Source organism: Streptomyces sp. NPDC047017 (assembly GCF_040644175.1).
Classification (GTDB): Bacteria; Actinomycetota; Actinomycetes; order Streptomycetales; family Streptomycetaceae; genus Streptomyces.
The window spans coordinates 1-57,671 of sequence record NZ_JBEYVW010000011.1; the positions used below are offsets into that span (position 1 = coordinate 1).

Below are 57,671 nucleotides of genomic sequence, written 5' to 3' on the forward strand. Positions count from 1 at the left end.
TACGAGGTGAACAACACCTACCGCGCCGAACTCGAGAAGAAGACCGGCATCCTCTTCTCCGGCACCTCCCCCGACGGCAAACTCGTCGAATACGTTGAATACCCCCGCGACATCCACCCCTACCTCGTCGCCACCCAGGCCCACCCCGAACTCCGCTCACGCCCGACCCGCCCCCACCCCCTCTTCGCCGGACTGGTGAAGGCGGCGGTGAGCCACGCCACCGGCGTCCCTGCCTCCTCACGACGCTCTGAAGGCGAAGCGCGCGCCAGCGACCGGGCGTGGCGCGCTGCTGGAGCGGATCGCCCGCCAGGCTCTGCTTGAACAGGTACTGGAGGACATGGCGCGGGAGATCGAGGGCCTCGCTCGGCGCGAGATGGCCGAGGCAGTAGAGCAAGGTGCCGTGTGTCAGGCCTAGTTCACCGGCGAGCTTGCGCAGGCTCGTCGCCTGGAATCCTTGGTGGGCGAAGGCGCGTGAGGAAGCCTCGATGATCTTGTCGGTACGGTCCGCGGCGGCGGCTGCGGCCGTCGGGTGTTCCCGGCCTTCCCCTGCGGCGGAGTGCTCCCCTGCGATGGGGCGCGCTGTTCACCTGGGGCACTCGGTCGCTTCCTTCCCCTGGTCGGTCCGCAGGAGGCAGCCCCGCTTCCGCCCGGAAGGGAGGGACATGGCCAAGACGTCGATGGCCACAGCGAAGCCCCCGCCGGGCGTTGCGCTCACGTGTCGACAAGGGGCTCGCTTCCCGCTGGCGTTCGCACAGCTGGGCCATTTCCTGGTCTGGGGCTCCGTAACTGCCGCGAGTTGTCGGTACTGCTGAGCATGGGAGTGACTTCCGTGATCTCCAGCGGTTCCCCTCCCCCTGTCCCACTGCCCTTGCGTCAGCTTGCGGCACCGCCGTGGATCCGCAGGACGTTCAGAGCCCTGTCGAAGGCCGAGTCCCTGTTCTTGTCGAACTCCTCCTTCGTGAAGACCGGCTCTTTGAGGTGCGGCGGAATGCCTGTGCCGTCGAAGGTCCTGCCCGTCCGGGTCAGGAACTCCTCGTTCGGCAGCCAGGCCGACATGCCGTTGGGGAGCTTGCGCAGCATGACGTCCGAGAAGACTCCCTGTGTGGGCTGCCCGATCCGGACCGTCTTGTCAGGCCGGTCCATGAGGGCCTGGGTGAAGGTCTCCCCCGCGCTGACGGTCGAGCCGCCAGTCAGCACGGCGACCGGCCCGGTATACCGGGGCCCCTGGGCGGGCGTGACATACGCGGGCTGAGGGCGGGTGTGCCGGGTGGGGTCGGCGGGGTCGTTGCGGGCCCGCTTGGAGTAGGCGAGGTAGGGGGCGTCGGTGAGGCGCTCGGCGATGTGGATTCCCAGGGCGTCGGCACCGCCGCCGTTGATCCGCAGGTCGATGATCAGGCCCTTCAGGCGCTGAGTGCGCTCCTGGCTGAGGACCGTGTCCAGCGCCCTGTCGAGCTCGGCCAGCTGGGCGGCGTAGGGGGCGCCGTCGCCCGCGTATCCGCCGAAGCCGGAGATCCGCAGATAGCCCTGCCCGCCGGGGAGGTCGGCGTAGGTGATCCGCCCGTTGGCGAAGTCCTGGACGTCACGGGCGTTCTTGAGGTCGCGCGCCACGATGAACTTCTTGACCTTGGTGTCCAACTCCTCGGTGGGCACAGCGGTGCCGGGGCGCCCCTGTGCGAAGACGCGATCGCCGTCCTGAACGGCAACGTGCGCGTCGTAGAGCGGCTTGACCATCTCGCTGAAGACGGCGTAGAGCTCGTCTCTCGTCGTCCCGACGTGTACCCGGGGGCGGTATTGGTCGCGTACCGCGTGCCAGTCGATGCCCTTGGCGGAGAAGAAGGGGTAGTTCTCCTCGAAGGACTGCCAGAAGACGTCAAAGGCAGCGAGCGGGCCCTTGGGGGCCGGACGCGTGCAGGCGTCGGGCAACTCCCGGATCCGGCGCAGGTTCCGGTCACCGACGGAACCGTCCATCCGCAGGGACCCGCGGTCGCCGCCTCCTTGGGTGCGCACGGTGAGGACAGTGCCGTCGGGCATGGTGTAGGTTCCGGGACCGGTCCGCTGCGCGGAATCACCCTTGAGACAGCTGACGGCAGTGGTCTGGTACTCCTGGAAGGTTCCGTTCCGGATGGCTAGGACTGTGCCGTAGCCGTCCACGCGCCAGAATCCGTCGGTGGTCGGCTGGTGGGCGGTGGCGGCCGGCGCGGCTTGGCCGGCGAGGGTCAGAACGGCGGCGGTGGCCGTGACAATGCGCACGATCCTGCCTTCTCTGTGGGCTTTGCAGGTGACTCGCTCGGGACAACTCCACGGTCGCCGACATGGCGCTCTCCCGGCCATCCTGCTGCCCGGTTGATCGAAGGTGGGGCCAGCCCCCCGCTACCGGCGGTGCCCGGAGGTGATCGCGTTCAGGGAACGGCCATCGCGGATCATGCCACGCTGCTCGTGAGCGGGCCTCGCTGCGCAGTGCGGTCGCCAATTTGCCGAATCAGCGCGGGCTCAGCCCGGTGAACGGGGCCAGCCGGGACGGCTCGGACGCCGTGATCACGTCAGCCGCAGCGAGATCATTTCGCCGTGACCCAGTAATTACGAGACAACCCTCAGTTGATGATTTCGGTGCGGTCATCCAGACGGATTGCGGCTAGCCGGTCTCGCCACATCTGGAGAGCTTCGGGTGTCTGTCGCGTCCAGTCGGTGACCTCGCCGACGATCCGGAGCGGCTCCGCGCTGCGATAGGAGCGAGTGGGATTGCCAGGGAACTTCCGGTCTGTGACGTTCGGGTCGTTCTCGAACTCCCCGGTGGGTTCGACGACATACACTCGCGGGGACCCGTCACCGGCGGCGAGTTCGGCGGCGAGTCCCGCGCCGTCGCGCAACGCAGTGAAGTAGATGTGGTTCATCACGATTTCGGGCCGGTAGTTGGAACGGAAACCGGCTGTGAGGTGATCTCCGACCCGCAGCTCGGCTTTTGTGCCGTGAAAGAACGGACCCTCGTCCAACACCTCATCCATTGCCGCAGGTTATCAAACCAAGCTGTCGTGACAGCGAGATCATCCGGCGTCCATCAACGGCTCCGGCTTCAGGAGACGAGCCGTTCTCGGGCTGTTGCGCAGCCTTGACGGTACTGGTCTGGGCCAATACCGTCTGCCTCGCACAGAACTCCACATGGCTCAACACCACACATCTTCATCAGAGTTGGCGTCGCATCCGCCGGTTGAGGGATGAGAGTCCGGCCGTCCGCTGTGGGCCTGCCTGTCGACGGCAGCCCTGGCCTCGGCCGTCGCCCCGTTCGTCGTCATCCAGATCCGCAAGGGCGCGTCCACTGCCCGCCGTCGACGGAGATCGCCAGAGGCGGCATGGCGGACAGACGCGATCATGTCCTTCTTCGGAGGCCAGACCTATGCAATCACCCCATGCAAGGGCACAACGCGGCGGATGGAAGAGAGCGCTCTCTCTGATTCCCGTCGTCGTGATGACCGTGGCGGCCACCGTCACCACGGCTCTGAACGCCCAGGCGGCGGTACCCCCGGCCCCCTCGGGCTTCACGCTCACTTGGAGCGACGACTTCAACGGTGCATCCGGCACCGGCATCGATCAGAGCCTGTGGAAGTACGACACCGGGCCGGGCAGCAACTTCGGCACCGGTGAGATCGAGACGATGACCGACAGCACCTCGAACGTCTACTACGACGGTCAGGGTCATCTGGTGCTCCAGGCCCTGCACTCGGGTTCCGACCCGCGCGGCGGATGGACCTCCGGGCGTGTGGAGACCCAGTCGGCGGGCTTCGGCGCCCCGGCGGGCGGTGTCGTACGCATCGAGTCCGTCCTCCAGCAGCCCAACGTCACCACCGCCAACGGCGCGGGCTACTGGCCGGCGTTCTGGATGCTCGGCGCGCCGCTGCGCTCCGGGGTGACCTGGCCGAAGTCCGGCGAGATCGACATCATGGAGGACATCAACGGCCGAAGCTCCGTCTTCAGCACCCTGCACTGCGGTGTGAACCCGGGTGGGCCGTGCAACGAGTCGACCGGCATCGGCTCGGGTGAGCGCGCCTGTTCTGGCTGCCAGACGGGCTTCCACGACTACGCGGCGGAGATCGACCGCTCGGTGTCGCCGGAGCAGATCAGGTTCTACCTCGACGGGAACAACTTCTACACGGTCAACGCCAATCAGGTGGACGCCACGACCTGGTCCGACGCGGTCGACCACCCCTTCTTCATCATCTACGACCTGGCGATGGGCGGCGGCTTCCCGGACGCCTTCGGCGGGGGCCCGAACGCGTCCACGGTCTCCGGCGGCAAGCTGGTCATCGACTCGGTGGCCGTCTACAACAAGGCGCCCGGAGGCGGTGGCGGCGGCGGTTCGGTGAGCGGCCAGACGATCACCGGGCCCGGCGGTAAGTGCGTGGACGTGTCGGGTGACGACACCGGTGGCGACGGCACCGCAGTGCAGCTCTGGGACTGCCAGTCGGCGGCCAAGGACCAGCACTGGACCTGGAGCGGCCAGACCCTGCAGACCCTCGGCAAGTGCCTGGACATCGCTGGTGGCAACAGCGCCGCCGGTACGAAGCTGCAGCTCGCCACATGTAACAGCGGCGGCTACCAGTCATGGGTGCGGCAACCCGACGGCTCGCTGCGGAACCCGACCAGCGGCCGGTGCATCGACTCCCCGTCAGGTACCACGGCGAACGGCACACGCCTGCAGATCTGGGACTGCAACGGCTCCGCCGCCCAGAAGTTCGCCATCGGTACCCCGATCTACGGACCGGGCGGCAAATGCGTGGACGTGGCGGGTGACGACACCGGCGGGGACGGCACCGCGGTCCAGCTCTGGGACTGCCAGCAGGCCACGTCGCTCGACCAGAAGTGGACCTGGAACGGCCAGACCCTGCGTACGCTGGGCAAATGCCTGGACATCGCGGGCGGTGTGAACGCGGCCGGCACAAAGCTGCAGCTGGCCAACTGCAACGGCGGCGGCTACCAGAACTGGGTCGTCAACAGCGACGGCTCGATGTCCAATCCGACCACCGGCCGGTGCGTCGACTCCCCGTCGGGCGCCACCGCGAACGGCACACGCCTGCAGATCTGGGACTGCAACGGCTCCGCCGCCCAGAAGTTCTCGTCGGCATGAGCAAGGAGAGCCCTGCCTGAGATGAGGCGGGACGCGTCGAAGGGCCGCACCTCGACCGGTGCGGCCCTTCCCGCCCTCGCGCCGACGGCGTCTTCCCGGATATGGCGTACGGTCTGCCGGGGCATCCGGGCGCGAAGGGCGACTGTCTCTGTCGTGTGATGCTGGCGTCATGACTGATCACCGTGAGGTCGCCGTCGTCCGCTGGCCAGGCCAGACTCCTCCGATCGAGGACGGCCTGGCCGCGTTGCTGGCGGCCTACCATCTTCGGACGGAGGCCGAGAAGGGTGAACCGGTTGCCGATGTGGACGGGCTGCCGGATCGCTACCGGGCAGAGATCACCGATCCACGGACCGCGTTCGCCGGCGATGTCGTGCTGGTGGCTCTTCTGGGAGGCGCCGCTGTGGGGTGTCTGGTGGTGACCTCCCCGGCCAGGGGGCAGTCGGAGGTCAAGAGGCTCTGGACCGACCCCGGGTTCCGTGGCCGGGGCATCGCGTCCGCCTTGCTCGGCGCCGCGCTCGCCCATGCTGCGGAGAACGGCGTGGACACCGTCCGGCTCTCGGTGTGGGAATGGCGGGCCGGGGCCATTGCCCTGTACGAACGACTTGGCTTCACCGTCACCCAGTCATGGGACGAACGGGATCAACTGGTGTGCATGCAGCGCGCTGCATAAGTGGTCGCAGCCATTCCTCGTCGGCCCGGCCGGCCAAGGTTCGTCGAGGACCGGACGGTGCGGCTCGGTGCACGCCCTGGCCGTCGACCACTCCGCGAACCGCCGGTGGGCTGGAGCCCGCGACGGCCCGGCTCGGCCACCCGGGCACCGCCGGATTCTCGCCAGGTGCCTACTATGTCGTCCTCGCCGGTCCCGCATCCCTCCGGCGAATCGGCGCACCCCCTCCCCCTTGCGCCTCCCGAGCCTCAAGGACGAGTCAGAACCATGCGCGTGCTCCTGGTCGAGGACGAAGAAGATCTCCGGCATGTCATCGAGGCGGGTCTGCGGGGCGCCGGGTACGCCGTGGACGCTGTCTCCGACTGGCCGGACGCGGACGTTCTGCTCGATCTCGCGCCGTACAGCTGTGTGGTCCTGGACCGTATGGTGCCGTCCGGGGACACCCTGTACGCGCTCCGGGAGCGGAGGCGTCGGGGCTGGACGGCGCCGGTGCTGTGCCTGACGGCGAGGAACGAGGTCCCGGACCGGGTGGACGGCTTCCAGGCCGGGGCGGACGACTACCTGGCGAAGCCGTTCGCGATGGTGGAGCTGGTGGCACGGGTGGGCAGTCTGGTCCGCCGGGCGCCGGACCGGACGCCCGTGCACCTGCGCCACGCCGATGTCGAGGTGGACGAGGCACGCCGCGAGGTGCGCCGGGCCGGGGTCCTGCTGTCCCTGACGCCCAAGGAGTACGCGGTGCTGCGCCAGCTCCTCCTGCGCCCCGAGGAGGTCGTCACCCGCTCGACGCTGATCGAGCACTGCTGGGACGAGATGGCCGACCCCGTGTCGAATGTGGTGGACGCGGTCGTGGCGGGGTTGCGGCGCAAGCTCGGGCCGCCGTCGCTGATCCAGACCGTGCGCGGGCACGGGTTCCGGTTCTCCGGCAGCGCGGATCCGGTGTGACGGGCGGCCACGAAGGACGGTGCTCGGCGGAACTTCCGCGCCCGGCACCGCGGCGGAGGCTCCTGGCACGGCTCGTCCCCGGGCGGCGCGACCGGGCCGCCGGAGCGCGGCGCACCGCGCGTCCGTCCCCGGCCCGCCGTCGTCTCGGCCGGCTCCAGTGGCGGCTGACGCTGGCGTACACGCTGATCACGCTGGCCGGGGTGGGCGCGCTGTCGTGGCTGGTGATCCGTACGGACGCGCGGTCCTGGCAGTCCGCCGAGTACGAGGACATGCACCGGCGGGCGGCAGTGGCCGTGTCGCTGATCTACTACACCGACGCGGGGATCCAGCTGGACGGCCTGCATGACGACGAGGCGACCGGCGCGGGCGCGCAGGTGATCGTGCTCCAGGCGCAGGGGGGACGGCTGCGGCGGGTGTTCATCTCACGCGGCCCCGGCATGGACGTCGAGGCGGACGCGGTCGGCCGGATCGCGCGCCGGGCGATGGCCCACGACGACACCGTGAGCACGCGGGCCCGTACCGACGGAGGCGATCCCGCCTACCTGCTGGCGCTGCCGTACTACCAGGACCAGACGCAGAGGACGGCCGGCGCGGTGGTGGTGGTCGGCGACCCGGCGAAAGGGCGGGCCGAGCACCACCGCCTGGTGGTGGCGGTGCTGTCCGGCTCGGGACTGCTGGTCCTGCTGTCGGCGGCGACCGGGTACGTGCTGTCCGGGCGGAGCATGCGGCCCGCCTGGGAGGCGCTGGACGCGCAGGAGCGACTGCTCGCGGACGCGGCACACGAGCTGCGTACCCCGGTGGCGGTGATGCGCGGCTCGGTGGACATCGCGGACAGCGATCCGGGGGGCCTGCACTCGCATCTGCCGCGGCTGCGGCGGGCCACGGACCGGATGACGGACGTGGTCGACAACATCCTCACCCGTGGACGGCTCCAGGCGACGGACACCTTCCGGCCGGTGCCGCTGCGCCTCGACCAGCTGGTCGAGCAGGTCTGCGAGGAACTGCCGGTCTCCCGGCACAGGGTGACGACCTGCCTGGACGCGTCGGTGGTGACGGCGGACCCGGCGCTGGTGCGGATCGCGGTACGCAACCTGCTGGTCAACGCCCTGCGGCACGGGCGGACGCCGGGGGATCCGCAGGACCGCGCCGAGGTGGACGTCACGGTGCGCGGTACGGCGGTGACGGTGGCGGACCGGGGCGCAGGGGTGGACCCGGACGGGCTGCCCGCTCTGCTGGAGCGGTTCCGCTCCGAGGGCGGTGGGACCGGCATCGGGCTGTCCCTGGTGCGGGAGGTCGCCGCCACGCACGGTGGGGAGGTGACGGTACGGCGCAGGCCGGGCGGCGGTTCGGCCTTCGTGCTGACGCTGGGGCCGCTTCAGCGGTCGGCCGGTCGCCGCCGGGCACCGCGCCGGGCCCCGGACAAAGACTCGCCCCCATGAGACTCCCTCAGTGACGGTCGAGTCACGGTCGGACGGCCGGTCCTGCCGAGTCACCCCCACGAGACGCGGTTCACGAGATGTGCTCCATGAGATGTGCTTCATGAGATGTGCTTCATGAAATCCTCATGGTCGGCGGCCCAGGATGTGCGGGTCAGTACGACCTCTGCACAGGAGTCCGTGTGTCGAAGCACTCCGCTGTACCTTTCATCCGCCGCAGAAGCACCGTCGTCGCCGGTGCGATCGGGGTCGTCGCCGCTCTCGGGACGGGGCTGACGCTGTCCGACGTCTTCGCGGACACCCCGGCCGCGAAGGCGGCGCCGAAGGTGGTGCTCCCCACGGCCGACGCCACGTTCGACTACCAGATCGGCGGACCGTACACCCCGGCCAGGGGCGTCACCGCCGTGTCGCGGGACCGGTCCGCCAAGCCCGCCAAGGGCCTCTACAACGTGTGCTACGTGAACGCGTTCCAGGCCCAGCCCGACGCGCTGAGCTGGTGGACGAAGAACCATCCCGATCTGGTCCTGCGGGACAGGGGCAAGCGTCCGGTGATCGACGAGAACTGGGACGAGGCGCTCCTGGACACGTCCACGGCCGACAAGCGCTCCCGTCTCGCCGAGGTCGTCGGCGCGTGGATCGACGGCTGCGCCAAGAGCGGCTTCCAGGCCGTCGAGCCGGACAACCTCGACTCCTACGAGCGGTCCGGCGGCCGGCTGACGAAGGCACACAACGCGGCCTTCGCCAAGCTGCTGGCCGACCGCGCGCACGCCGCCGGTCTCGCCATCGGGCAGAAGAACACGGCCGACCTGCTCTCGGACCGCACGAAGATCGGCTTCGACTTCGCCGTGGCCGAGGAGTGCGGGCAGTACAACGAGTGCGGTAAGTACGCGAAGGCGTACGCCAACCGTGTCTTCGTGATCGAGTACCAGGACAGCGGCTTCAGCCGCGCCTGTGCGGACTTCGGCCCGAAGCTCGGGATCGTCCAGCGCGACCTGGACGTCTCGGTCCGCGGCTCCGGGGACTACACCTTCCGCACCTGCTGATCAACCCCGGTGCGGCCGGCCGCCACAGCACTCGCTTCGCCCTCGTCCCGGGCGGACACCCGCCTGGGGCGGACTCGCGGTGCTGCGGCGGTCCCGGCGGTCACAGTCCCGACGGGCACATGCGCCGCGCCTTGCCGCCCTTGATCACCGCGTCGACACATCCGCCGGGCAGGCCGTCGTGCGTCGCGGTGGAGAAGTTGGCGGTCACCGTCAGGGTGCCGGCGCCGAAGGTCGTCCGCTGCACCAGGCTGTCCGGCGTCAGGCGGCGGAAGTCGGTCATCGGCAGGGTGGCCGCGGCCTTGTGCAGCGGCTCGAAGTACCTGTGCGACGCGGCGATCTGCTCGCCGTGCTCGTCCAGTTCGGACTGGTCGAGCACCAGATTGAGCGGCACGTTGTACAGCATCGCCAGCAGCGCGCGGGTGCGGCTCTGGTCCGGCAGCTTCGACCAGGACAGCTCCCAGCGCTCGGTGCTGATCACCGAGTCGTGCAGCACCGTCTGGTACAGCGGCACCCGGTACCTCGGGTCGTACATCGCCTTGGCGATGTCGTCCGGCAGGTGGACGGGCTTGAAGTAGATCGCGGGCGCGCCGGCGGGAGCGTAGCCGCCCCAGTCGGCCCGGTCGCGCTCCAGCGCCCACAGTCCGTCGGTGACGGGCGTGCCGGAGCCGTGGCTGAAGGACACCACCCCGTTCGCCCAGGAACCGGCGCTCTCCGACCCGAGGACCAGCTTCCGGTCGCCGGACAGCCGTGCCATGCGCTCCAGCCGGTTCTTTCGGTCCTGCGCCTGGGTCATCGGGTGCGCCGGGGACCGGTCGGTGAACAGTTCGCCGGCCGCGTCGACGTCGAGGAAGTAGCTGTCGGCGCCGTTGGCGGTCATCTCCCGGGTCCGGTCGGCGAGATAGTGCCGCGACGGCTCGGCGCGCTTGAGCGCCTCGGAGCTGACGTAGCAGCCGCGCCCGCCGAAACCGGTGACCGGCTTGCCGTCCGCGTCCCGTACACAGGCGTCCGGCCACACCGGGGACGGCCACTTCGACACCGGGGTGTCGGCCGAGTCAGGGTCCTGGGCGTTGGCCCAGGAGTCGTACGGTCCCACGAGGTAGCCGGAGTGCTCGGCGAGGGCGACGGCCTCGGCGTCCATGGGGGAACCGTCGGCGTCGTAGCCGAGCCACATCCGGTCGATGCCGAGATCCCGCAGCCGGCGCACGCCCTCGGCGGTGCGTGCCTGGCCCCAGGTGTAGGCGTGGAAGGCGCCCACCAGCTTGCCCACTTCGGGGTTCGCGGCGATCTTCGCGCGCAGCGTGGTGATGCCGCCGTGGCCGAGCAGCCAGGCCCGGTAGTCGCGGGCGGCGGCCACCGGGGAGCCGTCGGTGAGCGCGAAGGTGATCCTGTAGTCCCCGGTGCCCTCCCGCGCCGAGAACGCGTGGCGCGCCTCGGTGCGCAGCCGGCCGCCGGTGGAGACGAACTTCAGTGTGCTGCCGATGTCGGACTCGGCGATGTAGCTCGAACCGTGCCGTCCCGTGAGGCTGGTGCCCCAGAACGGCATGGTCAGTCCGTCGGACATGCCCGCCTCGCTGCCGGTGAGCCCGGCCTTCGGCGAGTTCCACCACCGGTCGGCGACCGGCACCGACAGGCCCTCGCCGCGCGGTATCTGCATCTCCCGGGTGGCCGGGTCGCCGCCGGTCACCGGCCAGTTCAACGTGGTCTCGCGGTCGGAGCGCACCGACACCGCCAGGCGGCCGTCGCGGGCGGCCGCCGTCACGGTGAAGCCCGTCGACGGATAGCGCCAGGTGGCCTCGTTCCCGCGCACCGACGCCTTCCCGGCGGGGCCCAGGCCGTCTGCGGCGGGCGCCGAGAGCTGCCAGCTCCGGCCGTCGTCGGCCTGCGCGCGCACGGCCAGGGACGCGGTGTCCAGCGTCGCGTGGCCGCCCGCGACGGGCACGGTCACCCGGCTCCCGTGCGCCTCGACGCGCTGCTGCTGGGCACCGGTGCCGTCCCCGAACGCGGTGGCCGTGCCGACCACGCCGATCACCGCGAGGGCGCCGCTCAGCGCGACGGCCCTCTTCCTGGTCTTCCTGATTTTCCTCACCTTCATGGGCCGTCACTGTGGTGGTCCGGGATAAGAGATGTGTGAGAGACCGTCGGACGCGGCGGAGTCCGGTGTCCGCAGCCGGAAGAGCGCGCCGGGCCTGTGGTCGCGGAACGGGTTGTCGCGGCGGTCAGAACGTGTAGCGGCTCACGGTCTCCGGGTGGATGACGAGACGCACCCAGTCCGCGGCCAGGATCCCGGCGAGCGCGTCGGCGCGAGAGGGGTCGTCGAGGTCCCAGTAGCGCGTGGCCAGGCGGGCGCACAGGTCGTGTGCTCCGTCGGGTTCCGCCGTGGTGCGGCCGGCGACCGACAGCCAGCGTTCGCGTTCGCCCACGGGGGCCGCGACGACGATCGAGGCGCGGGGGTCGCGGCGCAGACGCCGTACTTTGACCGACTCCGGGTCCGTGAACAGTTGGATCGTGTCCTCGGCCGTGGCCTCGAACCACACCGGCCGGGGCTGGGGCGGGAGCGGACCCGCGGCGACGGACAGGAACCCGTACAGGGGGCGTCGGAGGAAGTCGAGGTCCTGGGTGGTCAACGAACCGGCGTCGGTGCTCATCACGGCCCTTCCGGTGGGTGAGGGGACAAAGTGGTCGAGGGGGAATGGTTCCGAGGTCAAGCGGCTCCGCCGCTGTCGGGCGGGCATCCCGGGGTGCGGCGCCTTTCACCGATTGAACGCGGCCGACTCGGACGATCCCATGGGTGAGGGTCCGGATCACCTGCGTATCCGTCGAACCTGGGTGGGGTGGACGTGTTCAGTGACCTGATCCGCGGGGTGCGGGCCAACGGCTCGTTGTTCGGCAGCTCGACCCTGTCCCCACCCTGGGCACCGCACTTCGTGGACGGTGCGCCGCTGACCCTGTGCACGGTCCTCACCGGGGCCGGCTGGATCGTGCCGGAGCACCGTCCGCCCGAGCCGCTTCGCGCGCGCGAGACGATCGTCGTGCGCGGACCGGCGACGTTCACCTTCGTCGACGAGGTCGGCACCCGGGCCGAACCGCTCGCGTGCGGCGAGCACTGCGCGACACCCGAGCAGGGCGGCACCCGGCACCGGCGCGGCTGGCACGACGACGACGGGGACGCCGGTGCCGGCGACGGTGCGACGACCCTGATCGTCGGCGCCTGTCCGGTACGCGGCGAGATCAGCCGCCGGCTGCTGGACGCGCTGCGCGTGGGCGGCGGGGACACGGCCGACCCGGTGCTGGACCACCTCGCCGGCGAGGTCCGCGTCGACGCGCCGGGCCGGCAGGTGGTGCTCGACCGGCTGCTGGACTGGATGCTGGTCTGCACGCCGCGCGAGTGGTTCGACCGGCCTGGCGGCGAGCCTCCGGCCTGGTGGGCCGCCCAGCGAGACCCGGTGGCCGGCGAGGCGCTGCGTCTGCTCCACGCCGAACCGGCGGCGCCATGGACGGTCTCCTCCCTGGCCGAGCGCGCCGGAGTGTCGCGTGCGACGCCGGCCAAGCGGTTCACCGATCAGGTCGGCGAACCGCCGCTGACCTACCTCACCCACTGGCGCATGACGCTCGCGGCGGACCTCCTGGTCGAGCAGGAGTCCGTCACCATCGCGGAGATCGCCCACGCCGTGGGTTACTCCGACCCGTTCGGGTTCAGCGCGGCGTTCAAGCGGGTCCGGGGCACAAATCCGCGCGAGTTCCGGCGCACCGCGACCGCCGCCGCCCCGGCGACCGAGCGGCCCGCTCCGGCCCGCCCGCACCGCCCCGGCCGGCTGAACGCCTGAACCAGGGCTGAAGCGAGCCAGGGTGCGATCGGGCCGGCGCCCGCGCAGGTGACGCCGGTTTCGGCGTGCCGAGTACGCGTTGTCGCCCCGCCCCGGAACGTGCCGCTCGTCTTTCCCGTCCGATTCCCGTCCGAGTCCGTCTCGCGGGGGTTTGCGGACGGGGATGCGGTGGCGTGCTTCCGCCGGTCGGAGGGTGCTGCGGCGGTGCCCCTTCCCGCGGAGACGGGTCAGGAACCCACGTGCGTCGCGAGAGCGTTGGCAGGTGAGACTTGGGAGAGGGAGGGCACAGTGACGCAGGAGCACATACGGGATCCCTGGCGGCTGCTGCTGGTCGAGGACGACCGGGAGCTGGTCGAGCTGCTCACCGAGGTACTGCGGGACGAGCGGTACGCGGTGGACGTCGCGACCGACGGGCAGCGGGGCCTGCACCTCGGCCTCACCCGCACGTACGACGTGCTCGTCATCGACCGGCGGCTGCCGGGGGTGGACGGCCTCGACCTGCTGCGCCGGTTGCGGTCCCGTCCGGTGCGTACGCCGGTGCTGCTGCTGACCGGGATGGGCAGCGTGCACGACCGGGTGGACGGTCTGGACGCGGGCGCCGACGACTATCTGGTCAAGCCCTTCGACCTGGAGGAACTCACGGCCCGGTTACGGGCGTTGTGCCGGCGCTCGTTGGACGCGACCGATGTGCTGCGGATCGGCTCCGGGCATCTGCACGTCGGGCGCCGGGAGGTGGTCCTGGCCGACGGTGAGCGGATCGCCCTGGCCGCACGGGAGTTCACGCTGATGTGGGCGCTGGCGAGCCGCCCCGACACGGTGCACTCGCGGGCGGAGCTGCGCCGGATCGTGTTCGAGGAGGCGCACGCGCCGTCCATCGTGGACACCTACGTGTACTACCTGCGCCGCAAGCTGGGCCGCAGGGCGGTACGCACGGTCCGCGGACTCGGCTACCGGCTGGGGGCGTTGTGAGAGAGCCGGACCAGGCCGGGGACGGGGCGGCGGTACGCCGGGCGCGGCGCCGGATCACCTGGACCACCGGCGCCACCATCACCCTGCTGGTCACCGTCGTCGGCTGGGTCGCGTACACCGTGATGACGCACGCGCAGGACGATCAGGTGCGGCGCGAGGTGCGCTACGGCGCGGCGCACGGCGACCTGTCGCGCCCTCCCGGGTGCATGTGGCTGTACGGTCCGGGGGCCACGGTCCTGCCGAACGCGCCGGCCGGGTTCCCGCTGCGCGCCGATCTGGACCGGGTGCGGCTGAACGGGGCGCCGGTGGAGCACCCGGTGCGGCGCGGGGACACCGTGTATCTGGTGCGGACGCAGGCCCGGGACGACGGCAAGGTGGTGCAGGCCGTGTTCGACCTGCGGTTCCAGCTCGCCGACCGCAGCCACCTGTGGTGCGCGCTGGGTGTGGCCGAGGCGGTGGGGCTGGCCGCCGCGGCCGTCACGGGCACGGTCCTCGGGCGCCGGGCGGTGGCGCCGCTGGCCGAGGCGCTGTCCCGGCAGCGGCGGTTCGTCGCGGACGCCAGTCACGAGTTGCGCACGCCGCTCACCCAGGTGCACACGCGGGCGCAGGTGCTGGCGCGCCGGGCGGCTGCCGAGGAGTTGCCGCCGGCGCACCGGGAGGGCCTGGCCCGGCTGGTCGCCTCCGTCGGCCGGCTCGGTGAGGTGCTGGACGATCTGCTGTCGTCGGCGACGCTCACGGCCGGGCCTGCGTGGCGGGCGATGCGGCGGCGGGTGGATCTGGCGGCCCTGGTCCGTTCGGCGGTGGCCGAGGAGGCGGAGCGCGTACGGGAGCGCGGGCTGACCGTCCGGGTGGACGGGCCGCCGTATCCGTTGTGGGTGGACGGGGTCGCCTCCGCGCTGCACCGGGCGGTCGGGGAACTGCTGGCCAACGCCATCGCCCACACCCCGCCGGGCGGCCGGATCGAGCTGGCGCTGTCCCGTTCGGGCACGACGGTGGTGCTGGCGGTCTCGGACACCGGGGCCGGCTTCGACGCCGGTGAGGCCGAGCGGCTGTTCCGGCGGTTCCACCGGGGTGGCGAGGGCCGGTACGGGCTGGGGCTGGCCCTGCTGCGGGAGGTCGTCACCAGCCACGGCGGCACGGTCGTGGCGGCGGGCCGGCCGGGGCACGGTGCGCGGTTCACCCTCCGGCTGCCGCAGAGCGCGCCGTCGCCCCCGGCGGTCGAGGACGGCACGGTCAGGGCATGGCGTGGGTGGCGAGCAGCCGTGCCGCTGTCCGCACGTCCTCGTCCAGCGGCCGGTCCGGGTCGACCGGGTCGATCGCGGCGCTGAGGGCGTCGAGGAGGGCGGCGCACCGGGGCGCGGTGGGCCGCCGTGCGCCGACGTGGACGGCCTGGCGCAGGCCGAGGGCGAGGGAGCCGCACAGCAGGCCGAGCAGTTCGGCCATGTCGTAGGCGCGCAGGGCGCCTTGGGTGCCGAACGGGACGACGTCCTGGTTGTGCAGGTTCGTCGGCAGGCTCTGCATGGCGGCGGGTGTCGCGCAGCGGCGGATCTCCGCGACGAAGGCGGTGGTCGCCAGCTGCACGCCCTGGAGGCCGTGCTGGGCCCCGGGTTCGGTGGCGAGCATGGGCGGGAGGCCGCCGTTGCGGGCCGGGTCCACCAGCAGGTCGAGCTGGCGTTCGGCGAGGTTGCCGAGCTGCGCGGTGACGGAGGCGAGCAGGTCGGCGGCGAACGCCGCGGGCTGCCCGAAGAAGTTCCCGCCGTGCACCGCCCTCCCCTGCCCCAGGTCCTCGGGGCCTGCCGCGCCGGGGAAGAACAGCGGGTTGTCGCTGACCCCGGCCAGGTCCGCGGCGACCACCGCGTCGACGTATCGCAGCGCGTCCTCGGCGGCGCCGAGCAGCTGCGGGGAGCAGCGGATGCTGTACGGCTCCTGCAGCGGGCGGGTGCCGGACGGCGTGGTGCCGGCCAGGTGGTGCCGCATGCGGGCGCCGGTGTCGGCCGCGCCGGGATGGCCGTAGGCGCGCAGCAGGCCGGTGTCCAGGAAGCCGGGGTCGCAGCCGAGCAGGTCGGCCAGCAGGCAGGTCAGGGCGGTGAGGGCGCGGTGGGCGGTGCGGACGGCGTCGTGGGCCAGGGCCAGGGCCGCGGTGGTGACGGAGGTGCCGTTGACGAGGGCGAGGGCGTCGCGGCCGTCGAGGGCGAGGGGGCGCAGCCCGGTGGCGGCGAGTGCCTCGGCGGCGGGCATGCGGCGGCCGTCGGCGTAGGCGTGCCCCCGGCCGCGCAGGGCCTGGGCTGCGTAGGCGAGCGGGACGAGGTCGCCGCTGGCGCCGACGGAGCCGTAGCGCGGTACAGCGGGCGAGAACGTCGTGGCGAACATCGCGGCCAGCCGTTCGACGATCTCGGCGGACACCCCGGACAGGCCCTGGGCGAGGGACCGGGTGCGCACCAGCAGGGCGGCGCGCACGATGCCGTGCGGCAGGTCGGGGCCCTGGCCCGCGCCGAGGTGGGCGAGGGTGTTGTCGCACTGGTCGGCCTCGTCGGGCCGCCCCGCGTAGCCGACGAGGGCGCCGAAGCCGGTGGTGGCGCCGTAGATCGGCCGGCTCCCGGTGCCGCCGTCACCGTCGCCGTCGCGCAGGGCGCGGAAGAGGCGGCGCCCGCGGTCCAGGCGGGCGCGGGCCGCTTCGTCCACGGTGACGGTCAGCGGTCCTGCCGCGCGGCGCAGGGCGTCGGGTCCGAGAGGGCCGGTGAGGGAGACGGTGTCCGTGGTGGTCAGCACGTCCGGAAACGGTAGGCGGGGAATCTCAGAGCGCTCTGAGTTCCGCTGGATAGCTTCCGGGCCATGGCGCACGATTACCTGATCATCGGAGCGGGGCCCGCGGGACTTCAGCTCGCCGCCTTCCTGGAGCGTGACGGTGCGGACTACGTGGTCCTGGAGCGCGGCAGCGGTCCGGGCACGTTCTTCACACGGTTCCCCCGGCACCGCACACTCATCTCGATCAACAAGGTGCACACCGGGTACGAGGATCCGGAGCTGCGGCTGCGGATGGACTGGAACTCCCTGCTGAGCGACGATCCCGAGCTGCTGTTCACCCGGTACAGCCGGCGCTACTTCCCGGCCGCCGACGACATGGTCCGCTATCTGGCGGACTTCGCGGAACGCACCGGCGCCCGGGTGCGGTACGGCACCGCCGTGGAGCGCGTCTCCCGCGACGCCGGCGGATTCACCGTGACCGATGCCGCCGGAGAAACCTGGCGGGCCCGGCGCGTGGTGGTGGCCACCGGGGTGCCACTGCCGAACGTGCCGCCGATCCCCGGAATGGAACTGGCCGAACGCTACGACACGTTCGACCCCGACCCGGAGTCCTTCACGGGTCAGCGGGTGCTGGTGGTCGGGCGGGGCAACTCCGCCTTCGAGACGGCCGACAGCCTGATGGAGACGGCGGCCGTCATCCATCTGGTCGGCTCCGGTTCGCTGCGCCTGGCCTGGCAGTCGCACTACGTGGGCCATCTGCGGGCGGTGAACAACAACTTCCTGGACAGCTACCAGCTCAAGTCCCAGAACGCGCTGCTGGACGGGCGGGTCCTGGAGATCCGGCGGGACGGGGACGGCTTCCGCGTGCCGGTGGCCTTCGAACGGGCCGACGAGGTGGTGAAGGACCTGCGCTACGACCGGGTGATTCTCGCGACCGGGTTCCGGTTCGACGCGTCGGTCTTCGACGCCTCCTGCGCGCCCGAGACGGTGGTCGACGGCCGGTTCCCCGCCCTGACCCCGGTCGGCGAGTCGGTGAACGTGCCGGAGCTGTACTTCGCCGGGACCCTGACGCAGGGCCGCGACTTCAAGAAGTCCACCACCGGCTTCGTGCACGGCTTCCGCTACTCGGTCCGCGCCCTGTACCGGGAGCTGCGCCGGCGCCACCACGGCGAGCCCTGGCCGGTGGCGGAGCTGGGCCGGGACACCGAGACGGCCGTCGGCCGGATCATCGCGCGGGTCAACCGGTCCTCCGCGCTGTGGCAGCAGTTCGGTGTGCTCGGCGACCTGCTGCTGCTCGCCCCGGACGGCACGATGCGCTACGCCGAGGAGGTCCCGGTCGCCCATGTGCCGCGGGCGGTGCGTGCCGGGGACTTCGGGGAGGTGGCCGCCCACGCGGTGGTCACCCTGGAGTACGGGGCCGACCACGACCGGGTGGACCCGTTCGACGTGTCGGCGGGCCGTCCCTCGCAGCGGGACGCGACGGGGCTGGACGGCCGCTATCTGCATCCGGTGCTGCGCTGGTACCGGGACGGGGAGTACGTCGCCGAGCACCATCTGACGGAGAACCTGGAGAACGAGTGGGACAGCGAGGACGTGCACCGAGGCCCGCTGCGCGCGTTCCTCGCCACCCGGCGCGGGCCGGCCGCCCCGGTGGCGCCGTGACGCTGCGCGCGCTGCACGAGAGGGCGCGCCGGGTCCTGGACCCGGTGCACTACGACTATGTGGCGGGCGGCGCGGGCGAGGAGCGCGTCCTGGCCGACAACGAGCGGGCGTTCGACCGGTACGCGCTGCTGCCGCGGGTGCTGCGCGGCAGTGAGCGGCGGGACACCTGCGTCGATCTGCCGGGCGCCCGCCGGGCGGGCCCGGTGGTGGTCGCGCCGACCGCGTTCCACCGGCTGATGCACCCGGACGGCGAGCGGGCCACAGCCCGGGCCGCGGCGGCCGAGGGCGCCGTCCTGGTGACGGGCACGGCCGCGACCGTGGCGGTGGGCGAGGTGGTCGCCGCGGCCCGGGAGGCGGCGGCCGGCGCGGCCGTGTGGTTCCAGCTCTATCCGCATCCGCGCCGGGCGGTCACCGAGACGCTGGTGCGGCGGGCGGAGGAGGCGGGCTGCACGGCGCTGGTGGTCACCGTCGACTCCCCGGTGTTCGGCCGGCGCAGCCGGGACCTGCGCAACGGGTTCACGGACCTGCCGCCCGGCTACGCCGCCGAGAACATGCGGGACCTGCCCGGCGCCCCGCCGGGCGGCCTCACCGACATCCCCATGTCCCCGGCCCTGTCCTGGCGGGACTTCGCGGGGCTGCTGAGCACGACCGTACTGCCCGTGCTGGTGAAGGGGGTCCTGCATCCGGCGGACGCGCTGCTGGCCGTCGAGCACGGGGCGGCCGGGGTCATCGTCTCCAACCACGGCGGCCGCCAGTGCGACACCGTGCCGGCCGCCGTGGACTGCCTGCCGGCGGTCGCCGAGGCGGTGGCGGGCCGGGTGCCGGTGCTGCTCGACGGCGGGGTGCGCCGGGGCGGGGACGTGGCTGTCGCGCTCGCGCTGGGCGCGGCGGCGGCCGGGGTGGGCCGCCCGGTGCTGTGGGGGCTGGCCGCCGAGGGCGAGGCGGGGGTGCGGCGGGTCCTCGCGGAGCTGCGCGACGGCTACGACCACACGCTGGCGCTGTGCGGGGGCGCCCGCAACACCGATCTGACGCGGGACATGGTGGTCCGGAGAGGCGGGGCGTGGTGAGCGGCGGGCGGAGACCGGACACGTGGTGGCTGCCGCGCGGCGTGGTGGCGCTGCGGGTGCGCATCTTCGAGAAGGTGAACCGCGACCGGGCCGTGACGCTGCCCAGCGCGGCGTACGGGCCGGAGGTGTTCGAGCGGGTGTACGCCCATCCGGCCGCGAACGGCCGCAGCGCCGGGGCCGGTCTCTCCGACCTGTTCTGGTACTGGCTGTCACCGGGGCCCGAGGTGCACCAGGAGCACCTGGAACCCGGCGAGCGCTACGAGGACGTGGCCGAGACGACGCGGCGGATCCTCGCCGGCGGCTCGGCCGACCTGGCGGCGGCGGCCACCCGCGCGTTCGCCGGCGCGCTGGACGCGCTGCCCGCGGACCGGATCAGCCTGGTGCGGCTGCGCGATCTGGTGATGCCCGCCTGGGCGGAGTTCTGCTACAGGCTGGTGTTCCGCGAGCCGTGCCCGCCGCACGCCCAAAAGCTGATCACCGCGCACGCCGACGACGTGATCAGCGCCCTGAAGTGCACGGGGCTGCGCCATCCGCGGCGCAGGGCGCGGCTGACGGCGTATGTGCGCGAGCGGTTGGCGGCCGGGGAGGTGCCGCACCGGCTGCCGGCCTCGCTGTCGCCGCGGGAGCAGGTCTTCTACCTCCAGGGCACGTTCTTCAACACGGCCGTCGTGCAGCTCTCGGAGGCGACCGCGCACGTGCTGCTGGCCCTGGCCCGGCACCCACGGGTGCAGCGGCGACTGGCGGACGATCCGGGTGACGACCGGTACCTGACGCATGTGCTCGACGAGACGATGCGGCTGTATCCGCTGTTCGGCATCGCGCACCGCATCACCACGGACGAGATCCCGCTCGACGCGCACACCACGCTGCCGCGCGGCTCGGTGGTGTGCTTCAGCTACCCGGAGTACCACGCCACGGGCTACGAGCGGCCGGACGCCTTCGACCCGGACCGCTGGACGTCGCTGTCCGCCAGGGACACCCACCACATCCCCTTCGGTGTGGCGGCCAACCGCCCGTGCCCGGCGTGGCGGTTGTCGCCGCTGGTGCTGCGGGCCGCCGTACGGGAGGTGCTGGGCCGCTTCCGGCTGGACTCGTCGGTCTCGCACACCCGGTCCATCCCGCATCGCGCGCCCTGTCTGATGATCCCGCGCGGGCTGGAGCCCGGGGGGCGGCTGGCGCCGCTGCGGGGCTTCCTGCGGCTGCGCGACGGCGTGGAGGACGTCACCCGAGGGGTGCGGCAGCTCGTGCTCGGCACGGTGATGGTGCTGCACGCCCGCCGGCAGCGGCCGGCCGCACGCTACTTCGAGCAGTTCCCGCCCGGCCGGTGCCCGGTCGCGCACTCCGGAGGTGACAGCGCATGAAACCGACGGAACTCGCCCCCGCGTTCTTCCTCGCCGTCGTGGTGATCCTGGTCGTGTGCCGGCTCGTCGGGGAGCTGCTGCGACGGGTGGGGCAGCCGCCCGTGGTCGGGGAGATGCTCGCGGGCGTGGTGCTGGGGCCGTCGGTGCTCGGCGCCCTCCTCCCGGGCGTCGAGGCGGGCCTGTTCCCCGAGGAGTCGCGGCCGGTCCTCTACGTGGTGGGGCAGATCGGCCTGGTCGCGTTCATGTTCCACGTCGGCTGGGACTTCCGGGTGGACCGGCTGCGCGGTGTCGCCCGGCCGGCCGGGCTGGTCTCCGCGGCCGGGGTGCTGGTGCCGGTGGTGCTCGGGGCGGCGCTCATCGCCGCCGTCGGCCAGCGGACCGGCACTCTGGCGCCGGGGGTGCCGCTGGTGGTGTCGGCGCTATTCGTGGGGGTGGCGCTGGCGGTGACGGCGTTCCCGATGCTGGCGCGGATCATCTCCGAACGGAACCTGTCCGGGACCCGGTTCGGGTCGCTGGCGCTCGGTGCGGGCGCCGTGGACGACGCGGTCGCGTGGGTGCTGCTCGCGGGTGTCTTCAGCATCGCCGGGGGCAGCGCGGGGCTGGTGTCGCTGGCCGTGGCCGGTGCCCTCGGGCTCGTCGTGGTACTGGCGGTGGTGACGCGCCTGCACGGCCGCACCGTGCGGCTCGCAGAACGGGCAACGCCCGAGAGCCTGCTGCCGGTACTGGTCGGCGCGCTGTTCCTGGTGGCCTGGTACACCGACGAGATCGGGCTGTACGCGGTGTTCGGCGCGTTCAGTCTCGGGCTGGTCTTCCCGCGGTCGGAGCGGCTGGACCACACGGTGGAGACACTGAAGCCGGTGGGCACGGTGTTCCTGCCGCTGTTCTTCACCTACTCGGGGCTGAACACGGACTTCGCCCTGCTGGGCTCCGGGCCGGTGCTGCTGCTGACCCTGGGATGCGTCCTGGTGGCGGTGGCGGGGAAGTTCGGCGCGTGCTGGCTCGCCGCGCGGCTGGCCGGGGAGCCGGGGCCGGTGGCGCTGCGGGTGGGGGCGCTGATGAACGCCCGGGGGCTGATGCAGCTCATCGCGCTCAACCTGGGCCTGGCGGCGGGCATCGTGACGCAGGCGCTGTTCAGCGCGCTGGTGGTGGTCGCCATCGTCACCACCGTGATGGCGACACCGCTGCTGACCTGGATCGACCGGCGGGAGCGGGCACGGAACGTCCCGTCCCGCACCGAGGCGGTCGCACCTCCGGTGCCTCCCGGTCGCTGACACAGGGCCGGTCTTCGCCGACGCGTGCGCGGCGCGCGTCGGCGAAGACCGGCGGGCGGTCCCGGTCGGGGCTAACCCCCGGCCGCCAAGCGCCTCTTGTCAGGCTTCCCTGCGGGGGTCAGCGGCACCTCGTCGAGCAGGGTGAGCCGGGTCGGGGCGGTGGCCTCGCCCAGCTCGGCCGTCACCAGGGCGCGCAGGTCGGCCAGTCGGGGGACCCGGCCCGGTACGGGCACCACGAAGGCGTGGACGGCCTCGCCGGTGTCGTCGTCGGGGACGGCGACGACGTACGCCTCCCCCACCGCCGGGTGCGTGGCGAGCACCCGCTCGACGGGGCCGGCGTAGTACACGTTGGCGTTGACGATGATCACGTCGCGGGCGCGCCCGGTCAGCCACAGCCGGCCCTCGCGGTCGAGGTGGCCGAGGTCGCGGGTGCGGACCCAGCCGTCGGTGAACACCTCGGCGCTCAGGGCGGGTTCGCCCCAGTAGCCGCATCCCTGGGAGGGGGTGCGCGCGAAGAGTTCGCCGTCCGTGCCGGGTGGCAGGGCCCGCCCCTCGGCGTCCCTCACCTCCAGCTCGACCGGGGGGACGCCCAGCGAGCCGGGTTCGTCGTACGGGGTGGCCATGGAGATCATGCCGGTCTCCGTCTGGCCGTAGCCGTGGAAGACGACCGGTCCGAGCACGTCGGCGGCCTCGCGCAGCCGGGCGGCGTCGAGGGGAGAGCCGGAGACCATCAGGGCGCGCAGTGCGCCGAGGTCCACGGGCCGGGCCCGGACGCCGGCGACGAGCTTCGTCAGGCGGGCCACGGTGATGACGCTGCCGGTGGCCCGGTGGCGCACCAGGCTGTCGGGGAAGGACGGGGCGTCGGCGGTGACGAGGGTGCCGCCGGCGGCGAGGGCGAGCAGCCCGTACTCCATCATGACCTGGCTGGCCAGGGTGCCGAAGACGAGGAACCGCCGCAGTCGCGGGACGAGTTCGCGGATGGCGGGTGGCCAGCGGTCGGGGTGCGGCGCCCAGGCCGCGGTCATCGCGGCGTACGTCTGGGCGCACGCCTTGGGGACGCCGGTGCTGCCGCTGGTGTGCAGGAGCCGGGCGATGTCCTGCGGGCGGGCCGAGATCCGCGGGCGGCCGCCGTCGTCCTCGGTGGCGAGCAGGTCGGCCAGGGCGATGACGGTGCCGTGCGGCGTACCGGCCATGCCGTCTGGAGTGTCGGTGACACGGAAGGCGGTGTCGGCGAGCAGGTGTTCCCGCTGGTGCGCCGTGAGTCCCGGCCGTACGCCCACGACGCGGGCGCCCACGGCGTGGGCGGCGATGACGGTGGCGAACGCCTCGGGGCCGACGCCGAGCAGCAGGGCGACACCGTCGCCTGGGCGCACGCCACGGGCGCGCAGGCCGTTCGTCACCCGCCGGACCAGGGTGAGGAGTTGGTGTCCGGTGACGACCCGGTCGCCGTGCTCGAAGACGGGGCGGTCGCCCGCCGCGTCGAGGAGGTCGAGGACGGCGCCGGGGAACTGCTCAGCCAAGGCAGGACTTCACGAACGCGGTGAGCGGCCGGCGGTGGACGGCCGGGATGTCCCAGTCGTTCTCCAGGTTCTCCGCCAGGTGATGAGTACCGGCGAGTTGACCGTCCCGGTAGTGGCGCACCACGGGGTGGAGGTAGGTGGCGTCCATGGCGTGGTCGGGGTCGTTCTCGCTGACGCGGGGCACGGTGACGTCGAACGGGTCGGTGTGGTCGTGGCCGGGCCCGTACTCCAGGTCGACGACGAACCGGTGCGCGGCGGGGCCGAGTCCGCCGTCGGTGACGTAGTCGAGGGGTACCTCCTCCTGGTACAGGGCACGGTCGTCGTGGACGGTGACCACGTCGCCGAGGAAGCCGAACTGCTGCCACAGGCCGGAGGAGCGGTTGACGCGCTCCACGAGGGCGTCGGCGACGGCCTCCGGTGCGGCGGCGGGCAGGGTACGGGCCGGCCAGGGCGTCGCGTGATGGCGGGCGCCGAGGATGCGGTGCAGGGCGCGCGTGCCGTAGCGGAAGCCGTGGATGAAGCCGTTCGTGGACCGTTTGAAGTCGCGCTGCTGCGTGAGCGTACCGGCGAAGTAGAGGCCGGGTACGTTCACCGACTCGTAGGCGGAGGTCTGGGCGGGGAACCGGCCGTCGACGGCGAGGGCCGGCCGGCAGCCGGCGTCGAACGGCGAGGCGTCGAAGCGGAATCCGGTGCAGACCACGATGCGGTCGTAGTGGAGTTCGCGGAGCCGTTCGGTGGTCCGGGCGTACCGGAACTCCACTCGGTAGCCGCCGTCCGCTCGCCGTTCGATGCGCTCGACGGTGCCGTCCAGGACGGCGTTCTGCGATTTGAGCTGGTAGCTGTCGAGGAAGTTGTTGTTCACCGCGCGCAGATGGCCCACGAAGTGGGTCTGCCAGGCCATCTTCAGCGAGTGCGGTCCGGCGACGTGGATGACGGCGGCCTTCTCCAGGAGGGCGTCCGCGGTCTCGAACGCGGAGTTGCCCTTGCCGAGAACAAGCACCCGCTGGTTGGTGAAGGAGGCCGGGTCGGTGTCGAAGTCGGCGTAGCGTTCGGCGTCCTCGATGCCGGGGATGTCCGGGATATGAGGCAGGGAGACGCCGGTGGCGACGACCAGACGCCGGGCTCGCCAGGTCCGGCCCGTGTCGTCACGCACCGTGAAGCCGTCGCCGCTGCCGTCGCTGTCGCGGGTGATGAGGGTGGACCGGACGCCGTACTCGACGCGGACACCGCTGCGCCGGGCGAAGTCGCCCAGGTAGCGCACCAGGTCGTCGGCGGCCGGGAAGTAGCGCTCGCTGTACCGGGTGAACCGCAGCCCGGGATCGTCGGCGAGCAGCGAGTTCCAGTCCATGCGGAGGTCGAGTTCCGGGTCGGTGTAACCGGTGTTGACCTTGTTGATCGATATCAGTTGCCGATGCCGGGGGAAGCGGGTGAAGAACGTCCCGGGCCCGCTCCCCCGCTCCAGGACGACGTAGTCACGTCCCTCGCGTTCCAGCAGAGCGGCGAGCTGGAGTCCGGCCGGGCCGGCCCCGATGATGAGGTAGTCGCGCACCATGGGGCGGACGCTAGCGGGCGCGGATCAGAGGACTCTGAGGAAAGACCTGTGCGCGCCCTGCGTGTCAGGTCCTCTGCCCGGCCAGGGTCCGCAGGGCCCTGTCGGTGGGCGATCCGGGGCCGGCGGTGATCAGGACGACTTCCTGGTCGTCCTCGGGTACGAGCAGGACATCGCAGTTCAGCCGCAGTGTGCCGGCCTGGGGGTGGTCGACGGTCTTGGTGCGGTGACCGGGGGCGTGGACCGGACGTGCCTGCCAGATCTCCCGGAACTCCTCGCTGGCCGCGTGCAGTTCGCCCAGGAGCGCGGTCAGCCTCGGGTCGTGCGGGTAGCGGTCGGCGGCCCGGCGCAGACGCGCCACCACGATGTGGCCGAACTCCTCGCTGTTGGAGGTCTCGTACAGCTGCCCCTGGTCCAGGAAGCGGCGCCGGGCCAGGTTCGCCGTCCCGTCCGCGAGATCGCCGCCGAGCAGTGTCCGGGCCAGGGGGTTCCAGGCGACGACGCCGTATGTCGCGTCGGTGACGACGGCGGCGGTCCCCGGCAGCCGCTCCAGCATCCGGGCCACCTGCGGGCGTACCCGCCGCACGGCGCTGATGCCGGGCGGCGCGCTCGAACCCGCCAGGCGGAACAGGTGGCTGCGCTCGGCCGGTGTGAGCCGTAGCGCCTGGGCGAGCGCGTCCAGGATCCGCGCCGACGGCCGCGGTCCCCGGGCCTGTTCCAGCCGCGTGTAGTAGTCGACCGACATGTGCGCGAGCTGGGCCACCTCCTCGCGCCGCAGACCCGGTGTCCGGCGGGTGGTGCCCGTCACCGGGAGAGCGAACTCGTGCGGGCGCAGGGCCGCCCGGCGGTCCCGCAGGAAGCGGGCCAGTTCCTGCCGCGCCACACTGCCACCTCCCCCTGCCTGGTACAGACTGTCCCTGGCAGAGCACCTACCGCCAGGGGACCGTGGTTGCCATGAACGATCGCACAGCACTGGTCACCGGTGCCAACAAGGGCATCGGCAAGCACATCGCCCGGCTGCTCGCCGCCGAGCGCCTCACCGTGTACGTGGGCTCCCGCGACCCGGCGCGTGGCCGGCGGGCCGTCGAGGAGATCGGTGCCGGCGCCCGGCCGCTGGTCCTCGACGTGACGGACCCCGAAGGCATCGCACGGGCCGCCGCCCAGGTCGACCGCCTGGACGTGCTGGTCAACAACGCCGGTCTCTCACCGTCACTCGCCCCGCCGGCCGACACCGGCATCGAGGAGTTCCGGCGCACGTACGAGACCAACGTGTTCGGGGTGGTGGCGGTGACCAACGCCTTCCTTCCCACCCTGCGCCGGTCCCCGCACCCGCGCATCGTCAACGTCTCCAGCGGCACCGCGTCGCTGACCTGGAGCACCGGCCCCAATCCCCAGTTCACCCCGGGAAGCGGGGGCGCCGCTGCCTACCGGTCCTCCAAGGCCGCCCTCAACGCCCTCACCGTCCTGTACGCCCAGACGCTGGCCGAGGACGGCTTCAAGGTCAACGCGCTCGCCCCCGGCCTGCGGGCCACCGACCTCAACCCGCGGGCCGCCGCTGCCGGCGGCGACCCGGCCGAAGCGGCCCGGGGAGCCGTCCGCCTGGCCCTGCTGCCTGACGACGGCCCTACCGGAGGCTTCTTCTCCTGGGACGGGACGCCCGTGCCCTGGTGACGGGTGGTGGGTGGCGGGTGGCGCCGGATCACCCCTGGAGTGCTTTCCTCCGGCAGGAAGCGATCCAGAGCCTGAAACAGCCCTCGGCTCTTCAGCTCTTCAGTTCTTCTTCAGCTCTTCGGCCAGCATCACGAGGATGCCGCTGGGACCGCGGACGTACGTGAGCTTGTAGACGTCCTCATAGGTCGCCACACCGCGAAGCGGACGGCATCCGTGCCTGGCGGCTGCCTCAAGGGCTACGTCGAGGTCGTCGACCGAGAAGGCGACGCGATGCATGCCGATGTCGTTGGGACGAGTGGGCTGCGACTCGATCGCCTCGGGGTGGATGTACTCGAAGAGTTCGAGGCGGCCCTGACCGTCCGGTGTCTGGAGCATCGCGATGTGGGCGTGATTGCCATCGAGGCCGACGGCGGTGTCGGTCCATTCACCGCGGACCGTGTCACGGCCGACGACCGTGAGGCCGAGGTCGGTGAAGAAGGAGATCGCTGCTTCGAGGTCCCGAACGGCGATGCCGACGTTCTCGAGTCTGATGGCCATGCGCCGCATGCTACCGAGCGTGGCCGGTCGTGTCCCAGGTCACGCGGAGGACAGCTGTTCCGCTATCTCCTTGACCCAGGCGGCGCTCTTCGCCGGGTCGTTGAGAGAGTCCGCCCATTCCTCGGGGCTCAGCCGCTGGTTGGTGGGACCGGCTTTGAGGGCGACGAGGAGGGCTCTGGCCGAGTCCCGCATCTCGGTGGTGGTGTCGCCGCTCCCCTTGATGTCCGGCCCCGCCGCCAGGGCGTAGATCTTGCGGGCCATGGCCTTGCGCTCGCCGTTCTCGACCTTCTTCCAGAATTTCAGGGCCTCCTTCAGCGCGTCCTCGCGGGAGGCGGGCTGCGCCGGGGCCGCGTCCTCCGCCGCCCAGCGTTCCGGATGGCGGGCCCCGTCGTAGCGCTTCATGCCGGCGCGGGCCGCCTTGTAGGCGGTGACACCGAGGATGAGGCCGGCCGCGCCGGCGGCGAGGCCCCAGCCGACCGGGTTGGTCGCCAGGCCCGCTCCTCCCGCCGTGGCGGCGACCGCTGTCACGATGCCGCCCGCGGCCTTGGTGGACTCGCCCAGGGCGGTGACCGCCTGCTTGCCCATCTTGTTGCGCTGCTTGGCGAGCGCGTACGTGAGCACCGTGTTCATCGAGTTCGTGTCTTCGGCGCCCCGGAGGTCCTTGGCGGCGTCCCGGGCTTCGCCCATCGCCGACCAGGCCGCGTCGATCGCGTCGGACACACGCTCCCGTATGTCCTCGCCCCCGTGGTCCCACTGGGCGTCCAGCGCGACGTATGCCTCGGCCGCGGCCCATTCGGCGTTCTCACGCGCCTGGTTCAGTCGGGCCAGAGCCCCCTCGTCGGCGCGGTCGGGCTTTTCGAGCCCTTGCAGAGTGCGGTACTTGCGGGCCGTCAGTCCGAAGCGGCGCGCGGCGCGAGTTCCCTTCACCGCGCCGACGACACTGGAGCCGATACCGCTCACCTCGGCCGCTTGCATGGCGTGCGCCGCCTTCTCGGCCTTGGTCAGTTCCTTGGCGACACTGAGGGCGTTGTTCCCCGCGCTGGCGGCGCCGACGACCGCCTCGCCCATCTTCGAGTTGAACTTCCTGTTCGCCCCGTGGAAGGCGGCCCCGCTCTTGTACTTGTCGGCGTCCTTCTTCGCTTTGGCCGCCTCCAGGCCGCCCAGCACGGCGCCGACGGTCTCCGCCGCGAGGCTCTCCGAGCCGGCCGCGCCTCCGGAGGCGGCGGCGGAGTGCTTGAGGCCGTCATTGACTGTGGCGGAGGCATGCTGGGAGAAACCTGAGTTGGCGGGGACCTGGACGCCCTTGACGAAGGTGTCGATGAACTCAAGATGCTTCTTGAGCCGGTCGAGGACCGCGGAGATCCGGTCACGATATCTATGCGTTCGGGCGGGCGCGTTGCCGCCCGCTGTCCCCTGCTCTCCCGGCGTGTTCCTGGCGCGCTGCACCGTCGCGGTCGCGGCCCGGTTGCCGGCGCTGGACTGGAGCGCGAGGACGGCGCGCTGCGCCGAGTTCCCGGGCAGGCTCCCGGCCCGGCTCCGGTCCGAGCGCTGCCGGTCCGGTGTCACAACGGCTCCGGATCGCCGTGCTGAGGTGCGGTGGGCCGGGGCGCTCATGAACGTACCTCTCCTGCTACGGGACCGGGACGTCGGGAAAGTAGCAAGGCGAGGCGAACAGAAGAGGAGCAGCGGGGAAACGCTTCGCGCGGTTGTGCCGGGAGTTTCCGGAGAGGAACGGGCCCGCGACTGGCTGCTGGGCCCCCCGGCGAGATTGCGGGCGGACCTCAGTCGCGTTCGTGTCCACGACATCGCACTCGCCCCGCACCGACTGCGTCGGGTGCCGGAGGCCGTTCCCCTGCTTGAGAACGCGGGCCTGCGCGCCGTACGCGTGCTGGGCCCCGGCCACCCGGTCACCGAACGCCTCACCAAGGCCCTCACCGCTCGGCCGCCCCGACGTGGCCGGTGGTCAAGTGCGCAGTCAGCAGCGACCGCAGGGGCCATACGCCGGGGACGTCGGGCCGGCCGATGATCACGGCGTCGGCGGCCTGGGCGGCGCTCTGCGGTTGCCGCGCGAACGCGTCCCGCGCGGCAACCCCGGCCATGTCCAGGACGACGTGGTGCCCCGCCGCCTTGAGATGCCAGGCGATCCACTCGGCCCAGGGGCGGTCGACACCGGCGTGGCTGAGCAGCAAGGTCTGGGGAGTGTTCGTCTCCGCCTGTGCCGGATGTCCGGGATGCCTGTCGGAGAAGCGTGAGGCGGGTGCGTTCGCCTGGGCGCGCATGACTCGGGAGACGTGCGGCAGGGGCCGTACGCGTGGATCGTCGTCCGTGCACCGCTGCAGGACGCCTTGCAGTTGGTCCTCCACCGCCGGGAAGTCCTGGCGCGGGGTGAGGAGCAGGACGCCCGGCGCGAAGACGTCGGACGCCTCCCCGGGCGGAGTCGGGCGAGCGGCTGCCAGGTCGGGTGCGAGGTAGGGGTTGTCCAGGTCGGGTGCTGGGCGCTGCCGGCCCGAGGCTCCGGGGCATGCCGCCGCATACCGACGAGTGGCTGCGGCCTCCAGCCGTTGCCCGGAGGGCTCTACGCCCCCATGTCCCAGGCGGAGATCGACGTTGCCCGCAGCAGGCGGGGAAGGCCGGGGCGGGCCCTGTCGCTATGCCTTGCCACGGCATCCGGTGAGGAGGAGGGCGACCATGCGCTTGGCGTCGGCCTGGTCGTAGTCGGGGCCCGTGATGCAGAGGTTTCCGATGGCGCGCATCAGCGTGTAGGCGGTGATGCCGGGGCTGAGTTCGCCGGCGGCGGCGCAGGCGTCGAGCAGAGTCGCACAGGCCGGGACCAAGGTGTCGAGCATGAGGCTGTGCAGATTCTCCAGCCCTGCGTCACCGGTCCCCAGCGCGGCGCCGAGGCCGTGCTTGGTCACCAAGAACTCCACGAACGCGTCCACCCAGCGGGTCAGCGCGGTGAACGGAGCGGCCGACTCCGCCAGGAGCTGGGGCGCGAGTGCGGCGCACGTGTCGATCTGGTGCCGGTAGACGGCGGTGACGAGGTCCGCCCGGGTCGGGAAGTGTCGATAGATCGTCCCGACGCCGACGCCGGCGCGCTCGGCGATGTCACGGATGGGGGCCTGGACACCCTGATCCACGAAGACCGCCGCAGCGGCCGCCAGCACGCCGCCGCGGGTGCGCCGCGCCTGCGCTTGGCGTACTCCGACCGATTCCGGCATGAGGCTCTCCCTTTACTCGCGGAACATCGTTCCGCTAAGTTGGCGGAACGGCGCTCCGCCAAAGTATGGCAGAGCCATCCCGGGCAGAAAGCGCAGGTTCCCATGTCTTCCAGCCGCCTCGACCAGCGGATCGTCTCGGTCAAGCCCATCACCGTTCCCGCGCCCGGGCGCGGTGTCGACCTTCAGGTGAAGGTCACCGCCCCGCTGTCGGGTCAGAACCTGCCCGTCATCGTGTTCTCCCACGGCAACGCATGGTCCATGGACGGATACGAGCCGCTCGTCGACCGGTGGGCCGCAGCCGGATTCGTCGTCGTGCAGCCCACCCACCTGGACTCCCGCCGCAACGGCATCGGGTGGGACGACCCGCGTTTCGCCACCGTCTGGCGCGTCCGGATCACCGACCTCCACGCGGTTCTCGACAGCCTCGGTGACATCCTCCTCCGGGCCGGCGGCCTGGAGTCCCGCGTCGACCGTGAGCGCATCGCGCTCGTCGGCCATTCCTGGGGCGCCCAGACCGTCGGCGCGGTCCTCGGCGCGCGTGTGCTCGACGCCGACGGCATCCCCGGAGAGAGCTTCTCCCACCCCGCGGTCTCGGCCGGTGCACTGATCGCCGCGACCGGGACCGGCGACACGCTCACGCCGTTCGCCGCCGAACACCTCCCGTTCATGCGGCCGGACTACTCCACCATGACCACCGCTGCCCTGGTCGTCGCAGGCGGCAAGGACCAGTCTCAGCTCTCCACCCGCGGGCCGGAGTGGTTCACCGACGCCTACCACCTCAGCCCGTCCCCGAAGAGCCTGCTCACCGTCGCCGAGGGCGAGCACACCCTGGGCGGCGTCGCCGGTGAGATGGCCGCCGAGACCACCGACGAGGACCCCGCCCGCGTCGGCCTCGTCGCCGACGCGATCTCCGCCTACCTCCTCGACGCCCTCCAGCTCGACAACACCGCGTGGACCGCCCTCCACAACGCCGCTGAGGCCGGCGACGGTACGTGGAGCATCTCCAGCAAGTGAGCCCGGCCGGGCCGCGCGGTGTCGACCGGTCCGGAGGCGGGCGGTGCGGAGTGGTGCGGGCGGTACGGGCTCACGGGTCCGCCGTGCCGACCGGGCCGCCGTGAACGCAAGGGCCGTGCCCCGCGAGAAGGTCGCGGACACTGCGCTGCGGCTCTTCGTGGAACGCGGTCACGGCCAGGTGGGCATCCGTGTCGTGGCCGCCGAGGCCGACGTCGCCGTGCCGACGCTCTACTCCCGCTTCACTTCGCAAGAGGCCCGGCGGGGACAGGGCACTCGCAGGCCGGCCGCCGAGCGAAGGAGATGGCACGGACGCTGAGAAGCCACACATTCCCAGGCCAAAGACTGTTCCGCATCTCGTCAGTTGAGGTCTCGCGGCGCGGCATACTGACGCCGCTTGTCGACCTTGTTCGGATGCGAGGGCGTGCGTGTTTGAGTTGCGGTGCGAGGCGGTGCGTTGGGTGGACGACGAGATAGTCACTGTCTCCACCTCGCCGCACGGCGTCATGACGCCGACCGGACATGGGGAGTTCTCGGTGAGGTGGGATCAGCTCATCCGCTGACAGCAAGGTCGTGGAGCCCTGCGACGCCGATCTGTTCGGCGAGTGAGGCAGATCGAGGCTCGGGGGTGATACCGGCGGCCTCGGGCATCGCCGGGCGGCGAGGAACACGGGGTGCGTCCGTACGGGACCGCCGCGTTCCCCGGGACCGCGTGCCCGAGTCCGGTCCGGTGGTCCTGGGGCGCACGGTTGTCTTCCCGTGGCGTCCGCGTCGGCGGCGAGGCAGATGCCCGCCCAGGGCCGCCCGTCACGTCCTCACCCAGCCGGGCGGCCGTGGCTTTCGGGGATGTTTCTGTCGGCTCGTGGGTCCCGTTGCCGGGGCGCGGCTGTGTTCAGGAAGCGGGCGATGGTCTCGGCGCGGCCGGTGACGTCGAGTTTGCGATAGATGACGTGCAGATTGTTCTTCACCGTGCGTTCGGTGAGGCCGATCCGTCGGGATATCGCTCGGTTGGACATTCCGGTGAGCAGAAGGGTCAGTATCTCCTCCTCGCGGGGAGTCAGACGCCGACGCCTTGCCGGTTCGGGCGCGGGCGGGCCGGTCCGTCCGTGCTCGGTGCGGGGTCCCGGTCCGGTGGGCGTCGGCGCCGTGTCCTCCAGCCTTTCCAGCAGCGGCAGCAGGTCACGCAGCAGTCGTTCGATCTGCCGCAGGGCCGCGAGGAGTTCCGGCGTGTAGTCCTGCGGGGGAAGCTCCGCGTCCAGGTCTCGGCCCTCGGGCACGCGTGCCTCCTTTTTCCCCGCGCCTGGAACGGTGGCGCGGTGGTTTTTCACTCTTCACCTCTTTTCTCGCTTCGGCAAACAGTACTTAAGTACCTGGGTCTCGAACCAAGGTACTGGCGGTTGCCTGGAGTGCGGCGGAAAGGCTCGGGAACTCGGCGGTCGCATGGAAATCAATTCCCTTGCCACACCGTGAGTTTCGAAGGAATGACTATGCAGCGAGCCAGGCGGTACGGCCGTGCCGGTCCCATGCTGTCCGCGCGGTGTGCGGAGTGGGCCGGGTGTCTCTCCGTTCCTCGTCCCCGATCCCCCGTGAGCGGCGCGGACGCGGCTGCCCCGGTGGCCGGTTGAGGGGGCTGCGATGCGCATCGGAATCGTGGGAGGCGGGCTCGCGGGGCTGACCCTGGCCTGGTTCCTGGACGGCCTGCACGACGTGGTGCTCCTGGAGGCACGGCCGCGGCTGGGCGGCAACGCCGATTCCGTGCAGGTCCGTTGTGACGGACGGACGCACACGGTGGACCTCGGGGTCCGCGAGACGGCGCCCGCTTCCTTCCCGGTCTGGCGCCATGTCGCCCGCGAGGTCGGCCTGACCACCGACGACCTCGTCACCTGCCCCTCCACCCGAACCCTCACCCGGGAGCCGGAACCGGCCCCGGCGTGGGTCTCCTCGGCGGGGCCCGGGGCCGGTTCACGCCCGGTGACGCCGGACGGCCCGGTGCGGCGGGCGCTCACCTGGTTCGCGGCGGAGGCGGCACGTTGGGAGGCCGAGGACCTCGACTGGGACAGCACGCTCGGCGATGCCCTGGAATCGGGGCCTGGCGACGCACACCGTGCCGCGGATCTGCTGTGCGCGTTGCCCGCCTCCCTGCACGGCTGCACCCTCGAAGAGGCTCGCGGTCTGTCCGCACGCGCGGCGGGCGCGCCGTTCACCGGTCCGCGGCGGAGCGAGGACGGCCCGCCGGAGGTCACGTACCTGCGCGGCGGCGCCGGGGCACTGGTCCACGCGCTCGCGGACGACCTGCGCACCGTGACCGTGCGGGTCGGCACGCCGCTGAGGGCGATCACCGCGGAGGGCGGCTGCTTCACGCTCGTCGACGCCGTCGGCGGCCTGCACTCCGTGGACGCTGTGGTCCTCGCCCTGCCCGCGGACCGCGCCCGCGACGCGCTCGCTCCCCTGGCCGGGACCGAGGAGCTGCGTGGCCTGCTGGCCGCCGTCGCGTACCGGGAGCTGGCCTACGCGCTGCACAGCGACCCGTTCGGCATGCCCACGGACCGCGCGGCCTGGTCCACCGTCAACACCGCCGTGCGGGACGGCTGGAGCGAGACCACCGCCTGGTACGGGCCCGCGTACGGCGCCGACCTGTTCGTCAGCCAGGTCACCCACCGCGCCGGGCGGCCGCGCCGGGAGCTGGCCCGCTCCGCCTACCGGGCCCTGCTGCCCACCCCGGAAGCGATCCGGGCGCAGCGCCGGCTGGCGTCGGCGTCCCACCGGGAACGCCTGTTCTTCGCGGGGCGGCCCACCACACCGATCGACACCCAGGAGGCGGCGATGGCCTCCGCCGCCGCCGTGGCCGGACGTCTGGCGCCCGACGCCGGCCGGCTGCGCCGGCTCCGACACCGTAAGGAAGGCGACTGAACCATGACGCACGACAGCACTTCTGCCGGTCCCCGGTCGCGCTGGGCCGAGGTGGTGGTCCCCTGCATCGACGTCGAGGGCGGGCAGGCGACCGAACCGGCGGGCCACCCCGGTCTCTCCGATCCCTTCGATGTCGTCGCGATCGCACGTGACTACGCGCGCGACGGCGCGGCCGCGGTGTTCCTCGATGTCCTCGACCCGTGGGACGGCATCGGCCGTCTGCCGGAGCTGCTGGGCGAGGTGCGGGCCACCGGCCTCGCCCCGCTGGTCTCCGTCCAGCAGGGCGTCCTGCCCTCGCTCGCGGCCTGCGAGGCACTGCTCGGCGCGGGCGCCGACAAGGTCTCGGTGAGCACCAGCATGGCCGAGGCCCCGGATCTCATCGAGGCGGCCGCGGCCGAGTTCGGCGGTGAGCGCCTCCTCGGCGTCCTGAACTGTGCCGCCGACGCCCACGGCGGATGGCGCGTCCTCATCCACGGCGGCGACACCCCCACCGCGCTCCGGGCCGAGGACGTGGCCCGCCGGTACGGGGAACTGGGGCTGGCGGCCGTACTCGCCAACAGCACGGACCAGGAAGGCACCTCCGCCGGGTACGACCTGCGGCTGACGGAGGCCGTCGCCCGCGCGTCGGGGCTGCCGGTGATCGCCTCGGGCGGCGCGGGCTCGGCCGGGCATCTGGCCGCGGCACTCGACTCGGGTGTCGCCTCCTACGTCCTGGTCAACAAGCTGGTGCACTCCGGGAAGGCGACCATCGCCTCCCTCGGCGCCGAGCTGGGCCGGTTCCGGCCCGGAACGGGCGACGAGCGATGAAGGCCCTGGTGTTCGACCGGCACGGCGACCCCGCCCGGGTGCTGCGCCAGGTGGACGTGCCGCGGCCGGAGCCCGGGCCCGGACAGGTGCGCGTGCGTGTGACGGCTCGTCCGGTCAACCCGTCGGACCTCCTGTTCATCCAGGGGTGTTACGGCCGCCGGGCCCGCTTCGAGACGCGGTCCGACGGCCCGGGCGGCACCGGTGCGGTCGCCGCCGCGGGCTTCGAAGGAGCCGGGGTGGTGGACGCCGTGGGTCCGGAGACGTCCGGTCCGGCCTCCGGCACCCGGGTGGCCGTCGCCGCCGACGGCACCTGGCAGGAGTACGTGTGCGCGCCGGCCCAGGACGTCATCCCCGTGGGGGCCCACCTCCCCCTGGACGCCGCCTGCCAGCTCACCGTCAATCCGTTCACCGCTCACCTCCTGCTGGCCGGTCTCGGGCTGCGCGCGGATGACTCGGTGCTGCTGACCGCCGGTGCCTCAGCGGTCGGTCGCATGATCGCCTGGCTCGCCCAGCGGCAGGGCATCCGCTGCCTGTCCTGCGTCCGGCGGGAGGAGCAGCTTCGCCCCCTCGAACGCGCGGGCGCCGTGCCGCTGCTGGTCCGGACCGGGACCGAGCTGGCGGAACGCGCCCGGGAAGCCACGGGGGGCCGCTCGGTGAACGCGGCGCTGGACTCCGTGGGCGGCGCCCTCGGCGGTGCGGCGCTGCGGTGGGTGCGGCCGGGCGGCCGGTTCGTCTCCTACGGCATGCTCTCGGGCCGGCCGCTGCCGGTGCCTCCCGAGTCCCTGATCTTCCAGCAGGTGCGTGTCACCGGATTCTGGCTGCCCGAACGGCTGGAGCGGCTGGAGCCCACGGCCGTTCGCCGCGTGACCGAGGAGGTCGGCCGGGCGGTGACCGCCGGGCTGCCGGGCCTGGAGGTGGCCGCCCGCTATTCCCTGGACGAATACACCGCCGCCCTCGGCCACGCGTCGCGACCGGGCCGTACCGGCAAGGTCCTGCTCACCTGAGTGACGCACCGCGACCGTCGCCGCGCCCTGCCGACCGTACGCGAGCGTCCCCTCCCCGCCTCCCCCACCCGAGAATCGAAAGGCTTTCCGCTGTGCCCAGTGACAGGCGACCCCACGGCCCGGTGCCCGACCGCGTGCGGCGGTGGAACACCACGGCCACCGACTATCCGCGGGACGCACTCCTTGCGGCGCTCTTCGCCGAGCAGGCCGAACGCACCCCCGACGCCCCCGCCGTCCTGTGGGACGGCGGACGGTGGAACTACCGCGAGCTGCGGGAACGCGTGCGCCGGACCGCGGCCCATCTGCGGTCCCGTGGCGTCCGCGACGGCGATCCGGTCGCGTCGCTCCTGGAACGCTCGCCGGACGCCGTCGTGGCGGCGCTGGGCATCCTCGAAGCCGGCGGTGTGTACATGCCGCTGGACCCCGCCCACCCCGCGGCACGCCTGGCCGGGATGCTGGAGGCTGCCGGGACCGGGCACGTGATCGCGGCGCCCGGGACCGTCCTGCCCGACACCGTCACCGCCTCGCGGGTCACCACGGACGACGCGGCCGCCCATCCACTGCCGCCGCGCGCGACCCGGTGGGCCGAAGACCGCCGGGCGGCCGACGCCGCCTACGTCATCCACACCTCGGGCTCGACGGGCACACCCAAGGGTGTGCTCTGCACCCACCGCGGCCTGGTGCGGCTGGCCGCCGCCGACCATCCCGCGATCCCCCGGCGCGGAGAGCGGCTGCTGGCGACGAGCAACCCGACGTTCGACCTCTCCTGCTACGAGTTCTTCTGCACCCTGCTCAACGGCGCCTGCCTGGTCCTGCCCGAGCCCCGGGCCCTGCTCGACAGCGCGGCACTGGGCCGGCTGCTGCGCGAGCGGGACATCGCGGTGGCCTGGCTGAGTTCCGGCCTGTTCCACCAGCACGCGCAGAACGACCCCGGCATGTTCGCGGGCCTGCGCTGCCTCATGGCCGGCGGGGACACGCTCAGTCCCTCGGCGGTGCGGGCGGTGCTCCACCACGGTGGTCCCGGCAGCCTGGTCAACGGGTACGGCCCGTCGGAGTCCGGCGTGATCTGCGTCAGCCACGTCGTGGCGGAGCTGCCGCCCGATGCGGAGCTGGTGCCCATCGGACGCCCGTTGCCCGACACCACCGCCTACGTCGTGCGGCGGGACGGGCGCCTGGCGGCCGCCGGCGAGGAGGGCGAGCTGTGGCTCGGCGGCGACGGCGTGGCGCTGGGCTACCTCGGCGCACCGGAGAAGACGGCCGAGCGGTTCCTGCCCGATCCGTTCGGGGACGCGCCCGACGGGAGGCTCTACGGCACCGGGGACATCGCGCGCTGGCGCCCGGACGGGGTCCTGGAGTTCCTCGGCCGGCGGGACCGCCAGGTGAAGCTGCGCGGCTTCCGGGTCGAACTGGAGGAGATAGAGGCCGTGCTGAGCGACCACCCCGAGGTCCGGGAGGCGGCGGTCGACGTGCTGGGCGAGGGCGCCGGCGAGCAGCTCGGAGCCGCCGTGGCCTGCGCCCCGTCGACAGATGTCCCGGCTCTCGTCGAGGAACTCCATGAGCTGGCCCGGGACCGGCTGCCCCAGTACATGGTGCCCGCCCGGATCGTCGCCACGGGCGAGCTGCCGTTGACCGCGAGCGGCAAGGTGGACCGGGACCGCCTGCTGGAACTCGCGGCGGAGCGGGGCCCGGCCGACGCCGGTGCGGGGAAGGAGCCGGCCGGCGCCGAGGGGGAGCCGACCGGCCCCGAGGAGGAGGCGGTCGCCCGGATCTGGCGCGACCGGCTCGGGGTGGACTCGGTGGGCCCGGACGACGACTTCTTCGCCCTGGGCGGCACCTCACTGCTGGCGACCCAGGTCGCCGCGGCGGCCCGGCAGCACTTCGGTGTCGGCGCCGAGCACAGCGGGGAGCTGGTCGGCAGTCTGCTGGACAACCCCTCACTCGCCGTCTTCGCCCGCCGCGCCCGCGAGCTGGCCGAGCACGGAGGAGATGCCGCCGGGGCGGACGACCGGCCCGACTTCGCGGTGGAGGAACGCCTGGACCCCGCCCTCGGATTCACCGCCCCGAAGGACCCCCGGGAAGGGCCGGACAGCGTCCTGCTGACCGGCGGCACCGGCTTCCTCGGGGTGTACCTGATCGACCGGCTCGTCCGCAGCGGGGCGGTCGACCGGGTCCACTGCCTGGTCCGGGCGCGGGACGGCGCAGAGGGCGCGCGCCGGATCGCCGCCCGGATGCGCCGTTACGGCCTGGACCCCGCGGTCTGCGAGGGCCGCGTCGTGCCTGTTCCCGGCGAGCTGGCCGAACCGCGGCTGGGACTGGGCGACGCGGACTGGGAGGAGCTGGCCCGCGCCTGCGGTGTGATCGTCCACTGCGGGGCGCGGGTCAACTTCGTCTACCCCTACCGCGCGTTGGCCCCGGTCAACGTGGACGGCACCCGCACGGTCCTGGAGCTGGCGGGCACCGGCCGGCGCAAGACCGTCCACCATGTGTCGACCATGGGCGTCCTCGCGGGCTTCGGCGCCGCCGGGGTGCGGCAGGTCACCGAGGACACTCCCCTCGCTCACCCCGACCGGCTCTCGCAGGGCTATCTGGAGACCAAGTGGGTGGCGGAGCGCCTGATGACGCAGGCGGCCGAGCGGGGACTGCCCGTGGCGATCCACCGCCCCTCCGAGATCACCGGCACGACCGACCGGGGCATCTGGAACACCGACACCATGATGTGCGCGCTGTTCCGCACGATCGCCGAGAGCGGCCTGGCCCCCGACGTCCCGCTCCCCCTGGACTTCGTGCCGGTCGACTACACCGCCGACGTCATCACCCGCGTCCTCCGCCACGAGAAACCCGACGGCCGGGTCTACCACATCACCAACCCACGTGCCGCACGGCTGGAGTTGCTCGTCGACCGGCTGCGGGCGCGGGACTACCGGGTCGAGCCGGTTCCGTACGACGCCTGGGTGGCCGCGGTCTCCGAACGGACCGCCGCCGACCCCGGGCATCCGATGGCCCCGTACATCGGCCTGTTCACCGAGCCGGCCCGCGGCGCCGGGATGTCGGTCGAGGAGCTGCACTTCGCCGGGACATTCCCCCGGTTCGACCGGGCCAACACCGAGCGCGCGACGGCCGGGAGCGCACTGGAGTGCCCACCGGTCGACGCGAGGCTGATCGACGGCAGCCTCCGCCATCTCCGGGACGTCGGCTACCTGCCGCCGCCCCGGGCACAGACCCCGCCGGACCGGCCGGACGCGCACCACCGGACCACGTGACGGCGGCCGCAGAACGGAAGAGAACGGAAGCGAGAGGAGACGCCATGAACGCACGACAGAACGCCGAGGTCAAGCGGGCGGTCGCGGAGATCGAACGGCTGCGGTTCGTCCACCCCGTGGGCAACCGCCTCGTGGAGGCCGTCGACCGGGGCGGAGACGTCACCGGGTACCTGCGGCGGCTGACCGCCATAGAAGCTCAGTCCCACGGCGCGGAACTCGCCGCCTACGGCACCCTGCTGTCCCGCTTCCCCGGGCACCGCGCCGCCGAACTCTGGCTCAGCGTCATCAGCCTCGTCCACGGCGCGACGCCCAAGCTGCACGAGGTGGCGCGGTCCCTGGGGATGACGGACGCCGACCTGACGCGCCGGCCCGCCGAGCGCGGTGCCCACGCCTTCAGCGGGGCCCTGGCCTGGGTGGCACTGACGGGCAGCCAGGCAGCCGCCGCGCTCTGCCTGCACACCGACATGACGGTGTACTTCGCCGGTGGCACGGCCGTGGCCCACAGTGTCCGCGAGACCGGTTCCGTGGTTCCGGACGAGTTCCTCTCCTACTACGACGACCCGGGCGACGACGCGCTGCGCGAACTCGCCCTGGAAGTAGCCCAGGAGGGCCTGGACCGCGGCGACGACCCCGACGAGGCCGTCTTCCACTCCCGGTGCATCGAGGAGGCGATCGGCGACATCTGGACCACCGCGGCGTTCCTCTCCTGACCCGCGGTTCCGGCACCGCCTGGGAACTGCCGTCCCCGGCCGGCCTGCTGCCGGGGACGGCATCGCCTCCCTCGCCAACGAGCCGGCCGTCACCGTCGGCTGGGCCCGCCCTGGAGGTCATCGAGTGCCGCCTCACTGGCGGCCGGCGGTGTGGGGTCCACCGGGTTCCGGTCGGCCCAGCCCACCAGTTTCAGGATCGCCTCCGAGCGACTGTGCACCTGTAATTTCCGGTAGGCGGACTGCAGGTGGTTCTTGACCGTGCGCTCGGAGAGACCCATCCTCTTCGCGATGATCCGGTTGGAGGCGCCGGTGACGAGCAATCCGACCGCTTGCCTCTCCCGGGCGGTGAGCTGCCGTACCAACACCCATGCGTCGTCGTGCCGCTTCGTGGACTGCGCCGCCGGAGAGGGAATGTGCGGGAGACTCCCGTAATCTCCGCGTCCGCCATCGCATTTCTCTTCGATCCTGCTCAAAGTGTCGGAGATCTCCCGGAGGGTAGATCGCAGGTCGCACTTCAGGCAACATTCGGAGCACACTTGCGCATGCTCTCCGCCCGCTTCGCAGACGTGTGGCATGAGGGGAGATCAACTTCTTTCGGCGGAGATCATACGAGGGTGGCGCAGTGGCGAGGCCTCTCGGTGCTCGTACCTCGTGATACCCCTTGCCGCCCCGGCCAAGCAACACACGGGCGGGCCCGTGAACAAATTGCCCGGAACCTTACCCGCGGTCAGCAAGAATCACGCGAACATCGCTGACCATGTCAGGTGATGGGCCGGGCGATCAGCCGGAAGGCTTTCGACGAATCGGACCTCGCGCCGTCCACCGTCAGGGCCTGTGAGCGGTCGCCCTGCGCACCGGGCGCGGCGGTGTCACCCGCCCGTCGGCGCCGGCGCGAGGTCCTCACGTTCCTCGGTGCCCGGCTGTAGGGGGCGCCGCCCCGGCATGACCGCGCACACGAAGACGGCGGTGAGGAGTACGACCACCGACGCGGTGAGCCAGGTGGTGCGCATGGCGTGGGTGAAGCCGTCGTACGCCGCCCGGGCGATGGGGTACGAGATCGCGCCGTGGCCGTGCGCCGCCAGGTCCTGGGCGACCTGGAGCGTCGCCGCGACGGACCCGCGGGCCCGCTGGGCCAGGTCGGCGTCCAGGCCGCCGAGCGCCGGATCGAGCCGGGCGCGGTAGGCGGCGTTGAGCACGGAGCCGAGCACGGCGGCCCCGAGCGAGCCGCCGACCTGGCGGAAGGTGTTGTTCACCGCCGAGGCCGCGCCCGACTCGTCGGCCGGCAGTGCGGAGACCACCGTCGCGGTCGAGGGCGGATGCACGAAGGCGGTCCCGGTGCCGAACACGAACAGACAGGTCTCGAACAGCCAGATCGGGGTGGACCGGCCCACTGTCGCCAGCCCCAGCAGCCCGGCCGCCATGGTCGCCAGGCCGAAGGTGCACACGGCGCGCACGCCGAATCTGGTGACGAGCTTCGGTGCCCGTGGCGCGAAGATGATCAGCGAGGCGGCGAGCGGCAGCACGCACACCCCGGTGACCAGGGGGCCGTAGCCCCGCACGCTCTGCAGGTAGAAGGTGATCACGAAGGTGCCGCCGACCAGCGCGAAGTAGAGCACGGCGAGTGAGGTCGCCGCCGCCGCGAAGCCGCGCTCGCGGAAGTAGCGGAGGTCCAGGGCCGGCTGGGCGACGCGCCGCTCCCACAGGACGAAGGCGACGAGCAGCACCAGTCCCGCGGCGAGCGGCAGTCCGGCGTCGCGGCCGGTCCAGTCGTTCAGCTCGCCGGCCCGGATCACTCCGTAGACCACGCCGAGCAGGCCGAGGCCCGACAGCGCGATGCCGGTCAGGTCCATGCGGCGGGCCTGGGCCCCGCCGGACCGATGGGTGTCCGGAACGGCCCGGACCATCGCGGCCAGGGCCACGACCACGACCGGCACGTTGATGAGGAACACCGATCCCCACCAGAAGCGCTGGAGCAGCGCGCCGCCGATGATCGGCCCGAGGGCGACGGCCACGCCGACCACGGCGGTCCAGATGCCCAGGGCCTTGGTGCGCTTCTCGCCGGGGAAGACGGCGGAGATGATGGCCAGGGTCGCGGGCATGATGAGCGATCCGGCCACGCCCATGACCGCGCGCAGGCAGGTCAGCTGGTCCGGTGTCCGCGCGTAGGCCGACAGGGCGGAGGAGACCCCGAACAGGGCGACGCCCGCGATGAGCAGCTTCTTGTGGCCGATCCGGTCGCCGAGCAGGCCGGAGACCAGCAGCAGGCCCGCGTAGGCGAGCGTGTAGGCGTCGACGGCCCACTGGAGTTGGCTGTGGTCGGCGCCGAGGCCGACGGGCGCCGGCTCGGCGAGGGTCTTCAGCGCCACGTTGAGGATGGAGTTGTCCATCGAGACCAGCAGCACGGCGGCCAGCACGACGACGAGGACCACGGTGTGGCGGGGCTCGCGGCCGATGTCCTCTTGCGTCCGGAAGGGCTGGTCGGCCGCGGCGGGGACTGGTGTGCTCAAAGTCCTGTGTCCTCTCGGGGACATCGATGCCCGATGGGGGGCCGGGTGGGGGGTCTCCGGCCGTGATCCGGGCTCAAAGATCTCAGATCGCGATGGGTCTGTACGGGCGAAACGCGGGGCCGCGGGCCGACGGCCATCGGTGGACAGCCGTGCTGTCCGGTGTGCTCGCGCCGCTCAGGGCCTCGGGGCGTTCCGCTGGGGCAGCCAGCGTTGTTCCGCCTCCGCGAGTTCGTCCTCCCCTTGCAGTGCGAAGACCTCGGCCAACGACGCTACCGTGTCCTCGACGTTCCGCAGATGCTGTTCGGCGAAGATCTTCGCGGCGGTCAGCTGCATGGCCCGCAGCGCGGAGCGCATGAGGTGGTTGGCCCAGATGACGGTGGAGATCCCCTCCTCGGCGAAGACCTCGGTGGGCGTCCGGTAGTACGTCGTGGGCACGATGACGACCGGGAGGCGGTCGCCCCACTCCGCCATGAAGGACTGGATCTCGTTCGCGTCGGACCGGGCCGAGTGGATCAGGATCGCGTCGGCGCCGGCGCACCGGTACGCCTCGGCCCGGCGCAGTGCCTCGGCGAGGCCCTGGCCCGCGATGAGCGCCTCGGTCCGGGCCACGACGACGAAGTCCGGGTCGCGTTGTGATGCCTTCGCGGCCTGGATCTTTCCCGCGAACTCCGCCGCGTCCGCGAGCGGTTGGGTGCCGCCGCGGACGAAACTGTTCGACTTCGGGAACAGCTTGTCCTCGATGCACACTCCGGCGATCCCGCGCTGTTCGAGCTTGTGCACGAGCCGCCGCACCGAATTGAAATTGCCGTAGCCCGTGTCGCCGTCGAGCAGGATCGGAATCCTGGTCGCGTCGCTCATGAACTCGGCGACCTCCAGGACCTGGGTCCAACTCGCCTCGTTGCTGTCGCGTACTCCCAGCGCCGCCGCGATCGACAGACCGCTGGCCCAGATGCCCTCGAACCCGGCCTGCTCGACGAGCTTGGCCGACAGGCCGTTGTGGGCCTCCATCAGGAAGCTCAGCTCCGAGCGCTGCAACAGGTGCCTGAGCATGGCTGTCCTGGTCGACGTCCGGCTGGTGGCGGTCATGAGGCCGGTACCGTCGTGGCGGGCGAGCCGAGCAGGGCGCGCAGCCGCGTGGCGATGTCCGGAAGGGCCAGCTGGACCCGGGGCGCGGGCACCGGATCGGTCGTGACCTTGACTTCGAGCAGCCGGGGCCCTGGCTGCGCCATCAGCTTGTCGTACGCCGGCTGGAGTTCCGCCGGTGAGGCGCAGTACGCCGTCGCGGCGTAACCGAGCAGTTCGGCGGTGGCGGCGAACGGCACGGAGCCCTGGATGGGCTGGCCGCCGGTGGAGTCGTAGCAGCCGTTGTTGAAGATGACGTGGAGGAAGTCCGGCGTCGACGCCGCCACGCTGACCAGGGTGCCGAACCGCATCAGGGAGGCTCCGTCGCCGTCGAACACCGCCACCGGCCGCGGGCCCGACCGGGCGATGCCGAGGCCGACCGCCGCGGCGCACCCCATGGAGCCGCTGAGGTAGAGGTGGGTCGGGCGGTCCCCGGTGGCGAACAGCTCACGGCTGGTCAGCCCGGTCGTCGTGACGACCACCTGCTCGTTGGGCATCCGCTCGCGCAGCCACCTGATCGCTTCCGCCCTGCTCAGCGTTTCGCCGGCCGGGGTCGCCTGGTCCGGCACCCGCTGTTCGGGCGGCACGGTCGCCGCCCCTTCCCGGAAGGCGCCCTTCCTGACCAGCAGGCAGTACGGCCGGCGCGAGGCGTCCATGGTCCGCTCGGCCTCCTCGATCGCACGGGCGAACCCGGCGGGGTCGGTCGGCAGCCACGCGTGGGCGATCCCGACGTCGGTCAGGATGCGGGACGTCGTGCGTCCCATCACGTCGTGATGGGGTTCGTCCCGCGTCCCCGGCTCGCCGCGGACCGACACCAGCAGGAGCACCGGTACGCCGTAGGGCAGGCACAGGGAAGCGAGCGGGTTGAGGGCGTCCCCGAGACCGGAGTTCTGCATGGCGATCACCACGCGCCGGCCGGCGAACCAGGCGCCCGCGGCGACCGACACCGCCTCGCCCTCGCAGGTCGCCGGGAAGTAGACGACATCCGGCCGTCGTGCGGCGCGCTCCAGCAGCGGTTTGAGGTAGCTGCACGGTACCGCGGCCATCTCGTGGTAGCCGCGGGCCGAGAGGGTGTCGAGGACCAGGTCGGGTTCCAGGGCCGAGGTGTTCCCGGGCACGGAAGTGGCGTTCACGGTCACCTCACCTGGATCCGGCGCATCAGCCGGCGTGACCCGTCCGGGATCGCGTCGCGGCGATGCATCATGACGCGGTTGTCCCAGACCACCAGGTCGCCCGGCTGCCAGCGGTGCGGCCAGGACAGCGCGGGGTCCTCGCAGTACCCCCACAACTCGTCCAGCAGTGCCTCGGACTCGGCCAGCGGCAGTCCTGGCACGTAGGAGTTCAGGCGTCGTCCCAGGTACAGGGCTTTTCGCCCGCTCTCGGGCCGGACGCGTACGAACGGGTGGACGGCGCCCGAGGAGGTGGTGATGTCGAGGACCGGGTCGCGGCCGTACCGCAGGTCGCCCGCCGCCGTGCGGCTGTCGTCGTGCTTGCAGGACAGTGCCGCCGTCCGCTCGCGCAGTGCGGCGGGCAGGCGGTCGAAGACAGCCGACATGTCGAGGAACCAGGTGTCGCCGTGTGCCTCGGGCGTCTCGATGGCGTGCAGCGCGCTGGCGAGCGCGGGCTCGGAGACGTAGCACATGTCGGTGTGCCACCCGAGTTCGCCGCCGCCCAGATGACCGACGCGCCGGCCGTCCTCGACGATGTTCGAGATGATCATGACCTCGGGCGGCAGCCCGGTGGTGTCGACGATGTCCTCCTGGGTGGGTACCGGTACCGGAGTGCCGAACAGCGCGCCGAACTCGACGAGGTCCGCGGGTGTCAGTTCGCACTGGTGGAACACCAGGACCGGATGGCGCAGCCATGCCTCCTTGATCCGGGGGGCGAGTTCGGGCAGCCGTGCCGACGTGAGCGGTGGCAGGGTCGCGAACGGCGGCGCGGCCGGCTCGGTTCCGTCGGCCGGTGAGTGCGTCATGTGGTCAGTCCTCCTTGCGACAGGGCAGGAGAGGAGCCGGCGAGCCCGCCGAACAGGCTCTCGGTCAGCTCGATGAGTTCGGAGACGGCGAAGCGGGCCAGCGGCGGCCGGCGCAGAAGCTCGACGGCCTGGGCGGACAGGCGTGCGACTTCCCGCAGGGTGGCGGTCGCGGCGTCGGCTTCGTCCAGCAGTTCCATGATCGCCGCGATCTCGGTGTCACCCGGCTCGGGGCCGGTGAGCAGGGCCTGCAGGCGGCTGCGCCCGGCGGGCGCGGACCGCTGGTGGCCGACGACGATCGGGTACGTCTTCTTGTGCCGGCGGAGGTCGCTGCGCAGTGGCTTGCCGTTGCGTTCCTCGCTGCCCCAGAGCCCGCGGAAGTCGTCGATGACCGAGAACGCCGTGGCCACCAGCGCGCCGAACTCACGGAAGGCGAGGCGGACCTCGCGATCGGGGGTACTGACGGCCGCCGCGAGTTCGACCCCGCATCTGATCAGGCAGGAGCGGCCGAGAGCCACCTCTCTGACCTGGTCGAGCGTCATGTCGAGCCGCTTCTCCCAGTCCAGGTCGATGTGCTGGGAGTCGGCCATCTCCAGGCACGAGTCCAGCAGCGTCCTCGACAGGTCCCGCGCCTGGACGTCGGGCCAGGTCCCGTCCAGGTAGTCCTGCAGCGCGTCGAGTCCGACGACGTAGATACCGGCCGCCGCCGTCATCGCGTGCCCGGTGCCGTAGCTGACCCAGAGCGCCGGGCGATTCCGGCGCGTGCGGTCGCGGTCCATGATGTCGTCGAGAATGATGCTGAAGTCGTGCACGAGCTGCACCGCGATCGCCGCCGGTATCGCCCTGCGGTGGTCACCGACGATCGCCCGCGCGGTCAGCAGTGCCAGCAGCGGCCGCACCCGTTTGCCCCGGGCGTTCGCCGTCGCCGGCTCACCGTCGTCCCACGAGCGCCAGGCCATGTGGTCGCTGACCATCCGGCGGAACGTCTCGGACCGCGGCTGCTCGCGATGCAGGAACGCGAACAGCTCCTGGTCGAACTGGCCGAGTAACGCGTCGGGGGTCACGGCCCGACCCGTTCCGCGGCGACCATGAGGTACGCGATCGTGGAGGCCTTGTACCCGTCGATGAACAGCTTCTCGATCGTGTCGCTGTGCTCGCTGCGCCGGCGCAGCTCCCAGTACGGCAGCGCGTCGTCGTCCATCTGGGCGACGTGGTAGGGCACGAATCCCGAGTCCAGCAGTGCGCGCAGGTAGGCCCCGCGGGTGTGCATGGTGCAGGCGTAGTGGCGGTCGATCGCGGAGATGACCTCGCCCGCCGAACCGCTCTCGTCGACCGCCCACGTCGCGAAGACATAGCGTCCGCCCGGCTTGACGATCCGGGCGAACTCCCGGAAGAGCGCGGTGAGGTCGCTGACGTACATGGTGACCTCGTTGGTCAGGGCGGCGTCGACGGACGCGGCCGGCAGACCGGTGCGCAGCATGTTCATGAAGTGGAAGCGGACCTTGGCGTCGCAGCCCCGCTCGCGGGCGCTGCGCTCGGCGAACTCCCGCTGGTACCGGGAGATCGTGGCGCCGTCGACGAAGCAGCCCAGGCGGTCGTGGGCCATGAAGGCCGTGCCGCCCCGGCCCGAGCCGCCGTCGAAGACGCGGTGTTCGGGCCCCAGGTCGCCGAGCAGGTCGAGCAGCCGCTCGGTCTGCGCGTTCTCCAGTTCGTGCAGCCGGCGCTGCACCTCGGACTCGCTCTGCAGCGCGCCGGGCGACCGGTCGAAGTCCCCGATCCCGAAGTGGTGGTGGACGAGGTTCGTCTCCTTGCCGAGCAGCAGGTTGAAATCGTCCTGCTTCTCGTCGTACATCCGGGCGACTTCCCGCTCGTACGCGGTGTCGATGACTGCCCGGCCGCCTGCCGATTCGCTCAGCTCCGACGCGGGCGAGTCCAGCGAGACCTTTCTCATATCTGTACCTCGTCACGATGAGTAGCGGTGAGGGTTGCGGTGGTTGCTCAGCGAGGTGCGATGGCGAGAACGAGTGGTTCGGCGCGCCGCAGGAAGGACACGGGCTGCAGTTTCGCGGGAGCGGTGTCGGTGAGCGTGAACCGGAAGCGCCGCAGCAGGGTCGCCACGACCAGCTTCAGCTCCATCATCGCCACACCGCGGCCGATGCAGACCCGCGGCCCGTATCCGAACGGCAGGAACGCGGCCTTGTGCGCCTCACCGTGGGTGCTGTCCCGGAAGCGGCCGGGATCGAACCGGTCCGGCTCGTTCCAGTGGGCCGGGTCGCGGTGCAGCGCGTACGGCGACACCAGCAGGACCGCGTTGCGGCGCAGCCGGTGGCCCCCCAGGGTGAAGGTCCGCCGCACCCGTCTGCTCAGCAGCCAGCCGGGCGGGAAGAGCCGCATCGCCTCCAGGATCGTGTCCTCCACGTATTCCAGCGCGTGCAGGTCGTCGTACACGAGTGGGCGGTCGGACGGCAGGGAGTCGAGTTCGGCCTCCACCCGGGCCGCGATCTCGGGGTGGCGGCCGAGGAGGTCGAACAGCCAGGTCGCCGCGGTCGTGGTCGTCAGCCAGCCGGCGACGAAGGTCGTCTTCACCTCGGCGAGCAGTTCGTCGTCGGTCCAGCCGGCGCCTGTCTCCTCGTCGCGGCACTCCATCAGCATCTTGAGCAGGCCGGCCCGCTCCGGGGGCTTGGCGCGGTAGTCCTCGATGATCTCGGCGATGCTGGCGTTCAGCCGGGCGACTCCCTCGTCGAACATCCGGTTCGCCGGGGTCGGGAACCAGCGCGGCAGGCCGGCCAGGGCCCAGCGCCGACGCTGGCGGTACTCCAGCCCGTAGTCGAAGGCCCGGGTCAGCTGCTCGGCGGTCTCCGGGACCGCCACGCCGAACATCATCCGTACGATCATGCGCTGGAGGAGGTCCAGCATCGCGGCGCTGCAGTCGACCGATCCGCGGGCGTCGGCGATCGGTTCGAAGCGCGCGACGGTCAGCGCGATCTCGCCCGCCGCGGAGTCGAACAGCTCGGGCAGGTTCGAGGTCCTGAACGCGGGCTGCAACTCGTCGCGCCGTTTGCGCCAGGCTTCGTCCTGCATCGTGAACACCGACTCGCCGAACAGGGCGCCCAGGACGTCGCTGGTGCGGGTCATGCCGACGTCCGCGCGCGGCGCGGTCATCACCGACCGCACCAGATCCGGGTCGTTGACCTGGTAGAACGACCTTCTGCCGAGCCGTCCCAACCGCACGACCGGGCCCTGGCGGCTGGCTTCGCCCAGGTAGGCGATCGGGTCCTTCCGCATCCGGACGATGCCGCCGAAGTACGGAAGCCCCGGCATGGCCGCCGGACGCGCCCGGCCGGCGGGCGCGGCCGGTGCGGCGGCCTCGGTCACCGGCCGGTCTCCGCCGTCCGGCGGAAGTAGGCGTCCGCCCAGCGCTCCAGGGGGCCGGTGAGCTTGGGCGCCACCTCGGCCAGCGCGCCCACGGCCCGGGAGATCCGGTCCCGGATCAGGAATTCGAGGAAGGCGCGGGCCTGGATGTCGTCGAGGATCTCCCGCGTTCTGGCCACGTCCCGCTCGGCGGCCGCGGTGTGCAGCAGGTCGACCAGCTCGTCGCGGCCAGGGTGGTCGAGCGCGAGGGCGTAGGCGAGGGGGGAGGTCACCTTGATGGGGTCCTTCTCCAGGTCGTCACCCCCGCCCCACACTCCCCCGGCGTCGTCGAGCACCTGCACCGCGAATCCGATGTGGTGGCCGAAGATGGCGAGGGCGTCGACCGCCTCGTCCGGCGCCTCCATCGTCAGGGCCGCGCAGCGCAGCAGGCACTCGTAGATCACCGACGACTTCCAGCCGACGAGCTGTTCGTAGAACAACGCGACACGGGTGGCGGTCTGTACCGGGTAGGGCGGCCTGGAACGCAGTTCGGAATAGCCCACGACGTCGAGGTACTCGCCGATCGACGCCGTCAGGCACGCCGAGCCCAGCTCGACGGTCGCCCGGGACACCGCGTGGACCGTCCGGGCGTCGGCCTGCGGGTCGAGTGCCTGCAAGGGGGCGCGCAGGACCTGGTCCTTCAGTGCCAGTACCAGCTCGATGGCTCCGGCACCGCCGAGTTCGCGCCAGTGGTCCGACATCGGATCGCGGTCCACCAGCTGATCGATCGGCGCCGAGAGGTGCACCATCGTGAACCAGCCGCTCAGGACCCGCGCGGAGGCGTCGGAGGGCCGGTGGCCGAACTCGGTGGCGAGCAGGCTCAGCAACGGCTCCCACAGGCGGGTGCGCTTGCGTAAGGACCGGACGAACTCGGCCTTGATGGCGGGATGGCCGTCGAACGCCGGGTAGGAAGCGGCGTGTTCGGCCAGGTTCCATAGGGCGTCATCGCGGACGGGAGCGTTCATCGGCGTCCGACCTCCTCCGGGATCTCGAAGTCGACCATGTCGGTGTCGGTCATCGGGAGCCGCAGCATGCGCTCGTCCTCCGGGCTGGCGAGCAGCGCCGCGAGGACTTCCTCGATCCGCGTGCGCTCGGCCGCCGGGACCGTGTCGGGCAGTCCCGGCGGGCTGCCGGGTTCGGACGAGACGGCCGCCTGGAACAGCCTTGCCAGGTCTACGAGATTGATCGCGTTCACGGCAACAGTCACCTCAGTCATTCCGTTGTGGCGCAAGCCCGCTGACCTAGAACTCGGAGGTCTTCACCACCGTGGGGGCGATGACACGGCCCTCCTCCATGGATTTCTCCATGGCGGCCTGGATGTAGTGGGCGTTGATCCGCGAGATCGCGCTCTTGGCGAGATCGGGGCTCCTGACGACGGAGTTCGCCGCGGTGATCGCGAGTTCGGCCACGGCGGGCCCGCAGTCCGCGAGCAGGTTGCCGCGACGGAAGGTGTTGCCGGCGATGACCGAGGCCGCCGCGTGGATGCTCAGATAGGTGAAGGCGGTGATCAGCTCGGGGAACTCGGCCTGGGCCTTGTGGAGATCCTCGATCAGTGACTTTCCGTCGAGGGAGATCACGGAGGCCATGAAGGTCTCGTAGTCGGTGTGCTTCGCGCCGGAATTCTGGACACTGTCGGCCATACGTCACCTTTCATTGGGTATCGAGGGAACGCCGAAGGAACCCCACTGCGGAACTCCGCGAATATACGCCGGCTCTCGCGCTCGATTCATTCGACTCGTCAGAACGACTGAAATAATCGAACAGGTGCGAACAGATCGGAAGGATTCAGCCGGGTGACAAGGTTGTCAGGCCCGGTGCCCATCGAGACAGGGAAGAAGTAGGAGATTAAAACGCCAGGCCATAGGGTGCGTCGCGGCAATCTTGATCGGAACCTTGCGCGCAGGACAAGTACGCATATGCGCCACTCCTTGATCTCGCGGCCATCGAACGTGCGCGAGCCATTGCCCATTCTCGCCATCGCAGAGCCATAGAGCCTGAAACGCGTCAAAAGATCTCTACGATGTCCGAAAACAGTTCACCGATGTCTCGATGTTTTCGGCACCTGTCGTACCGGTTCTTGAGCGCCAGCGGTTTACCGTACCACGTCCACGACGGCGCGGGGCGGTGAATTCTCCCGCATGGAATCCCTTTACTGGGCCTGGGATCAGAGGGAACGGAGTGCATTTCTGTGACTGCCGTTGCGCGTGCTTCCACGGCCCGTGCGCCTGTTTCAGGCGTCGGAGTCCGGCTTGCCGCGTGCCGCCGCGTACGCCTGGGCCGGTGTCATGGGGACGCCGTCGAGGCTGACCGACTTGTAGGGGCTCACCTGGGCGCAGTCCTTGTCCTGGTCGGCGGTCTGGGCGTGGGCGCCCGCGACCGCGGCTTTCGCGTCGGCGGGCCCCGGAGCGGAGGAGGACGAGCCGCCGGGGTACTTGGTGCCGCTCGTCCAGTCGCTTCCGATGACCAGGATCAGCCCGTTGCCCGGGCCTTGCCGCAGCCGCCCGGCCGGCAGCCCGAGGGCGTCGGCGGCCGTCCGCGCGCGGGCCTCCTGCCCGGCGCCGTACACGAGCGTCGTGGTGGTGGCGTGACGGGGGGCGTTCGCCGTGGTCGTGGCGGGGCTGAAGCCCTGGGCTGTGAGGGCGGCCGCGACGGTGGAGGCGCGACCGGTGACGGTGGTCCCGTTCTCGACCGTCACCGCGATCCGGGACGGGGGCACGGCCGGAGTCGTCGCCGTGGGCCGCGCGGTCGCGGAGGCCGCCGCGGTCTTCTCGCCCGAGCTGGTCGTCAGCGAGTGGTCGCCCGCCATGGCGGCGAAGAGGGAGGTGGCGCCGGAGCCCACCACCACCCGGTCCCGGTTGGCCGGGTCCGGGGCCGTCTGCATGGTGGTGAAGGTCATCCGCTGCGCCGGGACCTTGTTCACGTCGGAGGCGAGCCCGATCAGCTTGCTGACGCTGCCGAGGCCGTCGTCCACGGTCAGCGCCTTCGTGGCGGCGTCCGCGAGGCCGTAGACCGCGGTCGGGTCGGTGAGCGTGCCCGCGCTCTTGAACTTGCGCATCATCGCGCCGAGGAAGAGGTGCTGGGTGCTGGTGCGGCCCAGGTCGCTGCCGTCACCGAAGCCGTGCCGGGAGCGGACGAACTCCAGCGCCGCGACGCCCTTGAGCGTGTGGCTGCCCTGGGACAGTTTCAGGTGCGAGTAGGTGTCGTAGACGTTGTCACTGACACACACGGAGACGCCACCGACCGCGTCGGACATCTTGACGACCCCGGAGAAGTCCAGCTTGACGAAGTGGTCGATGGGGATGCCGGTGAGCTGGTGCACGGTGGCCACCTGGCAGGCCGGGCCGTACTGCAGCGCGCTGTTGACCTGGCCGAGGTAGCCGGCCGTGGACTGGCCGGTCCCCTTGTCGGTGCAGGCCGGGATCCGGGTCATGGTGTCACGGGGAATGCTCATCACCGTGGCGTTGGAGCGGTCGGCGGATATGTGCACCACCATCTCCACGTCCGCGTTGCCTTCCCCGGTCTGGACACCGCTCCTCGCGCAGCCGCCGCCCAGCTCGCAGTCCTCTGCGCTGGTCCGGCCGTCCGAGCCGATCACCAGGATGTTGATCGGAGTGCGGCCGAAGGCGTCCGCCTCCTCCGTACCGCCCTTGCCGTCGAGCGAGACGCTGTGGATGTTGTCGTTCAGGTGCTGGTAGAACCAGAAGCCGACACCGGCCGTGACCAGCAGCAGGAGCGTCAGGCCGATTCCGGCGGTCCGCAGCAGCCGCTTGCCGCGGCTCAGCGGGCGTGACCTGCCCCGTGACACACCGCGCCCGTCCCGCGCGCGGGAGACCGACGCCCTCCCCTCGGCGCGGCCGGCCGCCCGGGGCGCTCTGTCGGATGCGGCCCCGCGTTGTCCGGGCACCCGGAGGGTGTCCCTGCGCGTGGCCTGGCCCCTGCGGCCGTCCCGCGGGTCGCTCATCGTCCTACTCCCCTGAACCTTCGGGCCCGTCCGGCCGGCCCATCCGTGGTACGCGGCGGGCGATGCAGACACCCCGCTTCAATTGCTTAGTTGCGCAATGTAGCAAAGAGATCCGCACGGGCGGCACCGGCCCGTGCGGACGGGCCGGGTCCACCGTCGCCTCGTCGCCCATGGCGCGTACGAACAGCCACCAGGCCCGCGGTGTAGAGGACCAGTACGCCGCCGAGCAACAGGTAGTACAGGCCCGGCAGGGCGGTCAGGCCGAGCACGGGGCCCCACGGGGAAAGGGGCAGGATCAGGCCGATGGCGGCGAGTGCCAGGGCCGCCCACGTGACCGGGCCCGCCGTGCGGCGCTCGGCACCCCGGCGGCCGGCGCGCAGCAGCAGCATCACCAGGGCCTGGGTGAGCAGGTTCTCGGTGAACCACCCTGAGTGGAACGCCGATTCGTCGTCGCCGGTTCCCGGCCCGTACAGGAAGAGCGCGAGAACACCGAAGGTGGCCAGGTCCGCGACGGCGTTGAGCGCGCCGAAACCGATGATGAACCGCAGCAGGGCACGGGGGTCGAGCACGGCCGGACGCCGTAGCACGGCCGGGTGGGGGCGGTCGTGGGCGAAGGACAGCTGGGCCGCGTCGAAGCACATGTTCTGGATCAGGACCTGTGCCGGGAGCATCGGGAGGAAGGGCAGCAGCAGGCCGGCGCCCAGCATCGCGATGACGTTGCCGAGGTTGGAGGAGAGTGTGACGCGCAGGTACGTGGCGATGTTGCCGCCCGCGTGCCGGCCCGCGGCGACGGCGTGGGCGATCGCGGTGAGGTCCTTCTCCGCGAGCACCACGTCCGCGGCCTCCCGGGACACGTCGGCGGCTGCCCGCGGGGCGATGCCGACGTCGGCGGCGCACAGCGCCGGCAGGTCGTTGACGCCGTCGCCGAGGAAGCCGACCGTGTGCCCGGCCCCGCGCAGTGCCCGGGTGACCCGGGCCTTGTGTGCCGGGGTGCAGCGCGCGAAGAGGGTCGTACGGCGTGCCGCTTCGGTGAGTTCGGCGTCGGTGAGGGTGTCGATACGGTCGCCGGTGAGCACGGCGCCCGCACGGCCCCCGGTCGGGATGCCGAGGTCGAGGCAGGCGCGCGCGGCCGTCGCCGGGTGGTCGCCGGTGAGCACTTTGACGCCGACGCCCTGGCCCGCCAGGACCTTGAGCGCGTCCGCCGCGGTGGGCGCGAGCGCGTCCCGCAGGGTCAGCAGGCCGCGGAGGGTGAGCCCGCGTGCGTCGGAGAGTGCGTGGTCGCGCGCCGCGGCGGGGCGCTCGGCCGTCGCGACCGCCAGGACGCGCACACCTCCGCCGGCCTGCCGGGCGGCCAGCTCGCGTACGCGGTCCCGCTCCTGGCCGGCGAGTGCGCAGCGGTCCAGGACCGCTTCGACGTCTCCCTTGACGACCAGGGTGTGCGCGCCGAGCCGCCCGGGCGTTCTGATCAGCGCGGTCGCCAGGCGGCGTGCCGGGTCGAAGGGCACGGCCGCCACACCGTCGTACGCCATGAGCGCGTCCTCGTCCGCGGCGGCCAGGATCGCTTCGTCGAGGGCGTCGGGGCGTGGCAGGTCGACGAGGTGGAGAGTCCACCAGGCGTTCACGGCGGCCCAGTGCAGGACACCGGGTTCGTCTCGGCCGTCCGGGCCGAGTGCGCGGTCGACGACCGCCCGGTCCTGGGTCAGGGTGCCGGTCTTGTCCAGGCACAGGACGTCCATGGTGCCGATGTCGTGCAGCGCGGGCAGCCGTTTGACGATCACCGCGTGGTCGCGGGCCAGCAGCGCGGCTCCCCGGGACAGGCACAGGGTGACCAGGACCGGCAGCATCTCCGGGGTGAGCCCGACCGCGACCGCCACGGCGAACGGCAGCGTCTCCAGACCGCGGTCCCGCAGCGCCGTGTTCGCCATCAGCACCAGCGGCGGAGTCAGCAGCATGAACCGGATGAGGATCCAGGAGATGCCGTGGACGGACCGGTCGAAGGCGCTCGCGCCGGGCCGGTCCGCCGCGCGGCCGCGCACGGCGGCGAACCGGGCGTGCGCGCCGGTCGCGGTGACGACCGCGGTGGCACTGCCGGAGACCACGCTGCTGCCCTGGAAGCAGAGCTGCGGCTGGTCGAACGGCCCGTCGGCGGCGGCGCGGGGCAGGTCGCCGGCGGACTTCGTGACGGGCGCGGACTCCCCGGTCAGCGCGGACTGGTGCACGGTCAGGCCGCTCGCGCGCAGCAGGCGTACGTCCGTCGGCACCAGATCGCCCGGGCCCAGCCGGATCACGTCCCCGGGCACCAGGTCGGCCACGGGGAGTTCGCGGGCCTCCGGTACGGCGTTCTCGGCGGGGCGCCGGAGAACGGTGGCGGTCGTGGCGACCAGTTCGCGCAGCGCGGCCGCCGAACGGTCCGCCCGGTGCTCCCCGGCGGCGCGCAGCACGCAGCTCACCACGACGAGCAGCAGGATCACCGCGGCGGTCGCCCAGGCGGAGACGGCTGCCGACACCAGCCCCAGGCAGCCCAGCACCGCGGTGAAGGGGTCCCGCAGGCTGCGTACGAGCAGCCGTGGCCAGGAAGCCTCGCGGTGGGAGGGAAGAGTGTTCTCACCCAGCCGGGTCAGCCGTTCCTCGGCCTGCGCCTCCGTCAGACCCCGCGGGCCGCTGTCCAGCCGGCGCAACACCTCCAGCACGGTCGGCACGGAAGTTCCTGGACGGGACTCCTCGCCGGACGCCGGCACAGCCATCGGCCGCAGCGTCCCGGCACGCTCCCCGGCAGCGGCCGCGTCCTCAGCCACCGATCCCACGCAGCCGGCGCACCGGCGCCTGGGCGGGCGAGGAGCGCTCGGTCAGCTGTCCGACCATCACCCGCACCACCGTCACGACGTCCGGGTCGGCGACGTAGTAGACCTGCCGTCGGCCCTCACGGCGGGCACCGACGAGACCGGCCAGCTTGAGCTTCGCCAGGTGCTGACTGACCGCGGGCAGCGCACCACCCACCCGGTCGGCGAGATGCGTGACATCACTCTCGTGCTGCGACAGCACCCACATGATGTGCAGCCGGGCCGCGGAGGCGAACAGTCCGAAGGCGGCCGCGGCCTCGGTGAGAACTTCCACGGACGGGTCCTCGAATCCACCGACGCTGCCCGACACCGTTCTCTCCCGTCCCGCCCGCTTCACCGCCTACGTCCGTACGCCCACACAGTGTAGGGGGCGGCCGCCCGGCCTCCGCGAGGGTGCGCGGTGCCGCCGACCGTGGTGATGGTGCCGGGGCGCGGCCATTCGGCGGTGTCGGACGCAGGTCCGAGGAGAACGCCCCGGCAGCCGCACCTGGCGGGCGCGACAGCGGTGTCCCCGGTCACGGCACACCGGACGGCCGCCTCGGTATCGAAGGCCGGGCAGAAATGGGGACCCTTGGTCGACATATCCCGCTCCGTGGGGGATATCCGTGAGTACGTCGGAACCCCACCCCCGGGTTCTCGGCGTCACCACAGCACAACGGAAGGAACACCTCGTGGGCATCATCGCCTGGATCCTGATCGGCCTCATCGCGGGCGCCATCGCGAAGGCCCTGACCCCCGGCAAGGACCCGGGCGGCTGCCTGGTGACCATGCTGATCGGCATCGTGGGTGGCCTGCTCGGCGGCTGGCTCGGCAAGGTGATCTTCGGCGTCCACTCGATCAACGGCTTCTTCAGCCTCTCGACCTGGATCGCCGCGATCGTGGGTTCCGTGATCGTGCTGCTGCTCTACCGACTGCTGACGGGGCGCTCGCGCTGACACCACTTGCACGCACCGAGGAGGCGGCCCCCATGGGGGCCGCCTCCTCGGTGCGTGCGGCCCACTGCCGCGCGACACCGTCAAGACGGCGTCCGGGCCGGCCTCCTCTCACCTGTGCGTGAGTGAGTCGAGAATGAGTGACAGGCCGAAGTCGAAGCGTTCGGCGAAGTCGATGTCCTCCATGTACGGCGCCACGCGTGCGAGCGAGGGATAGCCGCCGGCCGTCAGCGCCGGCGCCAGGGTGTGCTCGGTCTCCCCTCTCAGTGCCTGTTCTTCCTGGGTGAGGCCCAGGGTCAGGTACAGCACGGTCCAGAACGCCCAGGCCGCCTCCCGCTCCCCCAGTCCGCCGGCGAGGAGTGCCTCCAGCAGCGTGTCGGCGAACCTCAGCGTCCCGGGCTCGGCGGCGTAGGTGCCGGTCACCAGCGCGGCGCCGTCGCGGTGGGCCAGCAGGGTGGCCCGGTAGCGGTGGGCGAGTTCGCGCACCCGCTCGCGCCAGTCGCCGGGCAGGTCGTCCAGCGGCACTTCGGCGGCGATCGCGTCCGCCATCAGTTCCAGCAGCCGCGACTTGGTCTTGGCGTGCCACAGCACCGTGTTCATGCGGACGCCGAGCCGGTCGGCGG

Annotated in this window: 48 protein-coding genes and 3 pseudogenes (1 of these 51 running past the window's edge); 22 read left to right on the plus strand and 29 right to left on the minus strand. The window is 72.0% G+C overall.

The features are described from left to right. Positions 1–321, plus strand: a pseudogene (locus tag ABZ858_RS19480) (CTP synthase); the annotation flags it as partial. 115 nt (positions 322–436) lie between these two features. Here the strand turns inward: ABZ858_RS19480 and ABZ858_RS19485 are convergent. The 3 genes and pseudogenes from ABZ858_RS19485 to arr all read right to left on the minus strand — a co-directional run. Continuing rightward, positions 437–571, minus strand: a pseudogene (locus tag ABZ858_RS19485) (hypothetical protein); the annotation flags it as partial. Between the two features lie 302 nt (positions 572–873). Next, positions 874–2,250, minus strand: coding sequence for a S41 family peptidase (locus tag ABZ858_RS19490; RefSeq protein WP_361379586.1), 1,377 nt, complete (start codon positions 2,248–2,250; stop codon positions 874–876). Positions 2,251–2,591: 341 nt separating this feature from the next. Next, positions 2,592–3,002, minus strand: coding sequence for an NAD(+)--rifampin ADP-ribosyltransferase (gene arr, locus ABZ858_RS19495; RefSeq protein WP_361379589.1), 411 nt, complete (start codon positions 3,000–3,002; stop codon positions 2,592–2,594). Between the two features lie 461 nt (positions 3,003–3,463). Between arr and ABZ858_RS19500 the strand changes: the two genes are divergently transcribed. The 5 genes from ABZ858_RS19500 (at position 3,464) to ABZ858_RS19520 (ending at position 9,207) form a co-directional block, all read left to right on the plus strand. Further along, positions 3,464–5,119 carry a ricin-type beta-trefoil lectin domain protein gene (locus ABZ858_RS19500; protein WP_361379592.1) on the plus strand — a complete coding sequence of 552 codons (1,656 nt, stop codon included), beginning with the start codon at positions 3,464–3,466 and terminating at the stop codon, positions 5,117–5,119. Positions 5,120–5,288: 169 nt separating this feature from the next. After that, positions 5,289–5,789: a GNAT family N-acetyltransferase gene (locus ABZ858_RS19505; RefSeq protein WP_361379595.1), complete on the plus strand. Its 501-nt coding sequence runs from the start codon at positions 5,289–5,291 to the stop codon at positions 5,787–5,789. A gap of 264 nt (positions 5,790–6,053) precedes the next feature. Further along, positions 6,054–6,728 (plus strand): response regulator transcription factor, encoded by a 675-nt coding sequence (locus ABZ858_RS19510; RefSeq protein WP_361379598.1) that lies wholly within the window; start codon positions 6,054–6,056, stop codon positions 6,726–6,728. Next, complete coding sequence (locus tag ABZ858_RS19515; protein WP_361379601.1) at positions 6,725–8,167, plus strand: HAMP domain-containing sensor histidine kinase; 1,443 nt, start codon at positions 6,725–6,727, stop codon at positions 8,165–8,167. The genes ABZ858_RS19510 and ABZ858_RS19515 overlap by 4 nt, the downstream gene beginning before the upstream one ends. A 179-nt stretch (positions 8,168–8,346) precedes the next feature. Further along, a complete protein-coding gene (locus ABZ858_RS19520) occupies positions 8,347–9,207 on the plus strand; it encodes an endo alpha-1,4 polygalactosaminidase (protein WP_361379604.1) in 861 nt (286 codons plus the stop codon). A 100-nt stretch (positions 9,208–9,307) separates the two neighbouring features. Here ABZ858_RS19520 and ABZ858_RS19525 read toward each other — a convergent pair whose 3' ends face one another. Both ABZ858_RS19525 and ABZ858_RS19530 read right to left on the minus strand, forming a co-directional pair. Further along, positions 9,308–11,299: a glycoside hydrolase gene (locus ABZ858_RS19525; RefSeq protein WP_361379607.1), complete on the minus strand. Its 1,992-nt coding sequence runs from the start codon at positions 11,297–11,299 to the stop codon at positions 9,308–9,310. A 124-nt stretch (positions 11,300–11,423) separates the two neighbouring features. Beyond that, positions 11,424–11,852 (minus strand): pyridoxamine 5'-phosphate oxidase family protein, encoded by a 429-nt coding sequence (locus ABZ858_RS19530; protein ID WP_361379610.1) that lies wholly within the window; start codon positions 11,850–11,852, stop codon positions 11,424–11,426. Between the two features lie 186 nt (positions 11,853–12,038). Here ABZ858_RS19530 and ABZ858_RS19535 point away from each other — a divergent pair, with 186 nt between their 5' ends. The 3 genes from ABZ858_RS19535 to ABZ858_RS19545 all read left to right on the plus strand — a co-directional run bounded on the left by ABZ858_RS19535 (position 12,039) and on the right by ABZ858_RS19545 (position 15,328). After that, the gene (locus ABZ858_RS19535) at positions 12,039–13,031 is read left to right on the plus strand and encodes an AraC family transcriptional regulator (RefSeq protein WP_361379613.1); all 993 of its coding nucleotides are present in this window, start codon (positions 12,039–12,041) and stop codon (positions 13,029–13,031) included. 288 nt (positions 13,032–13,319) lie between these two features. Further along, positions 13,320–14,000, plus strand: a complete 681-nt coding sequence (locus ABZ858_RS19540) for a response regulator transcription factor (RefSeq protein ID WP_361379616.1) — start codon at positions 13,320–13,322, stop codon at positions 13,998–14,000. Beyond that, on the plus strand, positions 13,997–15,328 hold the full coding sequence (locus ABZ858_RS19545; RefSeq protein ID WP_361379619.1) for a HAMP domain-containing sensor histidine kinase: 1,332 nt from the start codon (positions 13,997–13,999) through the stop codon (positions 15,326–15,328). The genes ABZ858_RS19540 and ABZ858_RS19545 overlap by 4 nt, the downstream gene beginning before the upstream one ends. Here ABZ858_RS19545 and ABZ858_RS19550 read toward each other — a convergent pair. Beyond that, positions 15,234–16,769: an aromatic amino acid ammonia-lyase gene (locus ABZ858_RS19550; RefSeq protein WP_361379622.1), complete on the minus strand. Its 1,536-nt coding sequence runs from the start codon at positions 16,767–16,769 to the stop codon at positions 15,234–15,236. The genes ABZ858_RS19545 and ABZ858_RS19550 overlap by 95 nt on opposite strands. A gap of 63 nt (positions 16,770–16,832) precedes the next feature. On the opposite strand from ABZ858_RS19550, the gene ABZ858_RS19555 reads away from it, so the two are divergent. From ABZ858_RS19555 to ABZ858_RS19570, 4 genes are read left to right on the plus strand one after another with little or no spacing between them, the layout of a single operon-like run. Continuing rightward, positions 16,833–18,407: an FAD-dependent oxidoreductase gene (locus ABZ858_RS19555; RefSeq protein WP_361379625.1), complete on the plus strand. Its 1,575-nt coding sequence runs from the start codon at positions 16,833–16,835 to the stop codon at positions 18,405–18,407. Then, on the plus strand, positions 18,404–19,474 hold the full coding sequence (locus ABZ858_RS19560) for an alpha-hydroxy acid oxidase (RefSeq protein ID WP_361379628.1): 1,071 nt from the start codon (positions 18,404–18,406) through the stop codon (positions 19,472–19,474). Before ABZ858_RS19555 ends, ABZ858_RS19560 begins: the two co-directional genes overlap by 4 nt. Further along, positions 19,471–20,835, plus strand: a complete 1,365-nt coding sequence (locus ABZ858_RS19565; RefSeq protein WP_361379631.1) for a cytochrome P450 — start codon at positions 19,471–19,473, stop codon at positions 20,833–20,835. The genes ABZ858_RS19560 and ABZ858_RS19565 overlap by 4 nt, the downstream gene beginning before the upstream one ends. Further along, the gene (locus tag ABZ858_RS19570) at positions 20,832–22,106 is read left to right on the plus strand and encodes a cation:proton antiporter (RefSeq protein ID WP_361379634.1); all 1,275 of its coding nucleotides are present in this window, start codon (positions 20,832–20,834) and stop codon (positions 22,104–22,106) included. The genes ABZ858_RS19565 and ABZ858_RS19570 overlap by 4 nt, the downstream gene beginning before the upstream one ends. A gap of 71 nt (positions 22,107–22,177) precedes the next feature. Here ABZ858_RS19570 and ABZ858_RS19575 read toward each other — a convergent pair whose 3' ends face one another. The 3 genes from ABZ858_RS19575 to ABZ858_RS19585 all read right to left on the minus strand — a co-directional run bounded on the left by ABZ858_RS19575 (position 22,178) and on the right by ABZ858_RS19585 (position 26,058). Further along, positions 22,178–23,626, minus strand: a complete 1,449-nt coding sequence (locus ABZ858_RS19575) for a long-chain fatty acid--CoA ligase (RefSeq protein WP_361379637.1) — start codon at positions 23,624–23,626, stop codon at positions 22,178–22,180. Next, the gene (locus ABZ858_RS19580) at positions 23,619–25,178 is read right to left on the minus strand and encodes an NAD(P)-binding domain-containing protein (protein ID WP_361379640.1); all 1,560 of its coding nucleotides are present in this window, start codon (positions 25,176–25,178) and stop codon (positions 23,619–23,621) included. The genes ABZ858_RS19575 and ABZ858_RS19580 overlap by 8 nt, the downstream gene beginning before the upstream one ends. Positions 25,179–25,242: 64 nt before the next feature. Then, a complete protein-coding gene (locus tag ABZ858_RS19585) occupies positions 25,243–26,058 on the minus strand; it encodes a helix-turn-helix transcriptional regulator (RefSeq protein WP_361379643.1) in 816 nt (271 codons plus the stop codon). 71 nt (positions 26,059–26,129) lie between these two features. On the opposite strand from ABZ858_RS19585, the gene ABZ858_RS19590 reads away from it, so the two are divergent. Then, a complete protein-coding gene (locus ABZ858_RS19590; protein ID WP_361379646.1) occupies positions 26,130–26,846 on the plus strand; it encodes an SDR family oxidoreductase in 717 nt (238 codons plus the stop codon). A gap of 99 nt (positions 26,847–26,945) precedes the next feature. On the opposite strand, the gene ABZ858_RS19595 is transcribed toward ABZ858_RS19590, so the two are convergent. The 4 genes from ABZ858_RS19595 to ABZ858_RS19610 all read right to left on the minus strand — a co-directional run bounded on the left by ABZ858_RS19595 (position 26,946) and on the right by ABZ858_RS19610 (position 30,601). Beyond that, positions 26,946–27,383, minus strand: a complete 438-nt coding sequence (locus ABZ858_RS19595) for a VOC family protein (RefSeq protein ID WP_361379649.1) — start codon at positions 27,381–27,383, stop codon at positions 26,946–26,948. A 39-nt stretch (positions 27,384–27,422) separates the two neighbouring features. After that, complete coding sequence (locus ABZ858_RS19600; protein ID WP_361379652.1) at positions 27,423–28,949, minus strand: hypothetical protein; 1,527 nt, start codon at positions 28,947–28,949, stop codon at positions 27,423–27,425. 365 nt (positions 28,950–29,314) lie between these two features. Next, complete coding sequence (locus ABZ858_RS19605; protein WP_361379655.1) at positions 29,315–29,746, minus strand: toll/interleukin-1 receptor domain-containing protein; 432 nt, start codon at positions 29,744–29,746, stop codon at positions 29,315–29,317. Positions 29,747–30,031: 285 nt separating this feature from the next. Then, complete coding sequence (locus tag ABZ858_RS19610) at positions 30,032–30,601, minus strand: TetR/AcrR family transcriptional regulator (protein ID WP_361379658.1); 570 nt, start codon at positions 30,599–30,601, stop codon at positions 30,032–30,034. Positions 30,602–30,703: 102 nt separating this feature from the next. On the opposite strand from ABZ858_RS19610, the gene ABZ858_RS19615 reads away from it, so the two are divergent. Further along, positions 30,704–31,615 carry a chlorophyllase gene (locus ABZ858_RS19615; RefSeq protein WP_361379661.1) on the plus strand — a complete coding sequence of 304 codons (912 nt, stop codon included), beginning with the start codon at positions 30,704–30,706 and terminating at the stop codon, positions 31,613–31,615. A 90-nt stretch (positions 31,616–31,705) separates the two neighbouring features. Then, positions 31,706–31,871, plus strand: a pseudogene (locus ABZ858_RS19620) (TetR family transcriptional regulator); the annotation flags it as partial. A 556-nt stretch (positions 31,872–32,427) separates the two neighbouring features. Here the strand turns inward: ABZ858_RS19620 and ABZ858_RS19625 are convergent. Next, entirely contained in the window at positions 32,428–32,889 is a 462-nt protein-coding gene (locus tag ABZ858_RS19625) for a LuxR C-terminal-related transcriptional regulator (RefSeq protein WP_361379664.1), read from the minus strand. Positions 32,890–33,247: 358 nt separating this feature from the next. Here ABZ858_RS19625 and ABZ858_RS19630 point away from each other — a divergent pair, with 358 nt between their 5' ends. The 5 genes from ABZ858_RS19630 (at position 33,248) to ABZ858_RS19650 (ending at position 40,303) form a co-directional block, all read left to right on the plus strand. Continuing rightward, positions 33,248–34,522, plus strand: a complete 1,275-nt coding sequence (locus tag ABZ858_RS19630) for an FAD-dependent oxidoreductase (protein ID WP_361379667.1) — start codon at positions 33,248–33,250, stop codon at positions 34,520–34,522. Positions 34,523–34,525: 3 nt separating this feature from the next. After that, positions 34,526–35,329, plus strand: coding sequence for a HisA/HisF-related TIM barrel protein (locus tag ABZ858_RS19635; RefSeq protein ID WP_361379670.1), 804 nt, complete (start codon positions 34,526–34,528; stop codon positions 35,327–35,329). Beyond that, positions 35,326–36,333 (plus strand): zinc-dependent alcohol dehydrogenase family protein, encoded by a 1,008-nt coding sequence (locus ABZ858_RS19640; RefSeq protein ID WP_361379673.1) that lies wholly within the window; start codon positions 35,326–35,328, stop codon positions 36,331–36,333. The genes ABZ858_RS19635 and ABZ858_RS19640 overlap by 4 nt, the downstream gene beginning before the upstream one ends. Positions 36,334–36,425: 92 nt before the next feature. Further along, positions 36,426–39,593, plus strand: coding sequence for an amino acid adenylation domain-containing protein (locus ABZ858_RS19645; protein WP_361379676.1), 3,168 nt, complete (start codon positions 36,426–36,428; stop codon positions 39,591–39,593). A 44-nt stretch (positions 39,594–39,637) separates the two neighbouring features. Beyond that, positions 39,638–40,303: a hypothetical protein gene (locus ABZ858_RS19650; protein ID WP_361379679.1), complete on the plus strand. Its 666-nt coding sequence runs from the start codon at positions 39,638–39,640 to the stop codon at positions 40,301–40,303. A gap of 89 nt (positions 40,304–40,392) precedes the next feature. Here the strand turns inward: ABZ858_RS19650 and ABZ858_RS19655 are convergent, their stop codons facing one another. The 14 genes from ABZ858_RS19655 to ABZ858_RS19720 form a co-directional block, all read right to left on the minus strand. After that, on the minus strand, positions 40,393–40,776 hold the full coding sequence (locus tag ABZ858_RS19655; protein ID WP_361379682.1) for a LuxR C-terminal-related transcriptional regulator: 384 nt from the start codon (positions 40,774–40,776) through the stop codon (positions 40,393–40,395). Positions 40,777–41,172: 396 nt separating this feature from the next. Continuing rightward, complete coding sequence (locus tag ABZ858_RS19660; protein ID WP_361379685.1) at positions 41,173–42,810, minus strand: MFS transporter; 1,638 nt, start codon at positions 42,808–42,810, stop codon at positions 41,173–41,175. A gap of 174 nt (positions 42,811–42,984) precedes the next feature. Continuing rightward, entirely contained in the window at positions 42,985–43,896 is a 912-nt protein-coding gene (gene aepX / locus ABZ858_RS19665) for a phosphoenolpyruvate mutase (RefSeq protein WP_361379688.1), read from the minus strand. After that, entirely contained in the window at positions 43,893–45,065 is a 1,173-nt protein-coding gene (gene aepY, locus ABZ858_RS19670) for a phosphonopyruvate decarboxylase (protein WP_361379691.1), read from the minus strand. Before aepY ends, aepX begins: the two co-directional genes overlap by 4 nt. A gap of 2 nt (positions 45,066–45,067) precedes the next feature. After that, entirely contained in the window at positions 45,068–45,907 is an 840-nt protein-coding gene (locus ABZ858_RS19675) for a TauD/TfdA family dioxygenase (RefSeq protein ID WP_361379694.1), read from the minus strand. Then, positions 45,904–46,968, minus strand: a complete 1,065-nt coding sequence (locus ABZ858_RS19680) for a polyprenyl synthetase family protein (protein WP_361379697.1) — start codon at positions 46,966–46,968, stop codon at positions 45,904–45,906. Before ABZ858_RS19680 ends, ABZ858_RS19675 begins: the two co-directional genes overlap by 4 nt. Then, positions 46,965–47,855, minus strand: a complete 891-nt coding sequence (locus ABZ858_RS19685; RefSeq protein ID WP_361379700.1) for a methyltransferase domain-containing protein — start codon at positions 47,853–47,855, stop codon at positions 46,965–46,967. The genes ABZ858_RS19680 and ABZ858_RS19685 overlap by 4 nt, the downstream gene beginning before the upstream one ends. A 47-nt stretch (positions 47,856–47,902) precedes the next feature. Further along, positions 47,903–49,279: a cytochrome P450 gene (locus ABZ858_RS19690; RefSeq protein WP_361379703.1), complete on the minus strand. Its 1,377-nt coding sequence runs from the start codon at positions 49,277–49,279 to the stop codon at positions 47,903–47,905. Then, on the minus strand, positions 49,276–50,280 hold the full coding sequence (locus ABZ858_RS19695) for a polyprenyl synthetase family protein (protein ID WP_361379706.1): 1,005 nt from the start codon (positions 50,278–50,280) through the stop codon (positions 49,276–49,278). The genes ABZ858_RS19690 and ABZ858_RS19695 overlap by 4 nt, the downstream gene beginning before the upstream one ends. After that, positions 50,277–50,510: a hypothetical protein gene (locus tag ABZ858_RS19700; RefSeq protein ID WP_361379709.1), complete on the minus strand. Its 234-nt coding sequence runs from the start codon at positions 50,508–50,510 to the stop codon at positions 50,277–50,279. The genes ABZ858_RS19695 and ABZ858_RS19700 overlap by 4 nt, the downstream gene beginning before the upstream one ends. A gap of 46 nt (positions 50,511–50,556) precedes the next feature. Next, positions 50,557–50,955: a hypothetical protein gene (locus ABZ858_RS19705; RefSeq protein WP_361379712.1), complete on the minus strand. Its 399-nt coding sequence runs from the start codon at positions 50,953–50,955 to the stop codon at positions 50,557–50,559. 590 nt (positions 50,956–51,545) lie between these two features. Then, positions 51,546–53,276, minus strand: a complete 1,731-nt coding sequence (locus ABZ858_RS19710; protein ID WP_361379715.1) for an LCP family protein — start codon at positions 53,274–53,276, stop codon at positions 51,546–51,548. Positions 53,277–53,362: 86 nt separating this feature from the next. Beyond that, a complete protein-coding gene (mgtA, locus tag ABZ858_RS19715) occupies positions 53,363–56,020 on the minus strand; it encodes a magnesium-translocating P-type ATPase (RefSeq protein ID WP_361379718.1) in 2,658 nt (885 codons plus the stop codon). Positions 56,021–56,063: 43 nt separating this feature from the next. Continuing rightward, positions 56,064–56,426, minus strand: a complete 363-nt coding sequence (locus ABZ858_RS19720) for a metalloregulator ArsR/SmtB family transcription factor (RefSeq protein ID WP_361379721.1) — start codon at positions 56,424–56,426, stop codon at positions 56,064–56,066. Positions 56,427–56,787: 361 nt separating this feature from the next. Between ABZ858_RS19720 and ABZ858_RS19725 the strand changes: the two genes are divergently transcribed. Then, positions 56,788–57,051: a GlsB/YeaQ/YmgE family stress response membrane protein gene (locus tag ABZ858_RS19725; RefSeq protein ID WP_361379724.1), complete on the plus strand. Its 264-nt coding sequence runs from the start codon at positions 56,788–56,790 to the stop codon at positions 57,049–57,051. 108 nt (positions 57,052–57,159) lie between these two features. Here ABZ858_RS19725 and ABZ858_RS19730 read toward each other — a convergent pair whose 3' ends face one another. Next, positions 57,160–57,671: the 3' portion of a TetR/AcrR family transcriptional regulator C-terminal domain-containing protein gene (locus tag ABZ858_RS19730; protein WP_361379727.1), read on the minus strand. 124 nt of this gene lie beyond the right edge of the window; the window shows 512 of its 636 coding nt (coding positions 125–636); its start codon lies beyond the right edge, outside the window — the gene reads right to left on this strand; it ends in the stop codon at positions 57,160–57,162.

Excerpts from the sequence above, each read along its gene's own strand:
- arr (WP_361379589.1), bottom strand. The coding sequence starts at position 3,002 with ATGGATGAGGTGTTGGACGAGGGTCCGTTCTTTCACGGCACAAAAGCC.
- ABZ858_RS19500 (WP_361379592.1), top strand. The coding sequence starts at position 3,464 with ATGACCGTGGCGGCCACCGTCACCACGGCTCTGAACGCCCAGGCGGCG.
- ABZ858_RS19505 (WP_361379595.1), top strand. The coding sequence starts at position 5,289 with ATGACTGATCACCGTGAGGTCGCCGTCGTCCGCTGGCCAGGCCAGACT.
- ABZ858_RS19510 (WP_361379598.1), top strand. The coding sequence starts at position 6,054 with ATGCGCGTGCTCCTGGTCGAGGACGAAGAAGATCTCCGGCATGTCATC.
- ABZ858_RS19525 (WP_361379607.1), bottom strand. The coding sequence starts at position 11,299 with ATGAAGGTGAGGAAAATCAGGAAGACCAGGAAGAGGGCCGTCGCGCTG.
- ABZ858_RS19530 (WP_361379610.1), bottom strand. The coding sequence starts at position 11,852 with ATGAGCACCGACGCCGGTTCGTTGACCACCCAGGACCTCGACTTCCTC.
- ABZ858_RS19555 (WP_361379625.1), top strand. The coding sequence starts at position 16,833 with ATGGCGCACGATTACCTGATCATCGGAGCGGGGCCCGCGGGACTTCAG.
- ABZ858_RS19570 (WP_361379634.1), top strand. The coding sequence starts at position 20,832 with ATGAAACCGACGGAACTCGCCCCCGCGTTCTTCCTCGCCGTCGTGGTG.
- ABZ858_RS19580 (WP_361379640.1), bottom strand. The coding sequence starts at position 25,178 with ATGGTGCGCGACTACCTCATCATCGGGGCCGGCCCGGCCGGACTCCAG.
- ABZ858_RS19590 (WP_361379646.1), top strand. The coding sequence starts at position 26,130 with ATGAACGATCGCACAGCACTGGTCACCGGTGCCAACAAGGGCATCGGC.
- ABZ858_RS19595 (WP_361379649.1), bottom strand. The coding sequence starts at position 27,383 with ATGGCCATCAGACTCGAGAACGTCGGCATCGCCGTTCGGGACCTCGAA.
- ABZ858_RS19610 (WP_361379658.1), bottom strand. The coding sequence starts at position 30,601 with ATGCCGGAATCGGTCGGAGTACGCCAAGCGCAGGCGCGGCGCACCCGC.
- ABZ858_RS19615 (WP_361379661.1), top strand. The coding sequence starts at position 30,704 with ATGTCTTCCAGCCGCCTCGACCAGCGGATCGTCTCGGTCAAGCCCATC.
- ABZ858_RS19630 (WP_361379667.1), top strand. The coding sequence starts at position 33,248 with ATGCGCATCGGAATCGTGGGAGGCGGGCTCGCGGGGCTGACCCTGGCC.
- ABZ858_RS19635 (WP_361379670.1), top strand. The coding sequence starts at position 34,526 with ATGACGCACGACAGCACTTCTGCCGGTCCCCGGTCGCGCTGGGCCGAG.
- ABZ858_RS19640 (WP_361379673.1), top strand. The coding sequence starts at position 35,326 with ATGAAGGCCCTGGTGTTCGACCGGCACGGCGACCCCGCCCGGGTGCTG.
- ABZ858_RS19650 (WP_361379679.1), top strand. The coding sequence starts at position 39,638 with ATGAACGCACGACAGAACGCCGAGGTCAAGCGGGCGGTCGCGGAGATC.
- aepX (WP_361379688.1), bottom strand. The coding sequence starts at position 43,896 with ATGACCGCCACCAGCCGGACGTCGACCAGGACAGCCATGCTCAGGCAC.
- ABZ858_RS19675 (WP_361379694.1), bottom strand. The coding sequence starts at position 45,907 with ATGACGCACTCACCGGCCGACGGAACCGAGCCGGCCGCGCCGCCGTTC.
- ABZ858_RS19685 (WP_361379700.1), bottom strand. The coding sequence starts at position 47,855 with ATGAGAAAGGTCTCGCTGGACTCGCCCGCGTCGGAGCTGAGCGAATCG.
- ABZ858_RS19695 (WP_361379706.1), bottom strand. The coding sequence starts at position 50,280 with ATGAACGCTCCCGTCCGCGATGACGCCCTATGGAACCTGGCCGAACAC.
- ABZ858_RS19705 (WP_361379712.1), bottom strand. The coding sequence starts at position 50,955 with ATGGCCGACAGTGTCCAGAATTCCGGCGCGAAGCACACCGACTACGAG.
- ABZ858_RS19710 (WP_361379715.1), bottom strand. The coding sequence starts at position 53,276 with ATGAGCGACCCGCGGGACGGCCGCAGGGGCCAGGCCACGCGCAGGGAC.
- mgtA (WP_361379718.1), bottom strand. The coding sequence starts at position 56,020 with ATGGCTGTGCCGGCGTCCGGCGAGGAGTCCCGTCCAGGAACTTCCGTG.